General features: G+C 44.7%; 53 protein-coding genes, 1 tRNA gene and 1 pseudogene (1 of these 55 only partly in view). 30 read left to right on the forward strand and 25 right to left on the reverse strand.

Annotated features, from left to right (window positions below):
- Positions 1–521, reverse strand: a pseudogene (locus B2089_RS04740) (pyruvate:ferredoxin (flavodoxin) oxidoreductase); the annotation flags it as partial.
- 228 nt (positions 522–749) lie between these two features.
- On the opposite strand from B2089_RS04740, the gene B2089_RS04745 reads away from it, so the two are divergent.
- The 3 genes from B2089_RS04745 (at position 750) to B2089_RS04755 (ending at position 5,671) form a co-directional block, all read left to right on the forward strand.
- The gene (locus B2089_RS04745) at positions 750–1,574 is read left to right on the forward strand and encodes a hypothetical protein (protein WP_296323510.1); all 825 of its coding nucleotides are present in this window, start codon (positions 750–752) and stop codon (positions 1,572–1,574) included.
- Positions 1,575–1,629: 55 nt separating this feature from the next.
- Positions 1,630–3,288, forward strand: coding sequence for an Hsp70 family protein (locus tag B2089_RS04750; protein ID WP_296323507.1), 1,659 nt, complete (start codon positions 1,630–1,632; stop codon positions 3,286–3,288).
- Between the two features lie 70 nt (positions 3,289–3,358).
- Entirely contained in the window at positions 3,359–5,671 is a 2,313-nt protein-coding gene (locus B2089_RS04755; protein ID WP_296323504.1) for a flagellar assembly lytic transglycosylase, read from the forward strand.
- 103 nt (positions 5,672–5,774) lie between these two features.
- Here the strand turns inward: B2089_RS04755 and B2089_RS04760 are convergent, their stop codons facing one another.
- From B2089_RS04760 to B2089_RS04770, 3 genes are read right to left on the reverse strand one after another with little or no spacing between them, the layout of a single operon-like run.
- The gene (locus B2089_RS04760; RefSeq protein ID WP_296323499.1) at positions 5,775–7,826 is read right to left on the reverse strand and encodes a CHASE2 domain-containing protein; all 2,052 of its coding nucleotides are present in this window, start codon (positions 7,824–7,826) and stop codon (positions 5,775–5,777) included.
- Positions 7,827–7,834: 8 nt separating this feature from the next.
- Positions 7,835–8,830 (reverse strand): M48 family metalloprotease, encoded by a 996-nt coding sequence (locus B2089_RS04765; protein ID WP_296323496.1) that lies wholly within the window; start codon positions 8,828–8,830, stop codon positions 7,835–7,837.
- A 1-nt stretch (position 8,831) separates the two neighbouring features.
- The gene (locus tag B2089_RS04770) at positions 8,832–9,314 is read right to left on the reverse strand and encodes a hypothetical protein (RefSeq protein ID WP_296323491.1); all 483 of its coding nucleotides are present in this window, start codon (positions 9,312–9,314) and stop codon (positions 8,832–8,834) included.
- Between the two features lie 125 nt (positions 9,315–9,439).
- Between B2089_RS04770 and B2089_RS04775 the strand changes: the two genes are divergently transcribed.
- Positions 9,440–11,182: a cation:proton antiporter gene (locus B2089_RS04775; RefSeq protein ID WP_296323488.1), complete on the forward strand. Its 1,743-nt coding sequence runs from the start codon at positions 9,440–9,442 to the stop codon at positions 11,180–11,182.
- A gap of 5 nt (positions 11,183–11,187) precedes the next feature.
- Here the strand turns inward: B2089_RS04775 and B2089_RS04780 are convergent, their stop codons facing one another.
- A complete protein-coding gene (locus tag B2089_RS04780) occupies positions 11,188–11,781 on the reverse strand; it encodes a shikimate kinase (protein WP_296323485.1) in 594 nt (197 codons plus the stop codon).
- Positions 11,782–11,827: 46 nt separating this feature from the next.
- Between B2089_RS04780 and B2089_RS04785 the strand changes: the two genes are divergently transcribed.
- The 3 genes from B2089_RS04785 (at position 11,828) to B2089_RS04795 (ending at position 13,390) form a co-directional block, all read left to right on the forward strand.
- Positions 11,828–12,508, forward strand: coding sequence for a PrsW family glutamic-type intramembrane protease (locus B2089_RS04785; RefSeq protein ID WP_296323481.1), 681 nt, complete (start codon positions 11,828–11,830; stop codon positions 12,506–12,508).
- 18 nt (positions 12,509–12,526) lie between these two features.
- Positions 12,527–12,599: transfer RNA gene (locus tag B2089_RS04790), tRNA-Met, on the forward strand.
- Positions 12,600–13,156: 557 nt separating this feature from the next.
- On the forward strand, positions 13,157–13,390 hold the full coding sequence (locus B2089_RS04795) for a hypothetical protein (RefSeq protein ID WP_296323478.1): 234 nt from the start codon (positions 13,157–13,159) through the stop codon (positions 13,388–13,390).
- A gap of 49 nt (positions 13,391–13,439) precedes the next feature.
- On the opposite strand, the gene B2089_RS04800 is transcribed toward B2089_RS04795, so the two are convergent.
- Positions 13,440–14,744 (reverse strand): NCS2 family permease, encoded by a 1,305-nt coding sequence (locus B2089_RS04800; protein ID WP_296323475.1) that lies wholly within the window; start codon positions 14,742–14,744, stop codon positions 13,440–13,442.
- Between the two features lie 206 nt (positions 14,745–14,950).
- On the opposite strand from B2089_RS04800, the gene B2089_RS04805 reads away from it, so the two are divergent.
- Both B2089_RS04805 and B2089_RS04810 read left to right on the forward strand, forming a co-directional pair.
- Positions 14,951–16,123: a glutamine synthetase family protein gene (locus B2089_RS04805; protein ID WP_296323470.1), complete on the forward strand. Its 1,173-nt coding sequence runs from the start codon at positions 14,951–14,953 to the stop codon at positions 16,121–16,123.
- A 12-nt stretch (positions 16,124–16,135) separates the two neighbouring features.
- Positions 16,136–16,702 carry an ANTAR domain-containing response regulator gene (locus B2089_RS04810; RefSeq protein ID WP_296323467.1) on the forward strand — a complete coding sequence of 189 codons (567 nt, stop codon included), beginning with the start codon at positions 16,136–16,138 and terminating at the stop codon, positions 16,700–16,702.
- On the opposite strand, the gene B2089_RS04815 is transcribed toward B2089_RS04810, so the two are convergent.
- The 5 genes from B2089_RS04815 to B2089_RS04835 all read right to left on the reverse strand — a co-directional run bounded on the left by B2089_RS04815 (position 16,699) and on the right by B2089_RS04835 (position 22,601).
- The gene (locus B2089_RS04815) at positions 16,699–17,508 is read right to left on the reverse strand and encodes a phosphatase PAP2 family protein (protein WP_296686184.1); all 810 of its coding nucleotides are present in this window, start codon (positions 17,506–17,508) and stop codon (positions 16,699–16,701) included. The two genes, B2089_RS04810 and B2089_RS04815, sit on opposite strands and share 4 nt — an antisense overlap.
- An 18-nt stretch (positions 17,509–17,526) precedes the next feature.
- The gene (locus B2089_RS04820; RefSeq protein ID WP_296323461.1) at positions 17,527–19,464 is read right to left on the reverse strand and encodes an SPOR domain-containing protein; all 1,938 of its coding nucleotides are present in this window, start codon (positions 19,462–19,464) and stop codon (positions 17,527–17,529) included.
- 83 nt (positions 19,465–19,547) lie between these two features.
- Positions 19,548–20,903, reverse strand: coding sequence for a glycoside hydrolase family 28 protein (locus B2089_RS04825; protein WP_296323458.1), 1,356 nt, complete (start codon positions 20,901–20,903; stop codon positions 19,548–19,550).
- Between the two features lie 97 nt (positions 20,904–21,000).
- A complete protein-coding gene (locus tag B2089_RS04830) occupies positions 21,001–21,960 on the reverse strand; it encodes a pectinesterase family protein (protein ID WP_296323455.1) in 960 nt (319 codons plus the stop codon).
- A 2-nt stretch (positions 21,961–21,962) separates the two neighbouring features.
- Entirely contained in the window at positions 21,963–22,601 is a 639-nt protein-coding gene (locus B2089_RS04835; RefSeq protein ID WP_296323453.1) for an AAA family ATPase, read from the reverse strand.
- Positions 22,602–22,673: 72 nt separating this feature from the next.
- On the opposite strand from B2089_RS04835, the gene B2089_RS04840 reads away from it, so the two are divergent.
- Both B2089_RS04840 and B2089_RS04845 read left to right on the forward strand, forming a co-directional pair.
- Positions 22,674–23,021, forward strand: a complete 348-nt coding sequence (locus B2089_RS04840; RefSeq protein ID WP_296323449.1) for a hypothetical protein — start codon at positions 22,674–22,676, stop codon at positions 23,019–23,021.
- A gap of 89 nt (positions 23,022–23,110) precedes the next feature.
- On the forward strand, positions 23,111–24,532 hold the full coding sequence (locus B2089_RS04845; protein ID WP_296323446.1) for a HipA domain-containing protein: 1,422 nt from the start codon (positions 23,111–23,113) through the stop codon (positions 24,530–24,532).
- Here B2089_RS04845 and rsmG read toward each other — a convergent pair.
- From rsmG to B2089_RS04860, 3 genes are read right to left on the reverse strand one after another with little or no spacing between them, the layout of a single operon-like run.
- The gene (rsmG, locus tag B2089_RS04850) at positions 24,529–25,245 is read right to left on the reverse strand and encodes a 16S rRNA (guanine(527)-N(7))-methyltransferase RsmG (protein WP_296323443.1); all 717 of its coding nucleotides are present in this window, start codon (positions 25,243–25,245) and stop codon (positions 24,529–24,531) included. The genes B2089_RS04845 and rsmG overlap by 4 nt on opposite strands.
- A gap of 9 nt (positions 25,246–25,254) precedes the next feature.
- Positions 25,255–26,259: a hypothetical protein gene (locus B2089_RS04855; RefSeq protein WP_296323440.1), complete on the reverse strand. Its 1,005-nt coding sequence runs from the start codon at positions 26,257–26,259 to the stop codon at positions 25,255–25,257.
- The gene (locus B2089_RS04860) at positions 26,231–27,034 is read right to left on the reverse strand and encodes a hypothetical protein (protein ID WP_296323436.1); all 804 of its coding nucleotides are present in this window, start codon (positions 27,032–27,034) and stop codon (positions 26,231–26,233) included. Before B2089_RS04860 ends, B2089_RS04855 begins: the two co-directional genes overlap by 29 nt.
- Positions 27,035–27,172: 138 nt before the next feature.
- Here B2089_RS04860 and B2089_RS04865 point away from each other — a divergent pair, with 138 nt between their 5' ends.
- Both B2089_RS04865 and B2089_RS04870 read left to right on the forward strand, forming a co-directional pair.
- The gene (locus tag B2089_RS04865) at positions 27,173–28,951 is read left to right on the forward strand and encodes a Mur ligase family protein (RefSeq protein WP_296323434.1); all 1,779 of its coding nucleotides are present in this window, start codon (positions 27,173–27,175) and stop codon (positions 28,949–28,951) included.
- Entirely contained in the window at positions 28,948–30,078 is a 1,131-nt protein-coding gene (locus tag B2089_RS04870; protein WP_296323431.1) for a D-alanine--D-alanine ligase family protein, read from the forward strand. Before B2089_RS04865 ends, B2089_RS04870 begins: the two co-directional genes overlap by 4 nt.
- 80 nt (positions 30,079–30,158) lie before the next feature.
- Here the strand turns inward: B2089_RS04870 and B2089_RS04875 are convergent, their stop codons facing one another.
- From B2089_RS04875 to B2089_RS04885, 3 genes are read right to left on the reverse strand one after another with little or no spacing between them, the layout of a single operon-like run.
- Positions 30,159–30,848 carry a GNA1162 family protein gene (locus B2089_RS04875; protein WP_296323428.1) on the reverse strand — a complete coding sequence of 230 codons (690 nt, stop codon included), beginning with the start codon at positions 30,846–30,848 and terminating at the stop codon, positions 30,159–30,161.
- Positions 30,845–31,207: a DUF4810 domain-containing protein gene (locus tag B2089_RS04880; protein ID WP_296323425.1), complete on the reverse strand. Its 363-nt coding sequence runs from the start codon at positions 31,205–31,207 to the stop codon at positions 30,845–30,847. The genes B2089_RS04875 and B2089_RS04880 overlap by 4 nt, the downstream gene beginning before the upstream one ends.
- Positions 31,208–31,250: 43 nt before the next feature.
- Positions 31,251–32,201, reverse strand: coding sequence for a CsgG/HfaB family protein (locus tag B2089_RS04885; RefSeq protein WP_296323416.1), 951 nt, complete (start codon positions 32,199–32,201; stop codon positions 31,251–31,253).
- A gap of 174 nt (positions 32,202–32,375) precedes the next feature.
- On the opposite strand from B2089_RS04885, the gene murD reads away from it, so the two are divergent.
- The 3 genes from murD to B2089_RS04900 are packed head-to-tail and all read left to right on the forward strand — an operon-like array spanning position 32,376 to position 35,848.
- On the forward strand, positions 32,376–33,986 hold the full coding sequence (murD, locus tag B2089_RS04890) for a UDP-N-acetylmuramoyl-L-alanine--D-glutamate ligase (RefSeq protein WP_296323413.1): 1,611 nt from the start codon (positions 32,376–32,378) through the stop codon (positions 33,984–33,986).
- A 6-nt stretch (positions 33,987–33,992) separates the two neighbouring features.
- Entirely contained in the window at positions 33,993–34,859 is an 867-nt protein-coding gene (locus B2089_RS04895; protein WP_296323411.1) for a DMT family transporter, read from the forward strand.
- A gap of 26 nt (positions 34,860–34,885) precedes the next feature.
- A complete protein-coding gene (locus B2089_RS04900; RefSeq protein ID WP_296323406.1) occupies positions 34,886–35,848 on the forward strand; it encodes a M15 family metallopeptidase in 963 nt (320 codons plus the stop codon).
- 131 nt (positions 35,849–35,979) lie between these two features.
- Here the strand turns inward: B2089_RS04900 and B2089_RS04905 are convergent, their stop codons facing one another.
- Positions 35,980–36,828, reverse strand: coding sequence for a GTP cyclohydrolase I FolE2 (locus B2089_RS04905; protein WP_296323402.1), 849 nt, complete (start codon positions 36,826–36,828; stop codon positions 35,980–35,982).
- A gap of 27 nt (positions 36,829–36,855) precedes the next feature.
- On the reverse strand, positions 36,856–37,731 hold the full coding sequence (folD, locus tag B2089_RS04910) for a bifunctional methylenetetrahydrofolate dehydrogenase/methenyltetrahydrofolate cyclohydrolase FolD (protein ID WP_296323400.1): 876 nt from the start codon (positions 37,729–37,731) through the stop codon (positions 36,856–36,858).
- A 114-nt stretch (positions 37,732–37,845) separates the two neighbouring features.
- Here folD and B2089_RS04915 point away from each other — a divergent pair, with 114 nt between their 5' ends.
- From B2089_RS04915 to B2089_RS04960, 10 genes are all read left to right on the forward strand, one after another.
- Positions 37,846–38,499: a TP0733 family outer membrane beta-barrel protein gene (locus B2089_RS04915; RefSeq protein WP_296323397.1), complete on the forward strand. Its 654-nt coding sequence runs from the start codon at positions 37,846–37,848 to the stop codon at positions 38,497–38,499.
- 17 nt (positions 38,500–38,516) lie between these two features.
- Positions 38,517–39,650 carry a hypothetical protein gene (locus B2089_RS04920; RefSeq protein WP_296323394.1) on the forward strand — a complete coding sequence of 378 codons (1,134 nt, stop codon included), beginning with the start codon at positions 38,517–38,519 and terminating at the stop codon, positions 39,648–39,650.
- A complete protein-coding gene (locus B2089_RS04925; RefSeq protein WP_296323391.1) occupies positions 39,650–42,271 on the forward strand; it encodes an AAA family ATPase in 2,622 nt (873 codons plus the stop codon). Before B2089_RS04920 ends, B2089_RS04925 begins: the two co-directional genes overlap by 1 nt.
- 99 nt (positions 42,272–42,370) lie before the next feature.
- On the forward strand, positions 42,371–43,003 hold the full coding sequence (locus tag B2089_RS04930; RefSeq protein WP_296323389.1) for an adenylate kinase: 633 nt from the start codon (positions 42,371–42,373) through the stop codon (positions 43,001–43,003).
- A gap of 223 nt (positions 43,004–43,226) precedes the next feature.
- A complete protein-coding gene (locus B2089_RS04935; RefSeq protein WP_296323386.1) occupies positions 43,227–45,332 on the forward strand; it encodes a methyl-accepting chemotaxis protein in 2,106 nt (701 codons plus the stop codon).
- A gap of 24 nt (positions 45,333–45,356) precedes the next feature.
- Positions 45,357–45,764 carry a DUF805 domain-containing protein gene (locus tag B2089_RS04940; RefSeq protein ID WP_296323384.1) on the forward strand — a complete coding sequence of 136 codons (408 nt, stop codon included), beginning with the start codon at positions 45,357–45,359 and terminating at the stop codon, positions 45,762–45,764.
- Positions 45,765–45,915: 151 nt separating this feature from the next.
- Positions 45,916–46,455, forward strand: coding sequence for a glutathione peroxidase (locus B2089_RS04945; protein WP_296323382.1), 540 nt, complete (start codon positions 45,916–45,918; stop codon positions 46,453–46,455).
- Between the two features lie 40 nt (positions 46,456–46,495).
- A complete protein-coding gene (locus tag B2089_RS04950; RefSeq protein WP_296323379.1) occupies positions 46,496–47,419 on the forward strand; it encodes an NAD(P)/FAD-dependent oxidoreductase in 924 nt (307 codons plus the stop codon).
- 8 nt (positions 47,420–47,427) lie between these two features.
- A complete protein-coding gene (locus tag B2089_RS04955; RefSeq protein WP_296323376.1) occupies positions 47,428–48,546 on the forward strand; it encodes a cation diffusion facilitator family transporter in 1,119 nt (372 codons plus the stop codon).
- Between the two features lie 16 nt (positions 48,547–48,562).
- Entirely contained in the window at positions 48,563–48,988 is a 426-nt protein-coding gene (locus B2089_RS04960; protein WP_296323374.1) for a MarR family winged helix-turn-helix transcriptional regulator, read from the forward strand.
- Between the two features lie 2 nt (positions 48,989–48,990).
- On the opposite strand, the gene B2089_RS04965 is transcribed toward B2089_RS04960, so the two are convergent.
- A complete protein-coding gene (locus B2089_RS04965; RefSeq protein ID WP_296323373.1) occupies positions 48,991–49,572 on the reverse strand; it encodes a flavodoxin family protein in 582 nt (193 codons plus the stop codon).
- A gap of 86 nt (positions 49,573–49,658) precedes the next feature.
- On the opposite strand from B2089_RS04965, the gene B2089_RS04970 reads away from it, so the two are divergent.
- Positions 49,659–50,582: a 1-phosphofructokinase family hexose kinase gene (locus B2089_RS04970; protein ID WP_296323368.1), complete on the forward strand. Its 924-nt coding sequence runs from the start codon at positions 49,659–49,661 to the stop codon at positions 50,580–50,582.
- Here the strand turns inward: B2089_RS04970 and B2089_RS04975 are convergent.
- Complete coding sequence (locus tag B2089_RS04975; protein ID WP_296323364.1) at positions 50,579–51,223, reverse strand: hypothetical protein; 645 nt, start codon at positions 51,221–51,223, stop codon at positions 50,579–50,581. The genes B2089_RS04970 and B2089_RS04975 overlap by 4 nt on opposite strands.
- Positions 51,224–51,261: 38 nt before the next feature.
- Here B2089_RS04975 and B2089_RS04980 point away from each other — a divergent pair, with 38 nt between their 5' ends.
- Genes B2089_RS04980 through B2089_RS04990 form a run of 3 tightly spaced genes read left to right on the forward strand, consistent with a single transcriptional unit; the run spans position 51,262 to position 54,896 of the window.
- The gene (locus B2089_RS04980) at positions 51,262–52,794 is read left to right on the forward strand and encodes an NFACT family protein (RefSeq protein WP_296323361.1); all 1,533 of its coding nucleotides are present in this window, start codon (positions 51,262–51,264) and stop codon (positions 52,792–52,794) included.
- Positions 52,795–52,821: 27 nt separating this feature from the next.
- Positions 52,822–53,703, forward strand: coding sequence for a methylenetetrahydrofolate reductase [NAD(P)H] (gene metF / locus B2089_RS04985; protein WP_296323357.1), 882 nt, complete (start codon positions 52,822–52,824; stop codon positions 53,701–53,703).
- 35 nt (positions 53,704–53,738) lie between these two features.
- Entirely contained in the window at positions 53,739–54,896 is a 1,158-nt protein-coding gene (locus B2089_RS04990; RefSeq protein WP_296323353.1) for a sensor domain-containing diguanylate cyclase, read from the forward strand.
- A 134-nt stretch (positions 54,897–55,030) separates the two neighbouring features.
- Here B2089_RS04990 and B2089_RS04995 read toward each other — a convergent pair whose 3' ends face one another.
- The 4 genes in view from B2089_RS04995 to B2089_RS05010 are tightly spaced (at most 11 nt apart) and all read right to left on the reverse strand, a layout consistent with a single transcriptional unit that may run on beyond the window.
- Positions 55,031–55,807, reverse strand: a complete 777-nt coding sequence (locus B2089_RS04995) for a formylglycine-generating enzyme family protein (RefSeq protein WP_296323350.1) — start codon at positions 55,805–55,807, stop codon at positions 55,031–55,033.
- The gene (locus B2089_RS05000; protein WP_296323347.1) at positions 55,804–56,961 is read right to left on the reverse strand and encodes an FRG domain-containing protein; all 1,158 of its coding nucleotides are present in this window, start codon (positions 56,959–56,961) and stop codon (positions 55,804–55,806) included. Before B2089_RS05000 ends, B2089_RS04995 begins: the two co-directional genes overlap by 4 nt.
- The gene (locus B2089_RS05005) at positions 56,954–57,523 is read right to left on the reverse strand and encodes a leucine-rich repeat protein (RefSeq protein ID WP_296323345.1); all 570 of its coding nucleotides are present in this window, start codon (positions 57,521–57,523) and stop codon (positions 56,954–56,956) included. Before B2089_RS05005 ends, B2089_RS05000 begins: the two co-directional genes overlap by 8 nt.
- An 11-nt stretch (positions 57,524–57,534) precedes the next feature.
- On the reverse strand, positions 57,535–57,671 hold the 3' portion of the coding sequence (locus B2089_RS05010) for a leucine-rich repeat domain-containing protein (RefSeq protein ID WP_296323342.1). The gene runs 1,216 nt beyond the window's last position; only the last 137 of its 1,353 coding nucleotides appear in the window; its start codon lies beyond the right edge, outside the window; the stop codon is at positions 57,535–57,537.

The following is a 57,671-nucleotide window of genomic DNA, read 5'->3' on the forward strand; positions in this document are numbered from 1 at the left end:
AAACCGTCGAAGAAGTTGATGAAAGCGACTTTGCCTTCGAGAGCTGCCAGGTGAGCAACCGGAGCCAAGTCCATAACTTCCTGTGGATTTGATTCAGCGAACATTGCGGCACCTGTCTGTCGGCAGGCGTAAACATCCGAATGGTCACCGAAGATGTTCAAAGACTGTGTGGCAACACAACGAGCTGCGACATGGAATACACAAGGAAGCTGTTCAGCAGCAATCTTGTACATGTTTGGAATCATCAAGAGCAAGCCCTGTGAAGCAGTAAAGGTGGTTGTGAGCGCACCTGATGCCAATGAACCGTGAACTGTACCAGCAGCACCAGCTTCTGATTCCATTTCGATAACTTTTACTTTGTTACCAAAAATGTTTTTCTGACCAGCAGCTGACCAGTTATCAACCCAGTCTGCCATTGGAGATGAAGGAGTGATTGGATAGATACCAGCGACTTCTGTGAACGCATAAGCGACATGAGCTGCAGCCTGGTTTCCGTCCATTGACTGTTTTTTTCTGGACATTTTGTCCTCCTATAAAATAGTAAAAAAAGAAGATTCGGAAATGGATTAGAATCTTCTATGAAAAAAAATACATGAAATGATTACCTAATAGAATAAACCTAAATCAAGAATCTTACAAGGGTAATTTTTTCTTCTAAGATGATGAAAAATAAAATATCTTCAGTTATAATGAGAAAAACCGATATTTAAACAAAACAGCAAAAGTGAAATTCATTTTGGGGGAAATATATGAAAAAATTAATGTTTATTATTGCCGTAAGCGCGCTCTCTGCACAGCTTTTCGCATTCGACCCAGAGGTATCTCTCAAACCTGTCGGGACTGTAAGCGAATACACAAAAACAGAGTACCAAATCACAGAAAAATTCGGCGATTATTACCGCTCACCACGCGCAAAATTCGTTCATGTTTTCAACGCTGCTGGCAAAGAAACAGAAGCATCTGAACTCACAAGCAAAGACTCTCTCATCGACCGCATTACATACAAATATGAAGGAAACAATCTCGTTGAAACAGTCTGCACCGATGCTGATGGAAAAGTTTTCTGGAAAATCACAACAACATACGATGCAGAGGGCCGCAAGGCAGACGAATCAGAATTTAACTCAAGCGACAATCTCGTAAACCGCACAATCTGGCGCGTCAACGGAAATCAGGTTGATGAGTCATATTACAATGCAGACGGAACACTTCTTTCAAAAATCATCACAAAATACGATGAGCAGAACAGAATTGAAGAAGTCGCTCAGTACCATGCCGCAGGTTTCCTTGAAGAAAAATCAGTATATTCTTACAACGATGCTGGAAAACTTTCGGAAATTTCTTACTATAATGGCGCAGACCTTCTCACAAAAAAAGTTGTATTCCGCTTCGATGCTTCATATCAGATTACCGAGGAACAGACTTACAATGCGGCAAACAAACTTATCGTTCGCGTAATCTACAAATATGACGGAAGTGGTAATATTATCAAAACTACGACTTACAATGTCGCAGAAAAATTCGGGACAACTGTAAACGAACTTGCAGGAATTTCTGAATATTCTTACAAATAACAGGATTTGACCGTTCGGATTTTTTGAAGATTCGAGAAACTAAGAGGGGAAACAGATGAAAACAATCGGAATCAAACTTGCTGATGGAACATTTTATCCAGTTCTTGAAGAAGGCTCGCCCAAAAAAAGAATGTTGGATTTAACCACAGCGAAAGACAACCAGACAAAAGTTCAGATTGACTTGTATCGTTCAGAAAATGGCACTATGGAAGATGCCGAGTATGTCGATACCCTTGAGGTAACAAAACTCAATCCTCACCCGAACGGAGAGCCGGAACTTCACCTTTCGGTGGGCTTGGATGAAGAAAATCGTCTTACAGCAGAAGTCGTTGACCCGGAGACTGGCAAAAAAAGTGAGACTGAAGTCACATTGGTTTCACGAACCGCTGCCGAGCGCTCAGAACCATCAGATTTTGCAATCGCAGGAGCAGGAACAGGCCTCGTTTCAGAAGAATCAATTGCAGAAAATGACTCTGGCGATGCCACTTTCTCACCAGACGAACTTCCTGACATGGGAACGACGGCTCTCGAAGACATGCCCTTCGCATTTGATCACTCAGAACCTCATGCAACAAGCGATTTGAGTCCTTCAGCAACTTCATCGTCTTCAGATTCTGATGATTTTGAAGGAGCACTTCCAGATTTCTCCGATTTGGACGATGATATTCCTGTCGAAGACACGACTCTTGAATCTATCAAATTTTCAAATAACCCGATTTCTGAAACCGAAAGCAGTGATGTAATCGGAACAGAAAGTCCAGCTTTGGAAACTTCAGATTCAGACGATCAGACTGTCAGCGACAATTTCTCAACTGAAGATTTTTCTCTCCCAGACTTTGATGATGACAGCACTTTGTCAGACAATTCACTCTCTGAAAATACTGATGAAACAGTAAGCGCAGAGCCTGAAAACTTCGATTTACCAGATTTTGACACACCTGCTTCAGACACAACAGATTTTTCTTCAGATACATCTACAACAGGTCTTAATTTCGATGATTTGGACGATCCTTCATTCAATTCAACGGAATTCGATTCTACTTTGGATGACTTAAATTCAGAATCTGAGAACGATTTCACTGACAATACGACGGCCACCGGCTCAGCGATGGATTTCTCTGACCTTTATGACAAAGAAACCCTTGCAGGTGAGCATGCCTCTCTTTATGACGATGAGGAAGAAGAAAAGAAAACCCGCACTCCAGTGATTATCTGCATTATCTGTGCGATTATCTGTATCATCGCTACAGTTCTGCTCCTCTTTATCATTCCGTCAAAATACAATCTCATTGCATCCCGCAATACGAACGGCATTTCACTTCTTGACCGCTTCTTCTCAAAAGAAAAAGAAAGTGCCGTTGAAAAAACAGTTGAAACTCCAGCCCAGCTTGAAGAGCCAAAAGAAGAGACAAAAATCATCGATGTTGTGGTTGAAGAGCCAAAATCTGCCCCGGAAGCAGTCGAAGATAAAATCGTAATTGCTCCAGAGCCGGAAAAAGTCGTTCCAAAGCCAGCTCCTGTGGAAGAAAAAAAGCCGGAAGTCAAAAAATCAGCGGACGCAAAATATCACATCCGTTGGGGCGACACCCTTTGGGATATTTCTGAGTCTTACTACAAAACACCATGGAAATACCCGAAAATCGCCGACTACAACAAAATCAAAAATCCGGATCTGATTATTTCCGGAACAGATATTTTGATTCCTGCGGAGTAATTTGAAACACAGATTATCACAGATTAGATTTAATTTGTGATAGTCTGTTTTTTTTGTTAAAATCTTCTATATGAAAAAAGTCCTTCCTTTTCTTGTTTTCCTTTTGGTTTTTTCCGCCTGTGCGCCCGTGGGAATTTCCATCTCAAAAAACTCTCCCCAAAAGAAATTCGGTGACGACGCGCATTATTTTCTCGCCTTGCAGGCAGCGGACAGGGGGGACGAGGCCGAAGCCCAGCGACTTTTTAAAATCTCCCGCAAAAAATCAAATTCCTTAATCGCAAAACGAAGCGCAGAAGCCCTCACTTTGCTTGGAAGCGTTTCTGATCGCATTGAGGCGGCGCAGTTTCTCGCAGAAAACTACACGGACGAAAATTCCCTTGTAACGGCTTGCCAGGAATTGTTCAATCACGGCGAATATGCAAAAATCATTTCCCTTACGGACGGTATTTCCCTTGCAGATTCAAGAAATGAACTTATAAAATTACGCCTGCTTTCCCTTGCCCAAAAAAGAGACAGTCGCTTTGACTCGGAATTTTTCAAGTGGTATGTGAGCCGCCCCCTTTCAAGCGAACATCTGGAAAGTTACGCGACTTATATAGCGCTCCTCAACGAAAAAAACAAAAATATCGAAGCCGAAAGCGAAAAATTCCAAAAAGATTTGAACAAACGAAGCCTGCTTGAAAGTCAGTTAGCCCCGGATTATAAAGAAAAGCCGTACTCGGAATCAGATTCCGCCCAAAACTCCATTGTTCCAGAGGGCGGATTTGACCCGCTTTTTGAAGCACTGTCCGAGGCAGAAAATCCCGAAAAAACAATCATGGAATTCAGAATCGCCGTTTTCCACCGGAGCTACAAACTTACAATCGACCAAATCGACAAAATCTTCCAGATTTATAAAAATCGCGGCGAAGAAGTAGACTCACAGATTCTTTCTGACATCGGAAAATCCACTTTGTACGGCACGAAAGATTATTTTACTTCCGCACGGAAATTCGACACATTGGCAAAAGAATTGCCCCGCGAAAAGGCCTATTTCGCTCATTTTTACGCTGCCCGCCTCTATGACAAGGCCGGACGCTACCCACGGCAGACAGTCTCCCGCTTCCGAAGCGCCCTTGAATCCACCGATGATGCCCCACAATTCGACAACTGCCTCTGGTATCTTCTCAACTTCCAGCTGCGAACTTCCACCGATGACATAATTTCAACGCTGACAGAATACGGCTCGCGAATCAATGACCCGGAATATTTCGATGATTTTTTTGACTCACTCTCAATTCTCTTGCTTTCAAGTCACCGCTGGCAGGATTTTTACAAAGTCTGGAAAACGACAAATTCAAATTTCTCGGATTACACTCAGGGAAAATATGCCTACATTTCAGGCCGTCTGATTGAGGAAGGCTTGGCTCAGGGCGATGAAGGACTTAAAACCCGCCAGACTGTCGAAGCATACACTCAGGTTCTCAATTCAAATTCTTCTCTCTATTATAAAGTTTGCGCCATGGAAAGGCTCAATGTCACCGACAAGGCTTTGATTGAGTCTTACCTGTTGAAGAAAAATGCTGAAGGAGCAGAAAGTGCCAGCGGGAATGCAGAAAGCCCTGATGCGAGCCAGCTTTTAAAAGGTTACGAAGAATTCGGCTTTCCCCAAAGAGTTTATTCAGAATGGTTCGCCAACCGAAACAATCTTTCGATTCAAGATGCAATAGACGCAAGCTCTTTTTTAAGCCGCTGTGCAGAAGCCAGCAAGGATAATTCTTACAATGTGCAGAGCCTTAGAATTGCCGCCCGCCGTTTTGAAAGCACAGAAGGTAAGATTCCACGGGAACTGCTTGAACGCAATTTTCCCCAATTCTATAAATCAATAATCGATAAAGCCGCAAAAGAATTTGAAGTGCCGGATTATCTCATGTATGCCCTTGTCCGAAGCGAGAGTTTTTTTGACGCAGGCGCCACGAGTAAAGCCGGCGCGAACGGCCTCACCCAGCTTATGGAAGCTACCGCCGATGACGAGGCACGCAAACTTAAGCTTGGCGATAATTACGATATTTTTGCCCCAGAAACGAATGTTCGCATGGGGGCACATTATCTTTCCTCCCTCATTTCACGCACCGACGAGAATAATGAATTGCTCGCCCTTTACGCATACAATGCAGGCCTTACGAATGTACGGAACTGGGTCAAGCGCTTCCGAAGCGATTGGTCAACTACAGGAAAGGCCTCATATCAGCCGGCAGGAATCAGCATGGACTTATTCCTGGAATCCCTTCCTTTTGCTGAAACGCGGGAATACGGCAGAAAAGTGATTGCGGCAGCGGCCATGTACGCATATCTTTATGATGAGAAACTTCCCTGCGAAACCGTACGCGAAATAATGTATTAGAGGAGAGGTCAAGCCCGCATGGAGGCGGGTAAAAGACAGTTGTCCGCGAGAATTTGACGACCATGTAACGGGCGCAAATTCTCGTCACGACATGGATGTCGAATTATTTTTCTGTAGCACGAAGGATTCCATCCCAGTTTTCGGGCGGATTCTGAATCAGCTTTTCACATTTGTCGATGAATTTTACTGACGGAGCGTCATTTTCTGAATTTGAAGAGAATTTCGCCTTAGCTCCGGCAAAATCACCCTTCACAAACAAGGAGTATGCCTCATCGTAGACTTTTCGACTTTCTGTGCTTTCATCGAATTCTTCGTTTGTCATGGGAACGAAAACCTGCACTCCCTCTTTTTTTCCAACGACGGCAATATTTGAAATCGGGCGGAATTTATACTCACAGCCGTGAGAAAGGGCGCTTTCCATCGTGGCTTTGCTACACATAGTGTATGTTCCGAACTGCTTGTTTATTCCCTCCAGACGGCTGGCAAGATTCACCGTGTCCCCCATCATCGTGTAGTCAAAACGACTTCTGCTTCCCATGTTGCCGACAACTGCCGTTCCTGTATTCAAACCGATTCTCTGGACAAAAGACTTTCCAGTGACTTTTGTGAGTTCGTCCTGCATTTCGCGGAGTTTTTTCTGGCAAGCGAGCGCGGCATCAACTGCCCTTTTGGCATGGTCTTCTTGTTTTGTCGGCGCACCCCAAAAAGCAATGATTGCGTCTCCTTCATATTTATCAATTGTTCCACCGTGTGCGAGGATAATATCTGTCATTGCGCTCAAGTAATTGTTTAGCAAATCGGTAAGTTCTTTAGGCGTAAGTTTTTCTGAAATCGAAGTGAATCCCTGGACATCAGAAAAATATGCCGTGATTTCCCGTTCCTCGCCGCCAAGATTCAGTTTTTCAGGATTGGCAATCAGATTTTCGATAACGGCAGGACTCAAATACTGCTTGAACGCGGCTTTGAGATAGCGTTTTTGATGCCCCTCGGTCATATAGCCCTCAAAAATCGCGGTGATGTACGAAAGAAGGAATGCAAGAACAACTGTCACGACAGGAAGAATATAACCTGCGACAAAAACTGCATAGGAAATAACAATATAGGTCACGCAGACGGCAAATGCAAAAATCGTTTTTACCACGAGAGAGACAATCCGCGCCTGAGAAATTGACGAACCGAGCAAAAATCCACCAAAAACACAAAGAAGCACGAGCAAAATCGTCACAAAAATCGGAACATCGCGAAGATAATTCTCTTGCAAAATCGTGTCTAACTGACAAAGATGCACGCCGACTCCGGGATATGTGGCTGAAAGAGGAGTAGCGCAAATATCGAAAAGACCTGGCGCATACAATCCAAAGAAAATGTAGGAATCTTTGAATTGCTCTGGTGGGATAAAATTCTCTCCTTGCTCTGACCTTGCCTCCTGCAAGGCATTAGTTTCAGTCTCTTCTATTAAAATCTCGCTTTGAAGAATCTGCTTTGCCGAATAGGGAACAAACTGGTTCAAATCTTTTGCATAACGAATGTACATTCCGCCCTGCCGTGCGCGGGGAATCGAATCAAAGTCGAGTGTGCCGTTTTTGACGAGGTAGCTGGAAATTGAAAGACCGTATTCACCATTCCTGGATGGCTCAACTGGATTTCGACGAGCAACTCTGTCAGAATCGAGACTTGAACTCACATTTCCGAGCAACGCTGCGCTGTCTCGCAAAGCCAAAATCGGCAAAGTCGGCTCGCTTTCTTTGTTTTCATAAAACACAGTCTGAATCACGCGCCCGAAATTCTTGGAACTTTCGGCGAATTTTTCATCATCTTGCTCACCATAAACCGATGGCTCGGAATAAATCATATCAAACGCAAAAGAAGCAGCCCCCGCGCGATTAAAATAATCAACCATTTTTGCATAAGCCTCACGCGGCCACGGCCAGCCCCAGCCGAATTCGGATTTTGCCCAGTCCAAACTTTCTTGGTCGAGCAGAACGAGCGAAATTTCTTCGGATGGCGAAAAATGCACCGAAGAAAGAGCCATTCGCGTATCGTAGGCTTTGTTTTCCGCCCAGTTGAGCGCGCCCGTGAGAGCAAGGGCTGAAATTACGGCGAAAAGCGCAAAAAGTGAAATGATTTGTTGTCGGATTTTTTTGACTTTTTTCATACTTCTTCCTATTTATTTTTTGCGAAGCGTGCCGTACGATAGGCTCTTGTGTCGGCCGATAAAGTCACTTGTTTTAGGGCAGAGTTTACATTGCTGATACGCTGGTCTGGCGAAGGATGGGTCTTATACATACCACTTGATTTTCCTGTCTGAGAAGCTTTGAGAAGAGAGAGCATGTCTAGCATTGACGAAGGATTGTAGCCCGCGCTTGCCATGAGCGTGAGAGCGAGCGTGTCCGCGTCGAATTCCTGATTTTTGGAATAGCCGTTGTTCACCATGTCCGTGACGACATCGCTGACCATATCGTTCATTGTGCTTGCAAGTTCCGCGTCTTTTTTGGCGACAGAAACGGCTGCGCTTGTGGCAGAAATGCCAGCCGCCGTCCATCGGCTTGTTTTAATCGCCTTGAGACTATGCTGAAGCTGAATGTGAGCGATTTCATGAGCTATTACTCCGGCCAGCGCGTCTTCGCTGTTCGTGCAGGCCAAAAGTCCGCGGGTAATGAAGATATGTCCGCCGCTCGTTGCAAAGGCATTCACTTCGCTTGAATCAAGAATCTTCACATGGTAGCCGTTGTACAACTCAGGTTTTTCAGAATTGATTACGATTACATTGCAGATTTTATTGAGATAGGCTTCCGTTGCTGGCGCAGAATATACCTTGTAATTGCTGAGAATCGTTGCCGCGACTGCCCGGCCAATGTAATATTCGTTTTCGGGTGTGATTTCTTCCATTGCCTTAGAGACCGAAGCACCAGCATTCAAAGCAGCCCCGGCCTCTCCGTAGCCTGCCGCGCTGGCAATCTCACTTGCCGCAGAAAGTGCGCTGGTAAGTCCACTTGAAGACGCGCAAGAAGTCAAAGAAATTAGCAATGAGAAGTTAGCAATTAGCAATGAAGAGAATATTCTTCGCTTGTTTCGACTACGCTCAACAACCGTCGTTCGGAATGACGAGAGAGTCGCACTGAATAACAATTTTCCGTTTTCCGTTTTCATTTTTAACATTTTACTCGCCCTCCTTTAAGTGACCTTCGCTGATAAAGGCGGAAAGTTCTGAATCAGACACAGTGATTTTTTCAACCCGGTCAACTTCTTCATAATTCAGGCTTGCGTTTGAAGATTTGAAGGCATTTTCGGCTTCCTCGGAAAATCCCTTTCCCGCAAGGGCAAGTTCGTTTGAAGAAGCATTCACAGAAGTGCTGCCAGATTTTGCGATTTTTTTGCTGGTGAGGCTTCCATTTGGAATCCAGCCCGTAACCGAAGCATTTGATGAAAGTCTGACCCGTGATTTTTTGGAATTGCTTTCAAGCACGATAAGGGCATCTCCGTAAGTGACCGTGGCGGTTTTTTTGGCGAAAAATCCCGTGCTGCTTTTGAGACTAGTTGATTTTACGGAAACATAGACCGTTGCATTCGTTTTGAATGAAGCGGCAAAAAGAGCGCATGTAAAAAACATTGTGGCGCATAAAAGGCAAATTAATTTTTTCATAGTGCTTTTATTGTACGACAGAAATTTAAAATTAGAAAGAGGAAGTCTAATAACTTTGTCATAGTGACCGCCCCCCCCTTAAAACCCCCATTCTCATTTTTTATGCAAGACGGTATACTTTTTTTATGGAAAACCCTTTGTCTACTCTTTTGCCGTCAGCCTTTCATTTTCTCTCGCTGAACGGCTCCCAGCTTATGCTTTTGGTCGGAATCATGATGTTTTTCGGTTCTTTCGGAGGCCGCATTTTTCAGAAATTAAAGATTCCCCAGGTCGTAGGCTATATCGTAATCGGAATTATCATCGGAGTTTCGGGTTTTGCCGTCCTCGGAAAAAACACCGTGGCAGCCCTCAACCCCATTTCTACGGCCTCGCTCAGTCTCATCGGCTTTTTGGTCGGTGCGGAGCTTAAAATCGATGTGATTAAAAAATACGGAAAACAGTTCGTTGGAATCTTAATCGGCGAGTCAATCACGCCATTTTTCGTCGTGGGAATTTTAACAGGAAGCGTCACCTATCTTTTTACAAAGTCAATTGCACAGTCTCTTTCTTTCGGGCTTTTGCTGGGCGCGATTTGTTCCGCCACCGCTCCTGCCGCCACCACAGATGTCTTAAAAGAATACCGCACGAAAGGCCCTCTTACCACCACGATTTTGGGAATTGTCGCCATGGATGACGCCGTGGCCCTTATTTTGTACGCCATCGCCGCCACGATTTCAGCCCCTCTCTTGGGCGGTCACACGGTTTCCTTTATCAGCCAGCTGGGAGCCATCGCCTACGATATTTTCGGCTCAGTCGCCCTGGGTCTTGCTTTCGGCTTTATCTTGAATCAGATTATCAAAAATATCATGAACAATGACGGCCGCGTTCTGGGATTTTCTTTGGGAACCCTCTTTTTATGTACGGGCTTGTGCGATGCCTTGGGCTTGGACAATATTCTTTCCGCCATGTTCATCGGATTTTTCATGACGAATTTCGCTCACCCCAAAACCAACGCCATGTTCAAGCTGGTGGAAAAATTCACGCCGCCGATTTATGTGCTTTTCTTCGTCACGGTGGGCGCAAAACTCAACATCTGGATTGTAACGCCCTTTATCGCCGTCATCGCCCTTTTGTATGTGGGCGGCCGCACAATCGGAAAGACCATCGGAAGCCGTCTGGGAGCAAGAATCACTGGCGCGCCGGAAAGCGTACGAAAATATCTTCCATACTGTCTTTTGAGTCAGGCTGGTGTTGCCATCGGACTTTCTATCGCCGCCGGAAACGACTTCCCGGACTCAATCGGCCCGCAAATAATGCTCATAATCACGGCGACCACATTCATCGTTCAGATTCTCGGTCCTATCTGCGTAAAATACGGAGTGAGCAAGGCTGGCGAAGTTGGGCTCAATGTCACCGCTGAAGATTTGATGAAAAACGCAAAAGTCAGCGACATCTCAATCAAGGGAAACATAATCTGCCGGCCAGAGTCCTACACAATAGTCAACGACACGGACATGGTTGGAAAAATCATCAGCAATTTCACCCACCACGAAAACATGAACTATGAAGTGCGGGGAAGCGAGGGCGAAAACAAAGGCAAGCTCATCGGGCAGATTTCCATCGACCACCTTAAAGAGACCATGCAAATCGGCGACATGGGCGAATTTTTGCTGGCAATGGACATCATGGAAAAGCCGAAAATCACCTGCACGCCAGAGCTCTCACTCCCCGAAGCCTACCAACTTTTCAGCGACTACGACACAGAGGCAATTTGCGTGGTAAACGATAAAAACGAACCGCTGGGAATGCTGGAAAAATTCGCCGTTGACCACTACATTCACTCACGAATCGTGGAATTGGAACACAAACTGGCAAAAATGGAAGCGTAAATAATTCATAATGCATAATTCATAATGCAGAATTTTACTAGCGCAGTCAGAATTTTTTTCATATTCTCAGATTTTGACGCGCTGTGCTCTAGCTTGACTTCAACATCGCACAAATCTTTGTAGATTTTCTGCCTCTCTTCGTAAAAATCGTGGAATATTGCCCGGACTTCCTGCACATTCTTGGGATTTTTATTGGCGATATAGGCAGGCAGATTTTTCATCGTGCCGTCAGAATCGTATTTGATTTCCCAGACAATGCGATTGGCGGCAGTTTTTTCGTCTGCGTTCAAAAAAACGAACTTTCCGATTTTGTGCAGGGCTTCAAGGGCTGCCGGATTATTGCAAATTCCGCCACCAGTGGCAATTACCGCTTTCTGTTCTGCGCCAAGCTTTTCTGCCAATTTTTCACAGGCTTCTTTTTCGGCTTTTAAAAAGGCTTCTTTCCCTTGTTCGGTGTAAATTTGTCTCGGAGACTTTCCTGTCAAAAGCTCAATTTCATCGTCGGTATCAAAAAATGGGCAATCAGAGTGTTTTGCAAGCATCTTCCCCTGCGTAGATTTTCCGCAATGTTTAATCCCCAAAAGAATAATCGAACTCATGAAATTATTATAGTTTTTCGCAAGAAAAAATGATAGAATCTTTGCCATGAATTTGTACGCACTTTTAGGGATTTGTTTTATTCCAACTGCTCTTTTCTTTGCGCTTGCCCTTATCCTAAATAAAAATCTGAAGATACAATTTTGCGTCTGGGCTTGTCTGCTGGCCCTCGTAACCGTCATCCCCACCTCGATGATTCAGTTTTATGTACTCAGCCTGCCGATTTTTACCGCGACTACTTTTGCAGCCGTTATGATTACGGCGATTTTGCTCAACGGTCTTATCGAAGAGTCCATGAAAATGCTCTTTATGTGCCTGATTCCCCAAAAAAAGCAAATTTTAAGCACATATTTTTGCTGCGTGATTTTGTACGGTCTCACTGTAGGCGGTTTTGAGTCAGTGATTTATGTCATCAAAAAATTTCAGGAAATTCAGGGCCAAGGCGGAAAAGAAATCGTTATCCAACTATTACTGAACCGCGTTTTCTCGGCACAGGCAATCCATACTTTCTGCGCTGGCTTGAGCGGCCTGTACATTTGGAATTTCCGCCACCAAAAAAAGAATATCATGCCCTTCGTGTACGCAGTTTTGCTCCACGGAATCTACAACTTCTTCGCAAGTTTCAGTTCGATTTATCATTGGCTAGCAATCGTGGCAATTCTCTTCGCCGCCGTAGAATGTAGAATTTTTTACCTCTCAGCTATTGACAAAAGCGAAAAACAGTTATAAAATACACGAACATTGCGACGCTGGGTAGAGCAGTTGGCAGCTCGTCGGGCTCATAACCCGGAGGCCGTAGGTTCGAGTCCTACCCCAGCTAAAAAGAAAATCTCCTGTAAGAGCAGGAGATTTTTTGTTTTAAATCAAATCTTCTGAAAAGACGGCAAGGACTCGAACCGAAGTGAGCGCCGACCAAAGGGAGAAAAAGGCTGCATGGATGCAGCCGGAAGCGAACGAAGGCGGCTGGAAGGAACAAACATGAGGTTTGTGACTGGAAGCCGAGTCCTACCCCAGCTAAAACTAAAACTTCTCAATTAGTGAGGAGTTTTTTTATTTTAAACACAGCGGTAATGTCTTGAATCCAATTTTATAATGATTTGCATAAAAATCCGCTATAATTCATAATGTATGGCCGATGAATCCGAATGAACTTTCCGCCGCAACATTTCCAAAAACTAACCTTACAATCCTGCAGGACAAATCATCTTTCTGTTTTGGAATCGATGCGGTTCTGCTCGCTGATTTTACGCGAAGGCAAATTCCGCAAGAAAAAATCAAAATGAAGCAAAAAACATTGCCCGACATGAAATACTATGCAGTCTCGAAGATGTTGTTTCGGCGGCAAGCTATCTTTTAAAATCAAACGGAAGTTTTTTTATGATCCACCGGCCGGACCGTCTTTCTGAAATTTTTAACATGCTTTCAAAATACAGGCTCGAACCCAAAACATTGCGTCTCGTCCAGCCATTTTCGGATTCGGCTCCCACGATGGTGCTGATTGAAAGCAGGAAAAATGCCCGTCAAGAAATAAAAATTCTCCCCACGCTCGTGATTTACAAGGCGCAGGGAGAATATTCCGACTCAGTGAATAAAATTTATATGAACCTATAAAATGTGCCGCCTGAAAGCGGCATAAAGAAAATTGACAGGTCAGGCTATCCTATTTGACTGCCTCAAAAATAATATCGAACAGGAATACGATTGCCAAAATCCATGTGACAAGCGGAATCTGCTTTGTTTTGCGAGCCACAACTTTGCACAAAACATAGCTGATGATTCCAAAAGTGATACCCTTTGAAATTGAGTAAGAGAATGGCATGACCATAATCGTAATGAAAGCCGGAATTCCCTCTGAAATATCAGCGAAATCGATTCCCATTACAGAGCGCATCATCAAGAATCCTACGAAAATCAAGGCTGGAGCGGTTGCGGCGGCAGGAACCAAGGCAAAAAGAGGACTGAGGAAAAGTGCGACCAGGAAGAGCAAAGCCGTTACAACTGAAGCCAAACCTGTGCGCGCGCCAGCGGCGACACCAGAAGAGCTTTCAACAAAACTCGTGACGGTTGAAGTTCCCAAACAAGCGCCTACAACGGTTCCAATTGCGTCAGACATGAGCGCGCCTTTTGCATTCACCACGTTTCCGTCTTTATCCTTAAGATTAGCCTGCTCTGCCACGCCTAGCAATGTACCGATTGTATCGAACAGATCCGTAAAAAGGAATGTGAAGAATACGACAAAGAATTTTACGGTTAAGACACTTCCCCACTCAAACATGAACAAGTGAGGGGCGGCCGGAGTTGAGATTGGAGAAAAATCTTTTGGAACAGCCGTTACACCGAAAGGAAGGCCGATGATTGTAGTAATAATGATACCAATCAATATTGCACCCGGAACCTTGAGCGTGTAAAGAATGATTGTGATTACGAGACCGAGAAGAGCGACAATTGCGGATGCGTGCTTCAAATCAAGGTTGACGAAACCAATCAAAGTTCCAGTGTCATTCGCAACGATTCCCGCATTTGCAAGACCAATCAGCGTAATAAACAAACCGATACCGACAGCGACAGCCTTACGAAGATTGAGAGGGATTGATTTGATGATTGCCTCGCGGATTCCAAAAAGAGAAAGAAGGATGAAAAGCACACCCTCAAGCAATACGGCTGTAAGAGCAAATGCCGGCGTACAGCCCATGCCAAGAACGACCGTATATGTAAAGAAGGCGTTCAAGCCCAAGCCTGGTGCAAGGGCAACAGGAAGATTAGCACAAAATGCCATGACAAGGGTTGCAATCGCAGCAGAGACAGCCGTTGCCGTGAATATAGAACCCCATTCCAAGCCGGCCGCAGAGAGAATTCCCGGATTGACCGCCAAAATGTAAGACATAGCAAGGAATGTGGTGATGCCGCCGATTACCTCCCGGCTGACAGTCGTTCCTCGCTCCTGAAGTTTAAAAAATTTGTCCATAGAAGACCCCTTTAATTTTATTACTATTAAATTACACTCTTTCAACAAGTCTTTCAATAATTCTAAAAGCCCTGCCTCGCTTGTAAAATCTGTTGCAAAATCTATCGAAATCAACTATATTATTTTCAACGGCAAAGAGGTCGTAGGTTTTTCGCTCAAGTTATCTTTCAGCGCAAAGTCTACGGCCTTTTTTAATGGAGAAAAACATGTTGTACACACAAGAAGAAGTTTTGGATTATGTAAAAGAAGAAGATGTTAAATTCGTGCGCCTTGCATACTTCGACCTTTCGGGAAAGCAAAAAAACGCCACGATTATGGCAAGTGAGCTTCCCCGCGCATTTGAAAACGGAGTCGCTTTTGACGCTTCGGCAATCCCTGACTTTGAAGAAGCCAACAAGGCAGATTTGTTTCTCTTTCCCGACGCTTCCACACTCTCCGTATTGCCATGGCGGCCAAGCTCAGGAAAGGTAATCCGCATGTTCTGTGACATCCGCCGCTCAGACGGCTCGCCCTACGAAAAGGACTGCCGCCATCTTCTTACCAGCGCGGCTCAAAAAATCAAAGCGGAATGCGGCGTTGACCTTCAAATCGGCACAGAATTTGAATTCTATCTTTTTAAGCTCGATGAAAACGGCGAGACGACGAAAATTCCTTTTGACAAGGCCGGCTACATGGACATAGCCCCGGAAGACAAGGGGGAAAACATCCGCCGAAACATCTGCTTCACCCTGGAACAAATGGGAATCACGCCGGAATCAAGCCACCACGAAGAAGGCCCCGGCCAGAATGAAGTTGATTTCCGCTATTCAGACCCGCTCACCGCCGCCGACAATGCCTCCACTTTCAAATGGATTGTCCGTACAAAGGCAGCAGAAAGCGGCCTCTTCGCAGATTTTTCTCCAAAACCCCTGCTCGACAAGCCCGGAAGCGGAATGCACATCAACATCTCATGCAGCGATACAAGCAAAAATGAGCAGATTCTTGCCGGAATTCTCAGCCACATTGAGGAAATCACCTATTTTCTGAATCCGACAGAAAATTCTTACAACCGGCTCGGCGAGGCCAAGGCACCCCGATTCATCTGCTGGGGCAAGGAAAACCGCTCTGCCCTTATCCGGGTTCCCGCAAGCAAGGACAAAATGCGCCTGGAAATCCGCTCCCCAGACCCAAGCTGCAATCCCTATGTCGCCTTCACTCTGCTAATTCACGCGGCAATTGACGGAATCAAAAACAACATGAAACCGCCTACACCCGCCAGCGAAAATCTTTTTGATTCAACCGTGGCAAAAAAAGTGGCTTACAAGACGATTCCAGACACAATCGAAGAAGCAAAAGAACTCGCCCAAAAAAGCGAATTTGTCAAAGGAATTTTGGGGTAAGACTGAAATAAAATGACAAGTGACAGCCATTCAGTCCTATTGGTGACAAAAGATACGAAAATTTCCTCACTGGTAAGCGTAATGCTGCTTCCGCCACAATTTGAGCTGACCGTCTGCGCTGACTTCAACGAAGCCCGCCGAAAATGTGACGAAAGAAATTTTAATATCGTGATTGCGGATTTTGCCGAGGGCGAAGGCACGGACTTTGCGATTGATATTTCTGACTCCCTGAGCACGATTCTGCTTCTCGCTCCCGCCGAACATTTTGACCAAATCAGCTTTAAGGTTGAGGGCTACGGAATCCTCACCCTCACTTCCCCCTTCGACCAGTTCTATTTTTACAACATGATTAAAGTGGCAATCGCCGTCCAATACAAAGTGCAGGTTCTTTCAAGCAAGGCAATCCAGCTCAAGCAAAAAATGGAAGAAATCCGACTGGTAAACCGGGCAAAAATGCTTTTGATGCAGAGCAAAAATATGACCGAGCAGGAAGCCCACCGCCACATCGAAAAAGAAGCAATGGACACCGGCTCAAAGAAAACCGCCGTGGCAGAGATTATCATCAAGACTTTAAGCTAAAATTTTACTGCGACAGAAAATCCGTTGGCAAGCAAGCCCACATTAAAATCATCGTGCCTGGCATTGAATGTGTGAAGCCAGGGAACTAAAAATCCTACGCCAGATCCAAGCACCGCGCCAGCCAAAACATCCGTCATAAAGTGATTTCCGCTGGAAAGACGCAAAGCCGCCGTTGTCGCCGCAAGGGCATAACTTCCCGCCACCACAGGAATACGCCACTTGGATTCAGGGAAATATTTACAGAAAGTGTAGCTTGCAAAAGTCGCCCCTGCAAAAGCCATTGTCGTGTGTCCGGAAGGAAATGAATTCGCCCAATCCCCAACATCAACATCTTTTTCAGGAAAAGTTTCGGAATCGTAATACATGTAAGGCCTTGTGCGGTTTACGGCAAGTTTTGTCAGTTCCTTGATTCCGTTTGCAATCAAAAGAGTTTCCGCATACATCACGCCGCAAGTAAGCCATTCGTCTTTTTCATTGGCTAAAAGAACCGCCGGAGTCGCCATAGTCGCCACAAGCAAAATGTCTGCGGCTTTGTCACGGGATTTTGAATAGGAATGCATGAAAATCCTATCAAAAGAATTCACATCATCCTTGCAATAAAATTCGCCCTTATACTTCTGGCGATTCAATTTCATTCCATTGTCCAAAATCAAATCACCGCCAGAAAAAGCAAGGCCCGTTCCCAATAAAATTCCATCGCATAGGGGAGAAAGGGCAAAAGGCTTCCCGCCTTCAGAAAAGGCAGGAAAAATCATTAGAAAAGAAAAGCAGATGTAAAAAATTCGTGAAAGAAAAATGTTTCTCATATTCTAATGATGCCTAGCTTAATTCCAAATCTTAAGATCTGTAGCAATTCCAATCAAATCATCTTTATCAAGTGAAGTTTCAGAATTTGAATCAATTGAAATAACATAAGATTTCGTTGAGAAAGAAATTTCTCTTTGATTTTCATTTACGAGATACCAGCCATCAGCTCCCTGAATTGAAATCGGATGGTTAGATTCGGTAACTTCTGAACCATTTTTTGACTCTGTGAAAGTTTTATGCACGCTTTTCGCATTGAAATCATAATCCAAATCATAGAATCCGACATTCACAAGCGCATTTTTCTCAAGCAAAACTGCGCGAGAAAGATAATGTCCGACAATCGGAACCGCCCAATCTGCATTATTTCGTGATATTGCATAACTATCACCAATCTTTGTGAAATTAAATCCTACAAAGTCACGAGAAACAATCTCATTTGCATCAGGAAGCACGAAGAGAGTTTTCCTCAACTGAGGATAAGCAAGCAATGATTCGCCTTTAAATAAATCATTAAGGAAAACTTCAAATTTTTCCTGAGAGAAATCCTTTGTCTTGATTGTGAGGAAGAGTTTTTCACTGTCATTTACACCGTGAAGGACCAGTTCTCCAGCTTCATCATAAATTGAACATGCAAAAACTCCGTGCTCTGACTTCAAATCAATCTTTTTTATCGGTTCAGAGTTTACAGTTCCGAAAGTATAGTCGTCAGCCGTTGCAAGGAATACGCTTACACCCTGACCCATAAGAACATCATAATAATTAGCAAGAGCCGCAGCATGCATTAAAGATTCATCAGAACCAACATAACCATGAACAGAATCAAAATTATTCGGCTTTTCCAGACATTCCATATATTTGTCATGATCAAGCACAAGGAAACCGTCAATCTGGAAATCTTTGTTCACAGGGAAATTCTTAAGAATCAAATCAACGGCAGGCGAAATATTTTTCGGGTATTCATACAATCCGTCATCAAATGTAATCTTTTCCGTCGCAATAACCGTATCATATTTCTCGATTCGAGTCCAAATTGTATTGTAGTCAGATATTTCAGTGTCAAAAACTCCTTTATCGGCAAGCTGATTTTGAAGAGCTTCGGCTTCCTCACGAGTAGCAAAAGCCCCAGCATGTAAATTAAACGAGAAGAATGTTTTGTTGTCGAATGTGTTAACGAGATATGAGTTAAAGCCGAGTTCTGTCAGACGATTTTTATCATTCTCTGCAAAGTCCTTATACTTGTAGCTTCGAACTGCAACAGAATAAGGTCTCTGCTCAGAAAGGATTTCACTCTCTTTGGTGTTTTTTTCAAGGACATTTTCTTCCCCGACTTTTGGATTTACGACTTCTTCTGTTTTTGGAGGATTTTTTTCCTCTTTCTCCTCTTTTACAATAAGTGGCTCAACTTCAGCCTTTTCGACAGGAGCTTTTGCAGGAATTTCTTCCACGCTTTTTACTTCTGGTTCCTCAGGAATCGGCTCGACTTCCCGCACAGGTGCTTGAGGAGCCGTTTTCGCTTCTGCCTTTTTGACAGGAACTGGCTCTGCTTTCGGCGCTGGAACAGGAACAGGAGCTACCTTAGGTGCCGGCTTTGGAGCAGGCGTAACAGTTTTAACTTTTGGAGCTGCGGCTTGTTTTTCTGCACGGCAAACCCAAAATCCTTTTAATCCCAATTCTTTTACGAACGAATATTTTTGAACTTCATCGCGATATTTTCGGGCATCTTCGATTTTTTTGAATTCTTTTGAAAGAAGAACGCGGTAATAATCTTCACTATTAACCTTGGTTCTATATACAAAAGCTGCGACACTTTGATTCTCAAGTCGCGTTACCATTGTCTCTGCATTCTTCAAATTTTTATACGAAGCAACACAGACATGATATCCATCCGCAAATGCCCCGAAAACGAGAATATTCAAAAGAAGAAAAGAAAGCAAAAACTTGAAAGACTTTTTCATGATTCCCCCTAATAAAAAAGCACCCGCATTACACGAGTGCTTATATTATCGGCAGAATTTCACACGATTTTAAGTTTATTTATTTATTCGTAAATAAATGTTTCTTTTGGTCCGTCGATTCGAACATTCTCGAATTTTGCGCCAGGTGCATTTCGGACTCGGAAAGATTTTACGGTAACTTCCGGCAAGCCGTAGAACATGTCGCTTTCCATTGGCGAACGGTCAGAAGACTCGTCCGTGGTGAAGTGACAGTCACGGATTTCAAGATTGTCGATTGGCATTTCCGGCAAACCGACGATGAAGCCTGCGCTTGCCTTGCAGTTTTTGCCCGTACAGCCGATGATTTTTACATCGTGGATACGGGGCGTTTCACTGGTGACAGGCTGCTTATCCAAAGAGAAAAGCGGTGATTTTGTGTCAGTGATGCCGCACTTGTAATACATGTTCATTGCGATCGGGCAGAGAGTGTCGTCCATGACAAGGTCTTTAAGCTCGATGTCGAACAAATCTCCGCCACGACCGCGACGGCTCTTGATTCGGATTCCCCGGTCAGTGCCGCTCAAGTCACAGTTTTCGGCGTGAACATGCTGGATTCCTGCAGCTGTTTCTGAACCGAGAACGATACCGCCGTGAGCAAAGCGGACAGTGCAGTCTTTGATTGTGACATTTACGGTCGGTTTGTTGACGCGGATTCCGTCGGGGCCAGAGCCAGATTTGAGACAGATTCCGTCATCGCCTACAGCAACATAGCAGTTGAGGATTTTTACATTCGTACATGAATCAACATCGATTCCGTCTGTGTTTGGTGCAGAATAAGGATTTTCGACTTTGAGGTTCTGTAAAGTAAGGTCGTCCACATAAAGGGGATGAATCGTCCAGAAAGGAGAATTCTTGATTGATACGCCTTCAAGAACAACTTTCTGGCAGTTGATGAATTCGATGAGAGAAGGTCTGAGGAACTGAGTTTCTCGGCCGCCGCCGCCACCAGCCTGATTTTCGTAACCAGGATTCATTTTTGCGAGGGCAAGCTCATAAGATTCCATAGGCTTTTTCTGACCAGAAGCTTTTTTTGCCTTTACAAGCTTCCACCAAGAATTTCCGTTTCCGTTGATTGTGCCTTTGCCAGTAAGGGTGACATTTTTGCAGTCTGAGGCTCGGATAAGGGCGTGCATTGCGTAACACTCAACGCCTTCCCAGCGAGTGAAAGCAGGAGGATACGCGGTCGGGTCTGTGATGAAAGAAAGTTCCGCGCCTTCTTTAAGCTCCAATGTTGAATTTTCAACCAAGTCGATGGGACCCGTCAGCCAGGTACCCGCATCCACTACAAGCTTTCCACCGCCGTTTTTCGCAAGCTCTTCAAAAGCCGCTTTAAATGAATTTGTATTGTCAAAAACACCGTCGTTCTTGCCACCAAAGTCAGAAATATTTAATTCAGTCATAGTATATCCTCATATTCACTTTTTTGGATTTTACTATTATATACAGTATTTCTCGCGTGAAAAGGCAAGATTTTGATATGATTTTGCATTTTTGCGATTAAAGGCGCACTATTGAAAGCAGCTTTTGGACTTCTTCCTCCGTCATGGTGTAGCCGTGCTTTTCCTGTAAGGCAGTGTCGTAATCGGAGAGAGTGCCGTCAGCGTGGAGGATTTTCGTTCCGTACTCCCGCCAGCCCCATAGGGCACTTCCTTTTTCGGGATAAACGGCTCGCGTGCCATCTTCGTCAGTCCAAAGGGCAAGGTCGTACAAGTCAGAAATGCGACAGTTGATGAGAGCGATTGAATCCCAGCGGTCAAGGCTGTCTGGCTTTCCAGTTCCTTGTGAGCGACCGATGTAAATTCTGGCCTTTTTGCCCCGGTCATCGGCAGTGAAGTCGCAGTCGATAAAGACGAATCCCGGCTTTGAATTCCATGCCCGGCTCTGGAGAACATAGGCTGGTCGGTCTCTTCCCCGGTTGTCGTCGCGGGTGTGAAGGGTGCACTTTTCAAAGACAGAATAATTGCAGTAGCCCCAGATAAAATCCACATCGCCAGTGACATAGCAATTCTTGAAGTGAGAAATTCCCTTCACATGAATCGTGTCCTGGCGGCTTAAAAAGCGCATTCCCTCGCAAAAAAGCTTTCCCGTCTGACAGTGAAAGCAAATCGCTTCCGCCTGATTACCAAGAGAAGCGTCGTCACAAGTTTTGACATGAGTGTTTTCAATAGTAAAATTTTTAAGCGTTACGGAAGTGCATTTTTCGCCAAAAGTAAGAACGGCCCTGTTTTCAGTATCTTTGTGGAAAGCCTCGCAATTTTCGCCACGGAGAGCGCAGCGGGAAGAATCCCCGGAAGCACTCTCAATCACCAGCGGGTTTGGCAGATTGTAAAAAATCCGCTGGTGCTCCAGCCCCTTATGCTCGCCATCCTCAAGCAAAATATGAACAAGCTCGCTTGAAGGAGAGATTTGAGAAAAAAAATCTGCCAATGAATCTTTAGTTGTAAGCGTAATTTCCATAATTAATTTCTTGCCAGCTCCACAATCCACTTTGCGGTGGCTTCGATTCCGGCGCTGGTGCTGTTAATCATCATGTCGTAGTTTTTTCGGTCGCCCCAGATGTTTTCGGTGAAAGTGTTATAGTGATTTGCACGGCGTTTGTCGATTTGGATAATCGTTTTTTTGGCGCAAGACTCGGTTTCCTTGTAGATTTCCTCGATTCGTTTGACTTTTGCGTCGATGTCAGCGTAGATGAAGACATTGAGCAAGTCATTGTTGTCGATTTGGTCAGAAGTTGAGAGAATATAGTCCGCGCAGCGACCGACAATTACGCAGGGCTTTTCCGTGAGACCCAAGATGATTTTTCGCTCGGCATTGAAAATCTGGTCTGCAAGGGGAAGATTTGCCTGACCAACAGGCTGCCCCACGCCGCCCGCACTGGTTCCGGCATAGCTGGTTCCCAAAAGAAGATTGTAAAGCCAGCCAGAAGAAAGATTCTGCTCGGTTTTTTTGATGAAATCGGCAGAAAGACCGCTTTCCTTTGCCGCCATGTCGATGATTTCTTTGTCGTAGAAGGCATAGCCCAGCTGTTCGGCGACCATTTTGCCAATCAAGCGACCGCCTGACCCATACTCTCGGCTGATTGTAATATATTTTTTCATGATTTGCCTCCATTTATAGATTTTTAACGGAAGTTATTATATCATAGAATTCTGAAAACGGGGGATAAAAAAATGACAGGATACGAAAAAATCGCGATTCTTCTTACGGAACTGGGAAGCGAAACCAGCGAGAAAATTCTTTCGATTCTAAAACTTTCTCCTGCCCAAATGAACAAAATCAGCAAAAACATCATGACGCTGGGAAGCTACAATCCCCGCAACCTGCTCCATGTCCAGCGAGAAACAGCCGTCCTAGAAGAAGTAAAAAAATTCGGCGAGTTGCGTGGCATTTACCGTGAAGTCGCTCCGCAAAACGGCGGATTTATCATGGTTGACGACAATCTTGAAAATCTCAAAAAAGAAATCCCAAAAAGCCCAGAAGATGTGGCCAATCTGCTCCGTGGCTGGCTTGACAGCTAAGGCCAAAATGAGCCGATAAATTTAAAATTTGAGCCGATAATTTACATTTTTCCCTTGACATTCGCAAAAATGAGCCGATAAAATTAGTCATGGCTCTGGAGAACAAACTCTTCATTTTATACAAGAAAAACATTCCCATTCTTCTCTTTGAACAGGACAAGGATGAATACATCGTTGCCATAAAAAAGATTTTCAATCTGCGCCATCTTCCGCCCCATCTTTTTACAAATGGAATCGCATCCGAAGAAAACGAATACGGTCTTTGCCAGAAGCTAGAGGAATTCTTCAACAACCGCATGATTCCTTACACCCGCCGGGATTTCCGCACCATGCTTTCCGAACTTGAGCTCAAATCAAACGAAGAACTTGCAAGAAAAAGCTACTATTTAAGTCTTTCCGACCAGTACTGGATTTGCAATATGAGTGACATGGGCAGAATCTGGTGGGAAGACATCAATTTTTTCACCAACGACTATGACGATGCAATCGGGCTGCGCTTAATGAGCGCATCTAAAGCCCTCAACAAACATTCAAATTCTCTTTCTCCAGACAACACCACTAACGGCGAGCTTCCCAAACGCTGGGTTCGCAAAAACGGAAAGAATTTTCTCGAAAAGGCAGGAACAGGCACCGAACAGCAGGAAGCCCTCAACGAAGTGCTTGCAAGCGAAATCTGCCGCCGTCTCAAAATCAATTATGTCCCCTATGAGCTTGAAATCCGTGACGAGCAGTATTTTTGCATTTGTCCAGACATGGTAGACGAAAATACAGAGCTTGTTCCCATGGAATCAGTCTATCAGGGGCTTCCCCTCAATGACGGAAAATACGATTTTGAAAAGCTTGTCGAACGCTGCGACTTTCTTAAAATTCCCGATGCAGAAATCAACATTCTAAAAATCATTCTTCTGGATTTTATAATCGCAAACGAAGACAGGCACTCAAACAACCTTGGCTTTCTGCGACATGCCGAAACGCTCCAGTGGCTGGGTGTCGCCCCGGTCTACGACTCAGGAAAGTCAATGTTCCTCAATAAGGTTGATTTTGAAATTAACGAAATGGCTTCCCCCTGGATTGATTCAAAGCCCTTTGAGGAAAAGCAGCTTGCGCAATTCAATTCTCTTCCTATGGAAAAACTTTACGGCCTTGTTGACTTTTCGGCTTTGGACGACATTCAAGACTGGTACAAAAAATTTCTCGCCCCGCTCCGCCGCCTTTCAGAAGACAAAAAAATCGCCCTGGTGCGGAAACTGGGCGAAAGAATCGCTGAGGCACAGAATCTTCTGGAAGAAAAATACAAGAGCAGCGCGCTCACCATTCCCAAAAGCGAAGAAAAGCCTGAAATTTTGCTTTTACGCCAGATTAAGGAAAATCCCCGCCGCACAAAAGAAGAATTCGCAAAGATTCTGGATGTCTCCCGTGCCACAATCACCCGCGCCCTTCAAAAACTTGTCGCCGAGGGAAAAATCACGCGGGTTGGCTCCAACAAGACCGGACACTGGGAAGTGATTTAGCGCTCAATCACCACCAGATTCCGCTCCCGCTCTTCTTCCACGCCGGAATTTTCTGTAAGGAAAGGCACGATGAGCGGGAAAATTTCATATTTCGGTTTTTGCGGAATATTTTCCATTTCTTCTATTATATTCACCTTTTTTGCCTTGTAAGCGCAGAGACAACCCTTGTCTTTTAAAATCCGCAGAAGAACTTTGGTCATCTTTTTTTCCAATGGGCGGAAAGCACGGAAAACGCATAAATCGAATCGTTTTTGCTCCAGACGCTCAGCCTGGTCTTCCTCCACGGTGACATTTTTTAGACCCAGAAGTTGGGCGCAGTGATTTAAAAATCCGCAGCGTTTTGTCATGCGCTCAATCAAAGTGAAAGAAAATTGAGGAAGGGCTGCCGCCAGAGGAATTCCCGGTAAGCCCGCCCCGCTACCGATGTCAGCAAGGGAAAGAGATTCCGCCGCCACGCCAGCATTGATTTCAAAACGGCTGGCTAAAATCTCGCAAATCTTTGGCAAGGCCGAAAGACTGTCAAGAATATGACGCACGGCGATTTCGTCATGGTCGTCGGTGTTAATCAAATCGAATTTTGCATTGTATTCCTGAAGAGAGGCGATGTAAGATTCCATTTTTGGCTCCAGCTCCGAAAGAGGCAGGATTGTAATTCCAGAAAATTCGCCCTTATCAAAACCAAGCTCTACAAGTCCTTCGTGAAGAATGTTCATAAAATCCTCTTATTTATCCAAAGAAATCAGTAAATCCATGTTCCAGCCCCCCTCATTTACACGGAGAGTCACGAGATTTCCAGTGCGGTCGGCGATAAGCGAGTTTTTCTGGGTGAGTTGATAAAGATATGAATACTGATTTTCGTAATCCTGACTCACGGCGGGCGTTACGGCGTATTTTGTGATTCCCTTGTCCGTGCCTTGCGCATGGAAGTAAAAATAGAAGGTTTCGTTCCGCGCCTTGTTTTCTGACAAATATTTTCGGTCACCAGTAAGCAAAAAAGTTCCGTCAGTTTCAAGCTCTGAAAAATAGATTTTTTTGCAGGTTGAGAGGATGTCGTAACCGTTTACGATAAAACGCAGGATTTTCGGCTCTTTTTTCGTGATGTTTGAAAATGTATTTTGGCCCGCACTTTTGTCGCTCAGGCTGGCATTCTCCGACTTTTCGCCAGAATTATTCATCTGATTTTTAAGCTCGGTGAGTTCGGAGAGAATTTGCTTGAGAGTCGTAGAATCCACCGTGTTTGCCGTGACGGTTTTCTGTGCCGAAAGCAACTGATTCTGGAGATTTGAATTTCCCCGCCCCAATAAGCCCGAAATCTGAGAGAAAATTCCCAGATTGTTCATTGAAGAAATATCGTCGGCGGTGAGTCCGTTGAGGGCAGATGAAGCGTTTTGTGCGATTGCGCTTGCCTTTTGCGCCTGAGACAAAGCCTTTTCCTGTGAAGAAGAAGCCGTAGACGAAGATTGATTCTGACTATCCGCCCCGGAAGTTTGGCTTTGGCTTTGCGCGCTTTGGGAATTTCTGTTTCGATTCAAATTTGGATTATAGAAATCACTTCGCCCCGGAGTGTAAAATCCGCTTCCCACGCTGGGCATGGAAACAGAAGGCATTTCAGGCATTGAAATCGACGGAGAAGTGTTCCCGGTGCTTTTTTGAGTTGTCTGCGCAGAAAGTGCCGTGCTTGCCAGCAAAAGCAGAATCTTACAGCTGTTCCAAACTTTCTTCGACATATTGCAACCTCTGCTGCAGGGCTTCAATCGTCTTTGTGAGACGATTCTTTTCTTTTTCGAGTTTTTCGCGTGGGTCGCCGCTCTTGGCCTTTTTCATGAGTTCCGTAACCGTGTCCGGGGATTTTCCGCCGAGAATCGACTGAGTAGCCGCCGCCCTGTCTTCGGGCTTTTTGAGCATGGCCACCTTTTTCATGTTGTCGAATCCAAGAGCAGGATTGACTTCCACGGCCCCCAGTTTTGTGATGTCTTTTGCGGTGTTTCGCGGCAGGCAGAGAACGCGGTCAAGATAATCTTCGTAGCGGATGTTGGCTTTTTCGCAGAGTTTGTGAGCCTCGGCCAGCAATTTTCCGAATTCCTGCATGAGTTTGCCGTTTACTTCCATATATTCTTTGCGGATTTTTTCGGTGAGTTCCTTAAGCTCCGGGGAATCTTCGATATCGATTTTGTAGATTCCCAATTCCTCGGCCTTTTGAAGAAGAGCGTGGAAGCGTGCCCAGAATGCCTGATTGTGAACGCGAGTACCTTTCATGGGGAGCTTTCCACCGGTTTCAGCCAAAAATTCCTCGGTCAAAAGATGATGGGTGTACTCGTGAATCGCCGTATAGATAAGCTGCATGTCGCTCTTGAAATTCTTGTTGTGGAGAAGGATTTCGTGAGTCTCCGGCTTGTAAAGACCGTTGACCCTCGTGCTTTCCTTTCCAGTCATTGTGACCGTAAATTCCAAGTCAGTATTTTCGATTTGCAAAAGCTTCTGTTTGATTTCTTCGTTGTCCATTTTTGACCCCAAAATTCCTTTTTCCGTGATTTTTCAAAAGAATTATACAGATTTTCGCTGATTTTGGATATATTTACATCCTTGCAAGCACTGCGACAAAGTAATAAAATAAAAGAATCTTTTCGTTTGGGTGGGAATATGACGAAAAATCTTTTCGACGCACTTTCTTCTATTAAGTACACCATCGTTGCTTCTGACGGCAAAACTCCGCTAAGCCAGAAGGACACTCCGAATCCAGAAATTTCTTCACTGGTTTTTGACAGCCGTGACGTAAAGCCAGGCTCGCTTTTTTTTGCCCTTCCTGGCACCCACACCACGGGCAATGTTTTTATCCCCAAGGCAATCGAAAACGGAGCGGCAGCGATTGTTTTTGAAAGTGAATTATCAGTTAGCAGTGAGCACTTAGCAGTTAGCAATTCGCAGGGGAAAGCGGTTCAGGCACAGCCTTCACCGAGACTCGCTCAAAACTCACCTCGTGAGTTTTGCCCCGCAAGCGGGTCGCTCCCTATTCCCCACGCTCCAGTTTTCATCCGTGTTGAGGACGCCCGCAAGGTTATGGCTCCCGTTGCGTCTTCATTTTATGACAATCCTTCTTCAAAACTGGGAATTATCGGCGTGACCGGCACTGAGGGCAAATCTTCCACAGTCTCTTTTGTCTGGCAGCTTTTGCGCCTTACCGGTCACAAGGCGGGCTTTATTTCCACCGTGCAATATTCTCTGGGTGATGAGGCGATCGCAAATCCCCAGCATCAGACCACGCCAGAGGCAACGATTATCCAGCGGCAGCTTTATGAGATGGTCGAAAACGGCTGTGAATATGCCGTGGTCGAGACTTCAAGCCACGGTCTTTCTCCAAAACTCAACCGCACCGGAAATCTTCTTTTTGACTGCGGCATTTTCATGAATGTCACTCTGGAGCATCTTGAATTCCACGGAACTTTCGAACAGTACCGGGACGATAAGGCTAATCTTTTCCGCAAGCTGGACGAGCACAATCACGAAAAGACAATTCTCGGAAAAAAAGTCACCGTTCCTTCATTCGGAATCGTAAATCTTGAAGATCCAAGCGCAGAATATTTCATCAAGGCCACAAAACAGCCGGTCTTGGGCTTTACCACCGAGGGCAAGGCCGGAAAATCTGCCGCCGAGGGAGCAGAAGCCGCCCCACTGCCCAAAATTCCTGACTCAATCCCGGTTTTGCTGGGCCGCAACATCGCTTCGGCCCGCTTCGGTCTCACCTTCGACATGACCGAGCCTCATGTAATCGGAAAGGACTCAAAACCGCTTCCTCCCAAAGTCTTCCATGTAAAATCAAGTCTTCCGGGAGCCTTCAACACTTACAATCTCATGGCGGCAATTGAAGCCGTAAGCCGACTCACTGGCACCGACATCGAAAAAGTCGCCTCCATGGTGGAGCAGCTTGTCCCGGTCAAAGGCCGCATGACCGTAATCGACAAGGGACAGCCTTTCGAGCTTATCGTAGACTACGCCCACACGCCATCAAGTTTTGAGACAATCTTCCCGCCGCTGCGCCGTCGTTGCTCAGGCAAGATGATTTCCCTCTTCGGAAGCGGAGGCGAGCGGGACACAAAAAAACGCCCCTTGCAGGGAGAAATTGCCGCCCGCTTCTGTGACATCGTGATTTTGACCGACGAAGACCCCCGCGGCGAAGACAGCGTTGAGCTTCTCAAAGACATTGCCGTAGGCGCGGAAAAAGCCGGAAAAGTCATGGGAAAAGACCTTTTCATCACGCCGGACAGACCTACCGCAATCCGACAGGCCTTCAAAATGGCTGGAAAGGACGACATCGTTCTTCTTTTGGGAAAAGCCCACGAAAACAGCATTATTTACAAAGATAGAGTAATGCCTTACGACGAAATCGCTGAGGCAGAAAAAGCATTGGGAGAAATATTATGACAGTTACAGTAATCTACGGCGGAAAATCAGGCGAGCACGAAATTTCTTTGGTTTCGGCAGCCGCTGTCGCACGAAATATCGACTCAAAGAATAAGGTTCAGCTCATAGCAATCACAAAAAATGGCCGCTGGTTCTTGCAGCCAGAAAGCGAATTTGAGCGAATCAAGGCCGATTCAAAGGCATCTTTTAAAATCATTGAAGATGAAACGCAAGAAGTGAGCGTGATTCCCGGTGGCGGAAGCAAAAAAACTTTCCGCATTGGCGAAAAAATCCTTGCAACAGATGTAGTTTTCCCTGTATTACACGGACCTTTTGGCGAAGATGGCACAATTCAAGGTCTTTTTGAACTTGTGGATATTCCTTATGTTGGCTGCACAACTCTCGGAAGCGCAGAAACAATGGACAAAGAAAAGACAAAAGTCGTTCTGGAACACGCTGGAATTCCCGTAGTCCCAGGCCTTTGCGTGCGCCGAAGCGACCTTGCCGACTGGAAGCGATACGACCAGCTTTTGGAGCAGGCTCAGAATGAACTTGGCTTCCCTCTTTTCGTAAAGCCCTGCGCCGCCGGAAGCTCAGACGGAGCATCTTTGGCAAGAGACTTGCAGCACTTGAACGGCGCGATTATGGAAGCCTTCAACTGGGACGATAAAATCTTGATCGAAAAAGCCGTGAATGCAAGGGAAATCGAGTGTTCCGTTACAGGGAACCCCACGATTGACGATGATTCCTGCCCGGCAGAAAAACTCACGGCTTACGGCCCCGGCGAAATCGCTCCAAAGCATGATTTTTACGACTACGACGCAAAATACAACGACCCGGACGGAGCGGATTTACTGATTCCGGCAAATTTACCGAAAGAAAGATTGGAAGAAGTGCGAGTTCTGGCAAAAAAAGCCTTTGCCGCCCTGGATTTGGCCGGTCTTAGCCGCGTTGACTTTTTCATCGACAAGGACACGGACAAGCTCTACCTCAACGAAATCAACACCATGCCGGGCTTCACCCAAATCAGCATGTTCCCCAAAATGTGCGCCGCTTTCGGGCTTGATTTTACCAGCCTCACAAATCTTTTGATTGACGAGGCGATTGCACGATTCAAGAAAACCCGAAACTTGCAGACATCAAGATAAACGAAAAAAGCCGGCTGAATGATGAAGTGCACTTCACACTTCAAAACTCAACCGGCTTTTTTTTATTATATTCCTAGCACTTATTTAGCGGCAGAAATATTAACTTTTACGCCCATTGCGCCTTCTGCACCATCGGCACCATGCTTTGGATGATATTTTCCGTATGGAACATCAGAAAGAGCTCTGTTGTTACACATTACCGCAACAGATACATAGTCTGTTGTCGCAGTTTTAATGGCATCAGCAGTAAGATTTACGAGAGCTCCAACCAATCCAAATCCACTAACTCGTGCATTTGAAGATGTGTCGCATTTGATTTTTGCATCGCGCTGGAACAAAATCTCGTTTGTTTTTGTTGACTTGAAAATATACTCGATTTCAATCGTTACAGACGAACCAACGAGAGATTTATCCCATGATTTGATAATCGTAAAGATTGCCACATCCGCACCGAAAAGCTGACCGAATTTCTTCAAGTCGCCGTCTATGAAGAGCTCTGAATCATAGGCACTTTCGCGCTGCAAAGTTGCCATTGTAGCGGCAGGCGGAAGGACATAATATCCAGATTCGCAAATCGGCACACTCATTGTCGTATAGAAATAATCCTTTGCGTCAGCAGCCGAGCTGTTATTAATCGGCGGCATAACCAGCATAACGACAGGATCTTCCTCATACATCTTAGGGAAAGCAACATTTTTCGCTGTGCCACAAGAAGCAAGCAAGAAGGCAGAAAGAGCGACTGCCAAAGTTATAATCATTGACTTTTTCATTTTCCAAACCTCTTCAAGATACTGCCGACAAATACTTCTGATTCAGGATAAAGCTCAACCTCTTTAGCAAGCATTGCCTTACCTTCATCGGTTTTTCCAGACTGCAAAAGCAACCAGCCATAATCAGCATAGATTCCAGGCGGAACTACTCCGCGAGACTCCTTTTGCTTTTCGACGATTTTCTGATAAGTCTTCGTGAGATCTTCCAAAGACTCGTTATCAGCGTTTTTCAGGTAATGATAGTAATCTTCCTGATAATCATACCAACTGTACAGTTTTGTGGATCCGCAAGACAAAGCAAGAAATGCAAATGCCGCAATACCTGTCAGTTTAATTGCGTTTACCAATGATTTTTTCATCAGTAACACCTCCTTTTATTTTAAGGCTAAAGCCTCAAATCACTTATTTATCCTGAATGACATAGTTTGAAAGTTTTGCCGAATCAACAGAGCCTTCCGTTAAATCGACGATGGCATATTCATCCGTAACGGTTGAACCACCCACCATCAGAACTGTAAGTTTTGCAACCTGCTTTCCTGGAAGCTCAATCATCATGCCTGTCTGGGGATTTTTAACCTGCTTTCCCCGCTCATAAACAGGAAGCACTGAACCGACTTTAACGCCCTGTTTTGCTCCACCAGCGATAATGATTCCGTCTTTGTCGTAAGAAAGGAAGTAAGATTTCCAAGGACGATCCATACAAGTCTGCTCGATGTTATCAACAAGTTTTTCGATAGCGGCCGAAATTGCCTTGTCGCTCAAAGTAGCGTCATATCCCTGAACACCACCCATGCCAAATGTGGTAGAAGAGTTCGTTTCAGCTTCGCCATGACCTTCTTCTGAATAAATAACCTGACCCGTGCGCACATCCACCAAGCGAAGGCTTACGCCAGCTTCAACAGTCTGGGTTTTGCTTCGGGAAACAAATCCGACTTCACCCGTTGTTTTTCGTCCGAATTCAGTAATTGAGCCAATGATAAGATAATCAGCCGGAACTTTCTGGGTGCTTCCGCCGTTCTTTTCGACTTCCGCCTGAATTTTGTCAGCGTCAGCTCGCTCAAGAAGAATGAACTTACCACGAGCGGCAAGTTTTGCCGAAAGAATATCAACAGCCTGTTTACCGACAGGATCGTTTTCTTTGTCGTAGAATGCACCCTTCGCATATTCTGTTTCATTTGAGAAACGAGCGATTGCAACAGTGCGTTTAAGCCCCTGATAGTCCTGAGCATTTGCTTCCTGATTCAATGAACCGTCAACCTTGTTAACCGTTGTTTTTGCAGTTGAGCCACAGCTGATGAACGATGCCGCAAAAACTGAGAGAATTGCAATTGCTAAAAATTTTGTCAATTTCATAGTTCCTCCTGAAAGTAATTTGAAACTATGTACAATATTATAACACAAAAATAGGGGGGGGTACTATACAAATGTATTTTTATTATTTTAGCTTAAATTTTTTTTGTTTTTCTCTAAAATTTATTTAAAATATCCAAAAAAAGTGTACAATTCTTTTATATAGAGGAGAATCCTATGTCAGACGCACACGAACCGCTTCCGCCAGTTCCACATTTTTATCCGGAAGGCTGTTACTTTAAATCCCTCAGCGACATCAAAGACAAAAAAATCGTCGTCATGGGCTTGGGGCTTAACGGCGGCGGTGAGGCTTCCGTACGCTTTTTCCTGAATCACGGCGCATTCGTTCTTGCCACCGACATGAAAAGCGAGGCTGACTTAAAGACCACGGTGGATTCCCTCAACAAGGACAAATCTCTGGACACCAGCCGACTCACTTACCGTCTGGGCGAGCACCGCATCGAAGATTTTGAGAATGCCGACTGCGTAATCAAAAATCCAGGTGTCAAATACGACGGAAACAAATATCTCGCAGCCGCAAAGGCAATCGAAACAGATATTTCGCTCTTTTTGGCATTCAGCAAGGCTCCGATTATTGCCGTCACTGGCTCAAAAGGCAAGTCCTCAACCGTAAGCGCGATTTATTACGGTCTTAAGCAATCGGGATTCAGCGCTTTTTTGGGCGGAAACATCACGGTCTCGCCGCTCACTTTTTTGGAGCAAACGGACGAAACCACACCTGTGGTTCTGGAGCTTTCAAGCTGGCAATTGGCTGACCTTCGCGGACGCAAGCTTTTAAAGCCAAAAGTCTCAATAATCACGAAAATCATCCCTGACCACCAGAATTTCTATCACTCGATGCTGGCCTATGTAAACGATAAAAAACTGATTTACGCAGACCAGAGCAAAAAAGATTTCGCAATTTTTGACTTCGACTCAGACCCGGCGGCAGACGGCGGAACTTTAATCGACAACTGGGGCGACATTTTCGCAAAAGAATGTAAGGCCACAATCCTCCGCTACAGCAAAAAAAGTCTTCCCGAAGGCACTTTAGGGGTCTGGCAGGACAAAAAAGGCACGGGATTTGCCCGCCTTTCCACAAAAATCCTTGATACCCTGCCCCAAGATTACGAAAAAACGACCGAAACTATCCTCAAAGACCTCATCGTTCCCGGAAAGCACATGAGAGCCAATGTTTTGAACGCGGCCTTGGTCTTGCGGATTATGGGAGTTTCACCTGAACGGATTATCGAAGTTCTCGGCCGCTGGAACGGAATCGAGCACCGCCTAGAATTCTTCCACGAGTGCAAAATCGGAAAGACGACTTACAGATTTTACAACGACTCAGCCGCCACAGTTCCCGAAGCCGCCGCCGAAGCCACGCAAGCTTTCGGAAAGCCAGTCTATTTTCTTACTGGCGGCACGGACAAAGGCTTGGATTTAAGCCCAATCGCTGAAGGAATTTGCGACAACGGCAGAAATATCGTTCCGAAATCAGTGTATCTGCTGGCGGGAAGCGCCACCAACAAAATGATTGGCGACTTCAAAGAAGAGGGCATCGCTTACAAAGGTCCATTCAATTCAATAGAAGAAATGCTTTCAGCCCTCAAAAGCGACTTGGAAAGCTCCGAAAGCAGCGAAAAAGAGTCTCAGAAACAAACTCAGAATGACGCTCGTAAGCCACAAATCGTTGTCTTTTCGCCGGGAGCCACCAGCTTCGGCATGTTCAAGAACGAATTCGACCGTGGAAATCAGTTCAAGGCAAAAGTGAAGAAGGTGTTCGGTTAATCCATCATGAATACCTCTCACCGTTATGAAATCCTGCTGGCATCGGTGATTGCTGCCAGGGCGACTTCCTTTATTTTCAGCAAAATACTCCTTGAAAGCATGGACGCTTTCGCGCTTCTGGGGATTCGCTTTTTGCTGGCCTTTTTGATTCTCGCACTACTGTTCGCCCGTCATCTCATTCACATTGACCGTCAGGTGCTTTTTTCGGGCTTTGTCATAGGCTCGCTTTATTTTCTCCTTATGATCTGCGAATTGACCGCCCTCAGGAACACTTATTCTTCAATGGTTTCCCTGCTTGAGAACTGCGCCATAATCCTCGTTCCGCTTTTAAACGCCTTCATAACATGGAAAATACCCTCCGCAAAGTCAATTCTCTGCGCGCTGGTTGCCATGTTTGGCGTCGTTTTGCTCACTTCAAAAGTCGGAAAGGTGTCTGCCAGTATTCTCCTTGCCCTGTGCGCCGCCCTTCTGTATGCCATTGCCATCATCGTCACCGGAAAATTCACCCAGAAATCAAAATCAGCTGAAAGCGCCCTTTGCATCGGAATCATTCAGCTCGGCTTCATCGGGATTTTTGCCCTGACCATCTCTTTCATCCGGGGAACTTTTACCTTTCCGCAAAACGGCTCCCACTGGGCCATGCTTTTGATGCTGGTGATTGTCTGCACAGGATTCGGCTACACCTTACAGCCAGTGGCCCAGTCAAAGGTCTCAATTGAGCGCTCAGGTCTTTTCTGCTCCATAAATCCAGCCATTGCAACGATTCTGGGAGTCATCGTCCTTCACGAGCAGTTCGGAATCTTGAGCGTTCTCGGAATCCTGCTCATCATTTTCAGTATCATGCTTCCCTATCTAAATTTTTCAAAAAAATAAGAATTTTGTGCTATACTTTTTAGCGCATGAAAACAAGACGATTTTTTCTAACAATTCTAACTCTTCTCATTCTTCTCCCGCTGATTCTTCCGGCGCAGGAAAAAACAAAGACATCGCTGAGCATAGAATCCATGCAGAAACAATTTTCTTCCCGCGCTTTTTGTCCGCCCGAAATTAAAGAATTCATGCATTTCTACCCCGACATCGAATATTCCTCATTCTACGACATGGAAGTCGGCGACTGGAAAATCGAAATGACGGCAGACTTGTACTTCGAACGCACGTCAAAACCAAAAGAAAAAAAATCAGCAGTCTTTTATTGGGCTGACGGTCGGCTCCTTCCCAAGGAAGAACTGCCAAACAAAGAAAAATACTGGGTTCTCCGCTACCAGTACGAAAACAAGCTCCGAGACCCAAGCACTTACACAAAAGAGGAAATTGAGAGAATTACCCATTTCGGCTCTTCTGAAAACCGACAGAATGCAAGCGGAACCCCCATGTTCTTCTTCGACTGGCTTTATTCGGCTAAGCCGCGCGTAATTATCGAAGACCATATCATAAAAACGACCTTTTTAGGAAAAAGCACAAAAATCCATGAGCGAATTTACGACCATCTCAAAAATGTAGAGAAAAAAATCCTCGACCAAAAAACAAATCCAAAAGTAAAAGAATTTATCGACACTCTGAAAAGCGCGGATGCCTACTATTGGCGGGAAATTTCCGGCACAACCCGGAAATCTTTTCACTCTTACGGAATCGCCATTGACCTGCTCCCAAAACGCCTGAACGGCAAGGCAATCTACTGGGGCTGGGAAAAAGACCGCCTCGGTGACAAATGGATGCTGATTCCGCTAGAAAAACGCTGGACTCCCGGCGATGAAGTTATCCGCATTTTTGAAGAAGAAGGCTTTATCTGGGGCGGCTACTGGATTATCTTCGACAACATGCACTTTGAGTATCACCCGGAGTTAGTAAAAATTAGCAATTAGAAGTTAGGAGTTAGAAATTGGGCGCATCGGCTTCGCCGCCGGGCTTTTCGTGGCTCCGCTATCGCTCCGTTACTTCGTAATGCGCTCCGCGCACCACTACAATCCCTTGCGCTTCGCAATTCTCGCGGAATTTACTCCCCATATTCAGCACATGCATACGCATTATGAAAATGTATGCTCTCTTCCGTTTCGGCTTCGACCGTGAACCATTTGAAATCCATTTTCTTTAAGCCAAGGTAGACTTCCCGCACCACGTCTTCCACGAAGCGGGGATTATCGTAGGCGTGCTCCGTGACGAATTTTTCGTCCTTTCGTTTGAGAACTGAATAAAGGGGTGTTGAGGCGCAATTTTCAATCATTTCGATTACATCCTCAATCCAGAAAAACTTGCTGTAAAGCACCTTGACCTTAACAAAACCCCGCTGATTGTGCGCGCCATACTCAGAAATAGCCTTAGAACAAGGACAAAGAGTGGCAACCGGCACTTTGATTGAGATGAAAAAGCGGGCGTTGCGGGCGGCGTTTGAGCCCGCAGATGGGGGTGTGGGTGAAAGCGAAGCTTGAAGCCCAGGGGGAAGGCTTTCCCCCTCATTATGAATTGATACTTCGCCTTCATAAGAGCAGGTGTATTCCATAAGGCCGGCGGATTTTGTGACCGGGGCGGATTTTTCGATGAAATATGGGAAAGTGATTCGCCCGAAAGCCCGCTCAGCGTCCAGTTTTGAGCGGATTTCTTCCAGCATCTCAAGGAAATTGTTCATGGAAATGTCGTTGTGGTGCTTGTGAAAAACTTCGATGAAGCGGCTCATGTGGGTGCCCTTGAAATTGTGGGGCAGATTAACGAAAAGATTGACCGTGCCCGTTGTTGACTGAACCTTATGATTCTTGTCCAAAACCTGAATCGGATAGCGCACATTTTTAACACCGACTTTTTGCAGAGGAACTTCGCGTGTATCTTGTGTATTTTGAATATCAATCATCAGTTTTCAACTTTCCGTTTTCAACTTTCATTTTGCCCTGTTTTCCGCAGCTTCAAGCGTGTTGTACATGAGCATTGCGATTGTCATGGGGCCGACTCCGCCTGGAACTGGGGTGATGTAGCTGGCTTTCTCTTTCAGGTCTTCAAAGTCGCAGTCACCGATTAGGCGGAAGCCGCTCTTTTTTGTGCTGTCTGGGATTCGGTTTACGCCCACATCGATGATGACAGCTCCGTCTTTAACCATGTCGGCTGTGACTGTATGGGGATGGCCTGAGGCTGCAATCAAGATGTCTGCCTGGCGGGTGATTTCTGCCATGTTTTTGGTTCCTGTGTGGCAGATTGTTACGGTGCAGTTTGTTTCTTTTCGGGCGAGAAGGAGTGAGACCGGCTTTCCTACGATGTTGCTTCGGCCGATGACCACGGCGTGCTTCCCGCTCGTTTCGATTCCCATGCGCTCAAGAAGAACGATGATTCCGTGGGGAGTGCATGGAAGGAAGGCTTTTTTGCCGATTACGAGATTTCCCACATTGACCGGGTGGAAGCCGTCAACATCCTTTTCGGGAGAGATTGCCATAATCACTTTGTCTTCGTTTATGTGTTTTGGAAGAGGAAGCTGAACCAAGATTCCGTGAACAGAATCGTCTTTGTTGAGTTTGTCGATTAAAGCGAGCAAATCTTCTTCGCTGGTGTTTTCGGGAAGCTCAACGCTTTTGTCAGCCATTCCTGCCTCGGCAAGAGCCTTTCTCTTTCCCGTGACATAGCTTACGCTGGCCGGATTTTCGCCCACGAGAACAACCGCCAGGCAGGGCGTGATTCCCTTTGCTTTGAGGGCCGCGACCTTTTCTGCGACTCCTGCCCTAACATCCAATGCAATCTGCTTTCCGTCGATAATCTGTGCACTCATTTTGTAACCTCTTCTTGATTGTTTTCTTTTATATGTATCTTAGAATTGAAAATATACTCTATTTTCAGTAAAATTACTATCTATTATTTAAATATTTAAACATAACGAGGATTTATGAAACGCTTTCTCGCGCTTTTTTGTGCGCTTTTTATGATTTCATCTTTTGCTTTTGCAGACGATGATGCTGAAATCAACACAAACGATGACATTGACCAAGAACAGCCAGAAGAAGAAAGTCCAGAAACCATTGAAAGCAAAACAAGCATTCAAATGAACGAAGCTGGCGATCAATATATTAAAGTCGGTCTTATGGTGACTTGTCCGCTTAACTTTGGCGGTTCATTTCCTTTTTACCGCGACGCAAAACTTCAAATCGGTGGTGCTGGTATGCTCGGCTACCATCGTTTTATTACAAGTTGGTGGGCTCTTGGTGTCGATATCTACTTCGGATATCACCCGACAATCGGCGAAAATATTTTCACATACATTCCATTCGTAATCAATACTACAATTCAGCCGACTTTTTGGCGGCTTGAATTCCCAATCACAGTTGGAGTTGGAGCCGCTATGGAAAACTATTTGAGTCGCACTTATTTTCCTGGTCTTGTACTTAAAGCACAGGGTGGCGTATTCTTCCGAGCAACGCCAAGCTGGTCATTCGGAATCGAGGGCGATTACATGTACTTGCCACAGTGGTACGATGATTCAAAATATAATGACTATGGATTATTCGGCTCTCTTGCCCTTTCAGCACGATATCATTTCTAATTTTTATAGGAACACCAATGAAAAAACATAACAAAAAGACTTCTATACTGTTTGTCACAATCTCTATTTTAATCACTGGATTTCTCTTTTCTGCATGTGATGGAGTTATTTTTGATGAAATCCGCAAAGAAGTAAAACTTGCTGATGCGAAAATAGCCGGTGATATCCAGAACATTATCCGATTTAACTATGGAGGTGAAGAGTGCGTTTTTGTCACAAACGGCAAGATCCGCTACCGCAGTGTTGAACCTGATGTAGTTGACAACAAAGGAGTCGGATTTTCAGATTTTTCAAGCCCAAGTGGTTATGTATATTCCATTGCAGCAGACACCGATAATCTTTATGCCATGTCCGCTACAATCGAAGAAGATGATGATGGCTACAACGCCGTTACAAAAAGAACGCTTTATTGCTATGATTCAGGCTCATGGACGCAAATCTGGTCGGAGGCTTATTCCACAAAACGGGCATTCATTATCTGTACGAATGGTCAAACAAAACGAGAAGCCTATTTTGTATATGGCTTATCTGTTTATAAATTGTCAGGTTCTTCTACGACTATCGATACAAGTAGCACAAGCTATGTCTATGCAGATGGAAATTTTCCAATTGGAAAAGGCCCAGTAACTACCGCAGATCCCTCAAAAACACCGCTAGCTGTAAATTCCTGCACAAGTTTAGGCGTAGGTGGAACTGTTTATTTCAGTTCGGCCTATGCAATGACATCTGCAAAAACTTCAACTTCAGGCGAAACAGCCTACTATTCAGACGGCGCTTATGTTTATTATTCAACTGATGGTAGTAGTTGGGTGCCTGTTAACCTAGGTTGCGATACTATTCTTTCACTCACCATCACTAACAATTACCTTCTCGCGGGCACATCAGACGGTATCGTTCATACTCCCATTAATGTAGATACAAATACTTTAGCGGCAGTTCCTTCAAGCGGAACGGCAGATTTCTCAACAAATGCCGACTCAGCTCTTTCTTCTTACTATGAAATTCCGGCTCTCCTTGCCATCGACCCCAAAAAAAATGAAACTGCTGGAACTATCTATGCATCAAGCATTACCTCAAGTTCTTCTGCATCCCTTAACAATGTAGGCTTGTGGTCATATTACGCTTCAACCGGAGAGTGGAACAGGGAGTAATGGCAGACCTTTTTGACAATTCAAAAAATGAAAAACAGCCTCTCGCAGCCAGAATGAGGCCGCGAAATTTGGATGAGTACATCGGGCAGGATCATATCGTGGGAAAGGGACGGCTTTTGCGCCGTGCCATTGCGGCTGACCAGCTCACTTCCGTTATTTTTTACGGCCCGCCGGGAACCGGAAAGACGACCCTGGCCCGCGTAATCGCAAATCACACGAAATCAAATTTCATCACGCTCAATGCAGTTCTCACGGGTGTCGCCGACATCCGAAACGCAATCAAAAACGCAGACGATTTTTTCAAGCTATATAATAGAAGAACTATTCTTTTTGTGGATGAAGTTCACCGCTGGAACAAGGCTCAGCAGGACGCGCTTTTGCCCTGGGTGGAAAACGGCACGATTATTCTGATTGGAGCCACCACCGAAAATCCTTTTTTTGAAGTGAACAAGGCTTTGGTCAGCCGAAGCCGTGTCTTTCAGCTCAAAGCCCTCACAAAGGAAGATTTGACCAAGGCCGCAAAAATGGCACTCAGCGATGTTGAGCGGGGCTACGGCCACTGGAAGGTGGAATTTGAAAAGGGAGCCTTGGAACATCTGGTTGACACCGCAAACGGAGATGCCCGCTCTCTTTTAAATGCCCTGGAGCTTGCTGTTGAGACCACGCCTGAAAAATGGAATCCTGACGGACGAATCCCGGAACCGGCCTACGGAAGCACGATTTACATTTCCAAGGAAACGGCGGAAGAGTCGATTCAGAAAAAGGTCGTTCTTTATGACCGTGACGGCGACTATCACTACGACATAATATCAGCATTCATAAAATCCTTGCGGGGGCGAGACCCTGACGCCGCCATGTACTGGCTTGCCCGCATGATTCGGGCCGGTGAAGACCCTCATTTTATTTTCCGAAGAATGCTCATTTCCGCCTGCGAGGACACTGGCTTGGCAGACCCTTATGCTCTGGGAGTTGTGACAGCCTGTGCTGACGCTTTTGACCGAGTGGGTCTTCCCGAAGGCCGCTATCATCTGGCTCACGCCGCCCTTTACCTTGCGACGGCTCCAAAATCCAATTCCAGCATGGCATTTTTTGACGCCCTTGCTTCCGTGGAAAAGGAGGATGCCGAAGTTCCAAATCATTTGCGGGATTCTAGCCGGGATGCAGAAGGATTCGGCCACGGAGACGGCTATCTTTATCCTCACGCTTACAGGGATCACTGGGTCGCCCAGCAATATCTTCCCACGGAACTGGTTGGCCGGGTCTTTTACACGCCCACAACTCAGGGCTACGAGGCAAAAATCCGAGACGAAGTTTTAAGCCGCCGTGAAATGCAGATTTCTTCGATTCTGGAAAACATTGAGCCAGAAAAGCCTGAAACGGAAGCCTCTTGCGGAATGCACCCCCTGCCCCACTTTGCCAGCGATTTTTCAAATCCAATCGGGGAATGGTGGATAAACAAGAATTTCAATCAGAACAACACGGTCAAATCCGAAAACCTCACCTTTACACCCAAAGACGAGCGCAAGGAAAACGCCTTAGACAAAGCCGATAAATCCTGGAGAAGCCGCCTGGACTCAAACCGGGCGGAAGTCCTTCTTTCAATCCGGGATGCGATGACAAACCTTGCCCAGCTTACCCGCCATACACGAAGCCTTGTCTGGAACGCCGACGACGGACTTTTGCTCTGGGATGTGAGCCGGAAAACGCCCGAAGGAATCACATGCGGGATCTGCCGAAGCCAGAAAGGCAAGGAAATCATGGAGCAGTACGGCCGCACTTTGGACGACCTTGACCGCCCCCTTCTTACAGTGCGCCCTGAGACACGAGAAAACTATCTTTCGGCTAAAGATTTCAAGGCTATTCTTGAGGATTTTTCAAGGAAAGACATTATCTTCGACAGGATTTTCTTCCGCGACCCTTTCACCAGTCAGGATTCTGCTGATGTTCTGGCCTACGCGCTGAAGGAGATTGTTGAAAGGGATGTCCGGGTCAAGCCCGAACATGACGCTTCTGTCGTTTCCGAACATGACACTCCTGCCAGCCCTGAACATGGCACTTCTGTCGTTTCCGAACCTGGCACTCTTGTCATTCCCGAACATGACGCTTCTGTCGTCCCCGGACATGACACTTCTGTCATTCCCGTGCTTGACACGGGAATCTCTCCCGACTTTTCCGTCATCATCTCACAAAGAATTCCCTGCCACGGTCAGAGAATCAGCGAGCTTGTGCGAAATCAAGTTCTTTCGGGCAATACCGAAGGGCTTCCCCAGAAATTCGAATATATATTGAAGAAAATGGAGCTTGCCGAAAACGAATTCTTCGGCGACAAGGAAAATCCTCTCTTTAACTGGAATGCCGACACAATCGCCGAGAGCTTCAGAAAATACGGTTTCGAGGTAAAATCCGCCTCAAAAGTCGTCACGGAAAAACGCCGCATCTCCGAGGCCGAAATCAGCAAGTGGTTCGATTCTGAAAATTCCTCTTACGGAAAAGTTCTTTCTGCCGCCGTTGGCAACGAAGACTTGGAGCGAATCAAAAATCTTCTTGTCACCGCCGCACAAAAAACTCTCTTCAACTGGAATACGGAGATTGAGTTTTTGAAAATTGGGAACGCAAAATAAAAGATTTCGCTGTTTTCTAATTATTTGTTCTGTGCTAAAATGTGTTATCGTTTTTACGGATGCTGAGCCAAAATCAGCATGAAAACACAGGAGCAAAAAATGAACTTTATTTTCTTAGGACCACCGGGAGCCGGAAAAGGCACTCTCGCAAAAGAAGTCGCTGCGGCTTATGGAATTCCACACATCTCAACCGGAGACATTTTCCGCGAGAACATCAAGAACGGCACGGAGCTGGGCAAAAAAGCCAAGGCTATCATCGATGCAGGCGGCTTGGTCAGCGATGAAATAACAATCGGCCTGGTAAAAGACCGACTTTCAAAAGACGACACAAAGAAAGGTTACATTCTCGACGGCTTCCCGCGCACAATTCCACAGGCAGAGGCTCTCGAAGGCTTCGCAAAAATCGACGCTGCCGTTAATTTCGACATCGAAGACAACGCTGTCGTTGAGCGATTGGGCGGACGCGTTTGCTGCAAAGAGTGCGGTCAGATGTTCCACAAAAAGTTCAATCCGCCGAAAGTTGCAGGAAAATGTGACAAATGTGGCGGCGAGCTTTACACCCGCGATGATGACAAAACTGAATCAATCAAACATCGTCTTGAAGTTTACCGAGAGTCAACAGCTCCGCTCATCGACTTCTACAAAAACAAGGGCAATCTCGTTGATGTAGACGCAAAACCGGCGCCAGAAAAGGTGCTCGCTGAGTTCAAGGCAAAATTCCCAAAGAACTAAGCAGGAGTTACGGGCGGCGTTTGAGCCCGTAGAGAGGGTAGCGTAAATACCCGAACGGAGCGGAGAAGGCGGAGCTTGCTCAGACTTCTCCTGCGAAGTGAGAGGTATTGAAGCGAGGGGGAGTCTTCCCCCTTTTTTTATTTCTTTTTCTTCTTTACAAAAGAATTGTTTTCACCGATAATTAAGAATAAATTAAAATTGTATTTACAACTGAGGTGATTTAATGGCTAGCAAAATTGAAAATAACAAACCTGTTGATCCCAAAGCACGAGACATTCAAATCCAAACAAAATTAATCGCATTGATTGGTGCAGTAATTGTCGCAAGTAGTGTGCTTGTTGCAACAGTCAGTCTTACTGTTTTCGACAAAAACCAAGTTGAGGCTACAGAAACTCAGCTTGAGCACTCTGCGGAAGGTGCAATGCGTGTCATGCTTGACTGGCTTCTAACCCTTAAGGGCTATGCGGCCACTACGGCAGACCGTGAAGATGTTATTAATGCAGTTGCAGACAATGATATTTCCACACTCAAAGAAATTATCTCCTATTACGGTGGAGAATTAGATTATGCTTATATGGCTTTCACCGACCCAAGCGGAACAATTTTAGCAAGCGGTGGAGATAACGCACCGTCTTCAGGACAAAATGTTTCTTCATGCCATGCAGTAAGTCAAGCCATGAAAGGAATATCTGGCTATGGCTACGAATCATATAATTCAAATTACTGTCAGGTTTATGCCTACCCACTTAAAAAAGACGGACGAACTGTCGGAACTACACTCTTTGCTTACGATTTTACAGATGGCGATTTTGTCAGCCTCATGAAAACCGCTTATGATACAGAATGTACAATCTTTCAGGATATCACGCGAATTGACTCATCATTGCCTGGAGTCGTAGGAACAACACTTGCAAATCAAACTATTGTCGATTTGGTTTTAAGAAAAGGTGAAAAATACACAGGCGAGAATAAAATTCAAGGAAAAGACTATTACTCAGTTTATGCGCCACTCTCAAACGATGATGGAACAGTTACGGGTATGCTTTTCATTGCAAAATCCCTCGACCAAATCGAAGCAATTAAATATACCACGCTCAAATTTGTCGTACCAGTTGCGATTGTTCTTGCCATAATCCTCATGCTCGTAAGTTTCCGCTTCATTCACTGGCTCATGTGGCGAATCGAAAATGTCACCAAGCAGCTCCGTGAAATGGCAACAGGCGAGGCTGATTTGACTAAACGCGTCACATTGCGAGTCCTCGATGAAATCGGTGATTTGGTCATCAACTTCAACGCTTTCTGCGACAAATTGCAGCAGATTATCGGTGAGACAAAAAAATCTAAGGATGAACTGGCAATTTCTGGCGAGAGCATGAGCGCAAGCACTCAGGACACGGCAAGCGCAATCACACAGATTATCGCAAACATCGACAGCATTTCTCACCAAATTAACACCCAAAACCAGAGCGTCCAGCAGACGGCGGGCGCAGTTGACGAGATTTCCGCAAATATCGATTCTCTTAACCAGATGATTGAGCACCAGTCTTCCGGCGTAACACAGGCAAGTGCGGCAGTTGAAGAGATGATTGGAAATATCACTTCGGTAAATCACTCAGTCGAAAAAATGGCATCTTCATTTGAAGAACTTGAATCAAACGCAAACATGGGCTTCAAAATGCAGAATGATGTCAACGAGCGAATTCAGCAGATTGAAACTCAGAGCGAAATGCTTCAGGACGCTAACACGGCCATTTCAAGCATCGCTGAACAGACAAACTTGCTGGCTATGAACGCGGCAATTGAGGCGGCTCACGCTGGCGAAGCAGGAAAGGGCTTCGCAGTCGTTGCAGATGAAATCCGTAAACTTTCAGAGACCTCATCGGCTCAGTCAAAGACAATCGGCGAGCAGCTTACAAAAATCAAAGAGCAGATTGGAGAAGTCGTTTCGGCTTCAAATGAATCAAGCCGATCATTCGGCGTTGTTTCTCAGAAAATTCAAGAAACCGACCAGCTTGTCATGCAGATTAAGGCCGCAATGGAAGAGCAGAATCAGGGTTCACAGCAGATTACCAGTGCCCTCAAAACAATGAATGACAGCACTCAAGAAGTCCGGGCGGCATCAGTTGAAATGTCAAACGGAAACAAAATGATTCTTGAAGAGGTTCAGAATTTACAGTCAGCTACTCTCGAAATGAAGGGCAGTATGGATGAAATGTCAAATGGAGCGCGTAAAATCAACGAAACAGGCTCGGCTCTTGCTGATATTTCTGGTCAGGTTCAGAACGCAATCTCCAAAATAGGCGGTCAAATAGACTTGTTCAAAGTCTAAAAATATTAAAGGAGGGATTCATATATGAGTCCAAAGTATGTTGGTTTCGGCGAAGCAGTAAAACTCTTCTTCACGAACTATGTTAATTTCGGAGGTCGCTCAACACGAAGCGAGTATTGGTGGGTTTTCCTTTTCAACATCTTGGTTTCTCTCGCACTCTATCCAATTACTGTAGCTACAGGCTTGAGTTTTCTATCGGTTTTGTGGAGTCTCGGCACTTTGCTGCCAGGTATTGGTCTTTCAATCCGCCGCTTGCACGATGCAGGTCACTCTGGCTGGTGGATTCTGATTAATCTTGTTCCGATTGTTGGACTTATCATTACTCTTGTATTCACTCTGACAGCTTCAGTTCCCGCAAATGAATGGGGTGAGCCAGCCAGCTCAAACGCTGACACTCCTGCTCCTGCTAACGAAGAATCAAGCGCTAACTAATAACTTTCCCTCGCAAAATGCGAGGGATTTTTTATTTTAAATTGAATTTCCCCTTGACAAATTAAGTTGCATACAATATATTTTATACAGTTAAGTTGTATACAATTTAATATTACTGGATTCAATAGCGGTTAGCCGCAAGGAGAAAATTATGGCAATTTACGATTACAAGGTTTTGGACAGAAAGGGAAACGAAGTTTCAATGGAATCATTCAAGGGCAAAGTCCTGCTCATCGTCAACACGGCGACTGGCTGCGGATTCACCCCACAGTACAAAGGACTTGAAGAGCTTTATCAGAAATACCACGACAAGGGCTTGGAAATCCTCGACTTTCCCTGCGACCAGTTCGGTCATCAGGCACCGGGCGATGATGAAGAAATCCACGAGTTCTGCCAGATGAAGTACAAGACCAGCTTTGACAATTTCAAGAAAATCGAGGTCAACGGCGAGAACGAAATTCCTCTCTACACATTCTTGAAGAGCCAGAAGGGATTTGCAGGCTTTACCGGAGTCAAAGGCGCGCTCATGAACGCAGTCGTAGGTAAAATCGACCCGGACTTCAAGAACAACGCCAACATCAAGTGGAATTTCACGAAATTCCTCGTTGACCGCGAAGGAAATGTGATTGAGCGATTTGAATCAACAGTTGAGCCAAAGAAAATCGACGACAAAATCGCATCATTGCTGTAGGATATATCCACAGATTTATGACAGAAAAGAGGTGTAAACCATGAACTATGACATCATCATAATCGGAGCGGGACCGGCCGGAATCTCGGCGAGCCTTTATGCAAAAAGGGCGAATTTGAATGTGGCTGTCATTTATTCTGGTGAAAGCCAGCTGGAAAAAGCCCACAAAATCGACAATTACTACGGTTTCCCCGAAGGAATCACGGGGCCAGATTTGTACGCCAACGGAATTCAACAGGCTAAAAACCTGGGCATTGAGGTAATCGAAGCCGAAGTCACTCACATAGAGCTTCTCGCGCCCCCGCCCCAGACCCAGTATTCGGTCAAAGCTGGCGAAAAGGAATTGAGCGCACCTGCAATCATTCTCGCCACAGGAAACAAAAAACTCCGCCCCACTATCGAAGGCATCATTGATTTTGAAGGGAAGGGCGTTTCTTACTGTGCGGTTTGCGACGGATTCTTCTACCGCAAAAAAAATGTAGCCGTCATCGGAAACGGAAAATTTGCAGTCGAAGAAGCCACGCATCTTGCACACATCGCAGAAAGCGTAACGATTCTCACCGACGGAAAAGATGAAAGCGAAGTCAAGGCGGCAGTCGCGGCTGATTCATCAATCGCCGGAAAAATCAAAATCGGCACGAGAAAAGTCACGAAAATCATTCCAAACGGAGAAGGCACAAAAGTCGGCGGCGTAACATTCGCTGACGGAGAAAGCCTGGCATTAGACGGCGTATTTGTCGCCCTGGGAAGCGCAGGAGCCGCTGATTTTGCGAAAAAGCTCGGTCTCATGCTCAACGGAGACTCAATCGCCGCAAACGAAAAAATGGCAACGAACGCGCCGGGAATCTTCTCATGCGGAAACGCAAACGGCGGACTCCTACAGGTATGCAAGGCAGTCTATGAGGGCGGTCTTGCAGGCTTAAGCGCAGTTGACTATATCCGAAATTTGAAGAAAACAGTATAGTAGATTATATGCTTACTGAAAATCGTGAAAAAATCATCGTCCGCACCAGTATTCTTGGAATCGTGGCCAATATTGCCCTGGCTTCATTCAAGGCGCTGGTCGGCTTGCTCTCAAACTCCATCGCCATCGTTTTGGATGCGGTGAACAACCTTACCGACGCGCTTTCTTCCGTCGTCACGATTATCGGAACTAAACTGGCAGGAAAGCCCGCCGACAAACAGCACCCCTTCGGTCACGGCCGGGCAGAATACCTTTCGGCACTGGTGATTGCCCTCATCATTTTGTATGCAGGTATTACTTCTCTCATTGAGTCGGTCAAAAAAATCATTAATCCCAGCACGCCTGACTACACCAGCGCGGCTCTGATTATCGTAAGTTCAGCCGTTATCGTAAAGATTTTACTGGGTCTTTTCGTTAAGCGCACCGGCAAAAAAGTAAATTCCGATTCCCTCGTGGCCAGCGGTCAGGATGCCCTTATGGATTCAATAATTTCGGCATCAACCTTGGTGGCAGCGGCAATTTTCCTGATTTTCGGACTTTCCCTTGAAGCATATCTTGGCGTAATCATCTCTTTTGCAATTATCAAATCGGGCATTGAAACCATGAGGGAAACATTAAGCAAAATCTTGGGAGAGCGAATCGACGCTCAAATTGCCCATGCCATCAAAAAAACAGTCGCCTCCGTTGACCCGGAAATCCGCGGCTCCTTTGACCTCGTTCTAAACAATTACGGTCCTGACAAGCACATTGGCTCAATCCACATCGAAGTGCCCGACACATGGACGGCAGACAAAATTGACACCGTAACGCGAAAAATCAGTGCGGCAGTCTACCAAAAGCATAATGTTGCAATGGCAGCCGTTGGAATTTACAGCGTGAACACAAAACAGAACTCGGCAGCGGAAATTCGCTCACAAGTGTCAAAAATCGTGCATGAGCACAAGGACATTCTTCAGATGCACGGATTTTTCGTGGATGAAGAGGCAAAAGTCATGCGATTTGACATCGTAGTTTCCTTCGATTCGCCAAATATGCAGGTAATGTACGATCATGTCGTCTCTGATGTGCGCGAAGCCTTCCCAGACTACGATGTTCAAGTTCAGTTTGATTTTGATATAAGCGACTAAATACAGGATTTTAATTATGGAAAAAAATTACGATTCACTTAAACTGAAAAACCAGCTCTGCTTCCCGCTTTATGCGGCATCACGGGAAATCATGCGTAAATACACGCCGATTCTCAAAAATCTGAATCTTACCTACACCCAGTACATCGTAATGATGGTAATGTGGGAGCATAAATCCCTCAAAGTCGGTGAAATCAGCAATTATCTCTATTTGGACACTGGAACTCTCTCGCCCCTTCTCAAATCAATGGAAGAAAAAGGGCTGGTAAAACGAGTGCGTGACAAAAATGACGAGCGGGTAGTAACGATTACAATCACGGCGGAAGGAGAAGCCCTCAAAGAAAAAGCACTTTCCGTACCCGAAGAGATGGGAAAGTGCATGAATATTTCACCCGAAGACGCTCAGGTACTTTACAAAATTTTATACAAGATTATCGGCTAAAACTAGCGGATAAAATTCGTAAAGATTTTCTTTTCGGCTTCAGGCTGGGCTACTCCGGCCTGCTTTCCAGCCTCAATGCTCTTTAAAATCCAAGCCATGTTGCGGCCCATCGTGCGCATGATTTGAATTCCTTCTTCGTCCTGAAGCACATCGGCGCCGTTTGAGCCGTGAACCATGTTCCAGTAGCGGGAAGTAATCACGGGCTGCTGGGCATAAGTGATGTATTTGTTGATGACATCAAGACAAGCCGTTGTTCCGGCACGACGGGCAACAGTAAGTGCGGCTGCAGGCTTAAAGCGCAGGAATTTCTCGCCCTTCCAGTAAAGTCTGTCTAAAAATGCGATAAGCTCACCGCTGGGAGAAGCGTAATAAACCGGCGAGCCGAAAACAAGACCGTCTGCATTCTGGATTTTTTCGATTGCTTCATCCACAAGTGCGTCAATTTCGCCTGTTAGTGCCCGGCCTCCAACCCAGAAAATTTCGGTCTCTACGCCGTTTTTGCCAAGTGCCTCAGCTACGAGATTCAATGCCGTGTATGTGCTGCCTTTTTCGTTTCGGCTTCCGTTAAAAAGAATTACTTTCATCTTAGCTCCTTAAAATAAGATATTTTATTATATCATACATTTTTGCTCGCTTGTCAAAATGAAATAAATCATTCATACTATTTAATATGAAAATTCTTTGTGTTTGTTTGAGCTCAACTATTCAGCGTACAATTAAATTTGACTCGTTTACAACAGGACAAATAAATCGTTCACAAATTTGGCGCGAAGATGCCAGCGGAAAAGCTTTAAATGCGGCTCGTGTCCTTAATCAGCTTGAAGAAGGCAGTTCAGTAGCACTTTGCCCGGTAGGAAACTCAAACGCAGAGCATTTTATGGTTCTTGCTTCACGCGACAATGATTTATATGTCCATCCTATCTATGTTGAAGGAAACACACGCGAATGTTGGACACTTCTCGATGCTAAAACGGGCTCGACAACTGAAGTCATCAGTGATGCGGCAGAAGATTTGCATCATTTGGCAGGCGCAGAAGCTGAACTCGATCTTATCGAGTCTATCCGTGAATATATGGCTGTTTGTGATGCACTTTTAATTGCAGGAAGCCGCCCCGTAACATGGTCAAAAAATATTTGTGCGAGAATTTGTGAAGTCGCACATAAAGCAGGCAAGCCGATTCTTGCTGATTTCCGTGGTGAGGATTTGCTTGATACGCTTAAAGTTTGCACTCCACAGATTATCAAAATCAATGAGGATGAATTTTATCAAACTTTCGGTAACTCATCTTTAAGCGAAAATGAACTTGAACAGGCAATCAGCAAAAAAAGCGAAGAATTGCATAATATTATTGTTGTCACTCGCGGAGCAAAAGATACTCTTGCGGCAGAAAACGGAAAAAGCTATCGTTGCCCAACCGAAAAAGTCACCCCACTTAACACAACAGCTTGCGGAGATTCTTTTGATGCAGGATTTATTCGCGAATATCTTCTCTCAAAGAATATTGAGGCGGCTCTTTCTTTGGGAAACCACTGTGGCGCACTTAATTCTCAAACAATAGTACCAGGCTCAATAAAGAAAGCCGGTGAAAACTAAAGGTGCCACAAAAGTCCGAGGGCGGGAATAATTGTAAATCCCTTACAACTTCCGTCCTGAATGACTGAACTCCAAGATTTTGAATTCATTTTATAATAAAAATCATAGCCAATTTTTGAACCTGCATAAATTCCCATATTTCGCGAAAAATTCACTTCAATATTGAACCACGCCCCCACACCAACCGTATAAACAGATTCTTTTATAATTTCGTCGTTGTTTTTTTGCTTACTTATAAATCCATCAAGATGAAATCCGGCTCCAACAGGAATGTTAAAAGTTTCATCACGATACAAGACTGTATAAATTCCTGCGAGAATATCCGTTCCGAAAAAATATTTGTAGTCAGAATAATTTGTTGTTGTTTGGTGTTTTTCGTCCAAGACAATTACTTTTGAATAAGGCATATATATATCTGTGTTAAGGAAAATACCAATTTTCATGTAATCGTTCATATTGCGATAATTAAGATTCAAGCCAACGGCATTTAGGCGCATTGAGTCGTAAGAATCAAATTTGTAATCATTTTTTACTGTGGGAAAGGAAATACCAAAACAAAAATTCTTGTTAGAAAAATCACTCATAGCACTTGCAGAGAAGATGCTGGCAAAAATCAAAAAAGCGAAAAATATTTTCTTCATGCCAAAAATGTAGTATTATTATTGAAGAAAGTAAAGATATGAGCCTTAACTGCAACGAAATTGATTTAATTCTCTCAGAACTGGATTTAAACGGAGCCTTTGTTCAGGAAGTCGTACAGCCAAATTTTAATTCTCTGGCAATCTACACTTACAAGCCCGGCCAGCCAAAAACGATTTTTATTTCTTTGGAAGCGGGAGCCTGCCGAATCTGTGAGACAAGGCGCAAAATCACCAAGAACGAAAAGCCCCTCAGATTCAACGAAATGCTCAAGTCAAAAATCAAAGGCGCGCGTATTTTGAATTGCCAGCAGCTGGGCAAAGAACGAATCATCAAAATCGATTTGGAAAAAGCCGGTGCCATTTATGTAATGCCCCAGGCTCAGGAACACGCCGCAAAAAAAGCAAAATCCCTGCAAAACGATGACGAAGACGAATTTTTCTCCCTTTACATCCGCTTGTGGTCAAACGCGGGAAACATTTTCCTCTGCGACAAAGAAGGCCTCATCCTCGATTCATTTTACCGCCGCCCGGCCAAAGGTGAAAAAACCGGAGAAATTCTTGCCCTGCCGGAAGAAAAAGCACTGAGCGAAGGTGAACTTTCCGCCCTGAACGAAAAATTTCCCCTGAGGGATTTTGAGGAACTTGCCGCCGATTACGCAGAAAAGCATCCTGATTATCCAAATCTCACTTTCAACCAAAAAGTCGATTTATTTTATTCAGAGAACGCGGCCCAGACTTCCCTTGAAAGCCTTTTGGAGCAGGCAGAAAAATGGTATCAGTCCCACAAAAGCCGCCAGATTGCAGCCCTTGACCGTCTCAAAGAAAAGCGGGAAAGCTTTAAAAATGCAGCTCAGTACAAGCATCAGGGTGATTTGATTCTTGCCTACGGTTATGCCCTGGACGGAAACTCAAATTTCCTCGAATGTGAAGATTTTGAAAGCGGCAGAAAGGTGAGCATCAAGATTGATCCGAAAAAATCCGCCCAGGAAAATGCCGCCGCTTACTACGAGACTTACAAAAAACAGACCAGCGGTCTTGAAAATCTGGACTACGACATTGAGGCTGCGGAAAAGGCAGTGGCCGAACTCGAAGCCCAGTACGCAAAAATCACCGCCGAAAAAAATCCAATCAAGCTTGAGCAAATCTTGCGAAAAACCCAAAAGCCCAAGCAGCAGGAAAAGAAAGCCCACCCAGGTCTGGACTTTTTGATTGACGGCTGGCAGATTATCGTAGGCCGGGATGCAAGCGAAAACGATGACTTGCTCCGCCACACGGTAAAAGGCTCGGACATGTGGCTCCATGTGCGGGATTATCACGGCGGCTATGTTTTCATCAAAAATCGCCCCGGAAAGACCGTTCCTCTGGAAATTTTACTGGCGGCAGGAAATCTCGCCGTATATTTTTCAAAAGCCCGCAAAAACGGCAAGGCAGATTTGTATTACACTCAGGTCAAGCATCTCCGCCGGGCGAAAAATGCTCCCAAAGGAACGGTTTTGCCAACCAACGAGAAGAATCTTTTTATCAAGCTGGATGAGGCAAAAATAAGGGAAATTTTAGCGCGGATAGAATAAAATATTGCAATCCGCTATAATCAACCTATGAAAATCGTAGATATTTTGAATTCTAAGAAAGTGACGCTCTCTTTTGAGGTTTTTCCGCCTAAAAAGCAGGACGCACTTGAATCTATAAAAAATACGGCTGTGGAACTTACCCAGCTCAAACCAGACTTTATCAGCGTGACTTTTGGCGCAGGCGGCTCGACTCAGGGCTACACGGCAGACATTGCTCAGGCCATTGAGTCTCAGGGAACGACGGCACTCGCTCATCTTACCTGCGTGCGCTCGACTACAGATGCACTCAATCATATAATCAATAATCTTAAAGCCAAGGGAATTTCAAATGTGCTTGCCTTGCGAGGGGATTTTCCAAAAGATTCAGTTGAAGGCGAAAATATTTTCCCGTCGGGATTTTCTCATGCAAGCGACTTGGTTCCCCTGCTCAAAAAAGAAGGATTTTGCGTGGGCGGAGCCTGCTACCCGGAAGGCCACCCCGAAAGCGCAAACCGCGACGCTGACATCGAAAACTTAAAGCACAAAGTCGAAGCGGGAGTTGATTTTTTGACTACCCAGCTATTCTTTGACAACGACATGCTCTACTCTTTCCTCTACCGCTTGCAATCGGCGGGAATCCATGTTCCGGTCTTGGCGGGAATCATGCCAATCACCAACGCCGCACAGGTCAGCCGTATGGTGGACTTATCAAATGCCTACATTCCACGAAAACTCATGGCAATCTGCGACCGCTTCCGAAACAGCCCGGAGGCAATGAAACAAGCCGGAATCGCCTACGCCACCGACCAAATCATCGATTTAATCTCCAACGGCGTGCGTGGAATCCACATCTACACCATGAACAAGCCCGAAATCGCGCGGGCAATCATCAGCAATGTGAATGAGATTATCAGTGCAACGAATTTGTAAAGCACTATAAATAGTTCCCTTAGGATTCGGCAGCTATGGAAATGACAGTAGACTTATTTGACAGCATCATAAATACTTCACAAGACTGTGTTTTCTGGAAGGACAAAAACAGGAGATTTCTTGGCGTAAACCAGGCTTTTTTGGATTTTTACGGATTCGAATCAGAAGATGTGCTCTTAGGCAAAAATGATGAGGAAATGGGCTGGCATTCTGATCCAGAGCCTTTTAAGCAAGACGAACTGCGGGTTTTAGCCGGTAAAAGCACTTACAAAGTACAGGGGAAATGCATCATCCGTGGCGAAGAGCGGGACATTATCGCTTCAAAGCGGCCTCTTTATAACGGAGACGAAATCGTCGGACTCGTGGGCAGCTTCGTTGACATTACCGATGTAATCCGCCGCAAAGAGAAAAACGACGGCTCGCAAGTCCTTTACACCATAGACAAGCTCAGGAAATACAGCTTTTTCGACAAGATAATCGACGAGATTAGCCTTGAGGAAATCCTTGACCCGCTCACAGGAATTTTGTCGCGCGCATATTCCATGAAGTTTGTCCACTCCCTTATCGCAGAAAAAATTCCCTTCACATTCACAATCATCGATTTGGATAATTTCAAATTCATTAACGACACTTATGGACATACGGCCGGAGACAAGGTGCTTGCGTCCATTTCCAAAAGCCTTGCTGAATTTACAGACGGCTTTGCCCTTGCGGGAAGATTCGGCGGAGACGAGCTTCTCCTGATAGATTTAAAAAATATCACCACAAACGAGAAAAGCGCTTTTTTTGAAAATCTTTATGGCAAATCAAACACATTGAGAAAAGAAATTTTCTTTGAAAACGGAGCGGCATTCGTTACGGGAACATCCGGCTGCGCGTCATTTCCAAAAGATTCCGATAATTTCTCTGATTTATTCGGCCTGATTGATAAAATGCTCTATCTTGGGAAAAATCTTGGCCGCAACTGCTATAAAGTCTATGAAGAAGAAAAACACAAATATGTGGAAATCCGTAAGATAGCCAAAAACGGCATATTCAAGAATATGTACAAATTGAGGACTGACATCGAATCAGAAACAGGTTTTGAAAACAAATTGTCAAAAGTCATGCCGCAGATTAGCGAAATTCTGAAAGTTCCTGATTTTTACTATGTCACTTCTGACGGAAAAATGCGCGGTAAACCGCAGCCTTAGAATCTGGCAGGAAAACGAATGCGCGATTCTTTATTATCTTGCCGAGCTTTTGTCCGATGATTTATAGGCTCGCATTTATTTCTCGAAAGGATTAGAAAAAAAACGGTCAGCAGGGAAGTCTTAGCGCGTTGGTGTTATTTCGACTTTCTGACAACACGAAAGCCTATGCAGCCAAAATCTACCATTCTTTCCTGCGGCTCAAGGCCTTCACGATTTGCAATACGACAGTAATAGTCATAAATATAGGGTGAGCCACTTCGTAAAACTTTTCTATCGCCAAGAGTTGGACCGCAAGGATTTGTCTCAGCCCTATTTGAATAGTCGTCTTTCCAATCCCAACACCATTCTCCAGCATTTCCACTCATATCGTAAAGACCTAAATCATTAGGTTCTTTTGTAGCGACTTTATGTGGCTGCCCATCACTGTTTTCATTATACCAAGCAACTTTGTTTATGTTGTCGCTTCCACTATACTCATAATTTTTTTTGTGAATTCCACCACGAGCCGCATATTCCCATTCAGCCTCTGTCGGTAAACGATAACCGTTTGCATCCTTATTCCAAGTAACACCATTTTCAGTAACCTTGTAACACGGCATAAGTCCTTCTGATGTACTCCATTTATTGCAGAAAGTAATTGCATCAAACCAGCTTACATGAGTTACTGGATATTTATTTCCGATAATTTTAGATGGATTATCACCCATTACCTTTTCATACAGTTCCTGAGTAACCTCTGTTTTCATCATATAAAAACTGCTCACGGTTACAGAATGAATAGGAAGTTCATCCTCATCGCCATTTTTACTACCCATTAGGAAAGTACCGCCTTCAATAGCAATAAATTCCACAGAACCAGAATTACACGATACAAAAAAAATCATCAATAACAAATAAAATAATTTTCTCATATATTTATCCTCTCATTAATTTCATTCGCAACACAATCCATATCAGGATAGATAAAATCCTCGGTAATATTGAATCTAGAAAGCTCCCTCACAATTTCGTCTTTTCGTTCGGGAGGAATCAGCACAACTTGTTGGACACCATCTTTTTTGTAAAATATTCTTCGTAAATTAAATGGGTCAATATCAAAAATTTTGCAGGTGTTTTTACCAGAATATGGCTTTATTTTTCCGAACTTTAACTCCCACGAGTTATTAACAAAAAGATTTCCCCATTTCGGATTATCCAATACATCATGAAAATTAATATACTCATTTTCAAGGAGATACTTCGTCAAATTATTTGCATTCTTTTCTTGTCCGTTGATTTCCAGAACCTCATTCGCATTTACAATGATGAATGCCCCCTGCTGATTTTTTATGCGTGGATTATTTTGCGGGACACGAACAATTACAGAGCGACGAATAATATCACGCAACTGAATAAATTTTTCATCGTGCATATAATTTCTGTCTTTTTTCCATTCCATGCCAAGTTCCCATAGGTTGAATTCTTTTTTCATAAAAGCTGTACTTGAAATAATACTTACAGTTGAACTATGGATTTGTTTTAGATCATAGGGCTTTTTCTCGTTTTCTTCGTCAGGGTCTTTAAAAATGGTTATTTCTCCCCATTCAGATTTTTCTGATTCGCGGTTCGTATTGAATTTTTTCATTGGTGAGCAGGCAAAATACAAGGCTGCCAGCGGGTTTTCGGAAATATCGAGTGCACGAGTTCCTAATCCGTAATGCTGCATCAAAACGAGACGAGCCATGTCATTCTCACAAGAATTGAGTTCATTTGAAAAGCGGCGTTCAAAAGACTCTATCATTCGCCGTTCATTTGCGGGATTCTTTCTAAGCGAACTGGGATTAATCAAATAATTAGCATTGCCCTGCCCACGATAAAAAACTGGATTTTCATAACTTGATTCAAGCGTACTGATAAAATCTATATAATCCCGCAAGCAAGTAATAACCTTTGGCTTTACGCTCAAATCATTATCGACTTTCACTACTTTTTCAAGATTTTTATAATCATTCTGCGAAACTTTATTTTCATAGGAGCCGTAGCCTTTGAGTCGCAATGCTTTATCAAAATCTGATACTTTAGTCATCGATAAACCTATACCCATATTCACGAGCAAATCGCTCAAGTCCTGAATTCTTTTTTCCTACAAAAGTAAGTGACTCAGGGCAATCCTCAAATGGATTCTCAGTAAAATCAATTTCTTCAGCAAAAGAAACAAAACTGCGCAGGACAGAGCATCCCGAAAATGCACCTTTTTCAATAATGAGTTTTTTACACTCTGGCAAAACAATAGTGCTAATGTTTTTACATTCTGAAAATGCAAATGCTTCTATTGCAAATTTGTCTGTTTTTGAAATAGAAATATTTTTAACAATCGACTTTTCTTCTTCCCTAGATTTCTTATTGCTTAAATTACAGCAGCAAAAAAGATTCAAATCTTCACAGTTTGCAAAGGCTTCTCTTTTGACAATTTTTAGTTCGTTATCAAAAAATATTTTTTCAAGCCCTGTCACATTTTTAAATGCACTTGCTGAAATAGTGTTTATTTTCTCAAATTTTAATTCCCAAGTTTCTTTGTCTTGAGAGTCATAAAAATTAAAGATAAAATGCTTCAAATCACCATCTTTTTCTACATACACAGGTTTCATGATGTTGCCCCCTATTTATTCCAAGCATAGATTTTTCCGCCGTGATTGATAGTTTTAAGATTTGGACATTTTTTAAATATATATTTCAAATCTTCATATGGAATATCCTTAGGAACTGTCGCACTTTTCAAATTAGTACATTCACTAA

The sequence above is a fragment of the Treponema sp. UBA3813 genome (assembly GCA_002368605.1).
Lineage (GTDB): Bacteria > Spirochaetota > Spirochaetia > Treponematales > Treponemataceae > Treponema_D.

Excerpts from the sequence above, each read along its gene's own strand:
- B2089_RS04950 (WP_296323379.1), top strand. The coding sequence starts at position 46,496 with ATGAACTATGACATCATCATAATCGGAGCGGGACCGGCCGGAATCTCG.
- B2089_RS04805 (WP_296323470.1), top strand. The coding sequence starts at position 14,951 with ATGTTGTACACACAAGAAGAAGTTTTGGATTATGTAAAAGAAGAAGAT.
- B2089_RS04945 (WP_296323382.1), top strand. The coding sequence starts at position 45,916 with ATGGCAATTTACGATTACAAGGTTTTGGACAGAAAGGGAAACGAAGTT.
- B2089_RS04855 (WP_296323440.1), bottom strand. The coding sequence starts at position 26,259 with ATGTCGAAGAAAGTTTGGAACAGCTGTAAGATTCTGCTTTTGCTGGCA.
- B2089_RS04930 (WP_296323389.1), top strand. The coding sequence starts at position 42,371 with ATGAACTTTATTTTCTTAGGACCACCGGGAGCCGGAAAAGGCACTCTC.
- B2089_RS04840 (WP_296323449.1), top strand. The coding sequence starts at position 22,674 with ATGACAGGATACGAAAAAATCGCGATTCTTCTTACGGAACTGGGAAGC.
- B2089_RS04745 (WP_296323510.1), top strand. The coding sequence starts at position 750 with ATGAAAAAATTAATGTTTATTATTGCCGTAAGCGCGCTCTCTGCACAG.
- B2089_RS04800 (WP_296323475.1), bottom strand. The coding sequence starts at position 14,744 with ATGGACAAATTTTTTAAACTTCAGGAGCGAGGAACGACTGTCAGCCGG.
- B2089_RS04760 (WP_296323499.1), bottom strand. The coding sequence starts at position 7,826 with ATGAAAAAAGTCAAAAAAATCCGACAACAAATCATTTCACTTTTTGCG.
- B2089_RS04980 (WP_296323361.1), top strand. The coding sequence starts at position 51,262 with ATGAGCCTTAACTGCAACGAAATTGATTTAATTCTCTCAGAACTGGAT.
- B2089_RS04755 (WP_296323504.1), top strand. The coding sequence starts at position 3,359 with ATGAAAAAAGTCCTTCCTTTTCTTGTTTTCCTTTTGGTTTTTTCCGCC.
- B2089_RS04875 (WP_296323428.1), bottom strand. The coding sequence starts at position 30,848 with ATGAAAAAGTCAATGATTATAACTTTGGCAGTCGCTCTTTCTGCCTTC.
- B2089_RS04825 (WP_296323458.1), bottom strand. The coding sequence starts at position 20,903 with ATGACTGAATTAAATATTTCTGACTTTGGTGGCAAGAACGACGGTGTT.
- metF (WP_296323357.1), top strand. The coding sequence starts at position 52,822 with ATGAAAATCGTAGATATTTTGAATTCTAAGAAAGTGACGCTCTCTTTT.
- B2089_RS04975 (WP_296323364.1), bottom strand. The coding sequence starts at position 51,223 with ATGAAGAAAATATTTTTCGCTTTTTTGATTTTTGCCAGCATCTTCTCT.
- B2089_RS04810 (WP_296323467.1), top strand. The coding sequence starts at position 16,136 with ATGACAAGTGACAGCCATTCAGTCCTATTGGTGACAAAAGATACGAAA.
- B2089_RS04940 (WP_296323384.1), top strand. The coding sequence starts at position 45,357 with ATGAGTCCAAAGTATGTTGGTTTCGGCGAAGCAGTAAAACTCTTCTTC.
- B2089_RS04835 (WP_296323453.1), bottom strand. The coding sequence starts at position 22,601 with ATGAAAAAATATATTACAATCAGCCGAGAGTATGGGTCAGGCGGTCGC.
- B2089_RS04970 (WP_296323368.1), top strand. The coding sequence starts at position 49,659 with ATGAAAATTCTTTGTGTTTGTTTGAGCTCAACTATTCAGCGTACAATT.
- B2089_RS04815 (WP_296686184.1), bottom strand. The coding sequence starts at position 17,508 with ATGAGAAACATTTTTCTTTCACGAATTTTTTACATCTGCTTTTCTTTT.
- folD (WP_296323400.1), bottom strand. The coding sequence starts at position 37,731 with ATGAGTGCACAGATTATCGACGGAAAGCAGATTGCATTGGATGTTAGG.
- B2089_RS04995 (WP_296323350.1), bottom strand. The coding sequence starts at position 55,807 with ATGAGAAAATTATTTTATTTGTTATTGATGATTTTTTTTGTATCGTGT.
- B2089_RS04770 (WP_296323491.1), bottom strand. The coding sequence starts at position 9,314 with ATGAAAAAATTAATTTGCCTTTTATGCGCCACAATGTTTTTTACATGC.
- B2089_RS04990 (WP_296323353.1), top strand. The coding sequence starts at position 53,739 with ATGGAAATGACAGTAGACTTATTTGACAGCATCATAAATACTTCACAA.
- B2089_RS04965 (WP_296323373.1), bottom strand. The coding sequence starts at position 49,572 with ATGAAAGTAATTCTTTTTAACGGAAGCCGAAACGAAAAAGGCAGCACA.
- murD (WP_296323413.1), top strand. The coding sequence starts at position 32,376 with ATGTCAGACGCACACGAACCGCTTCCGCCAGTTCCACATTTTTATCCG.
- B2089_RS04960 (WP_296323374.1), top strand. The coding sequence starts at position 48,563 with ATGGAAAAAAATTACGATTCACTTAAACTGAAAAACCAGCTCTGCTTC.
- B2089_RS04915 (WP_296323397.1), top strand. The coding sequence starts at position 37,846 with ATGAAACGCTTTCTCGCGCTTTTTTGTGCGCTTTTTATGATTTCATCT.
- B2089_RS05005 (WP_296323345.1), bottom strand. The coding sequence starts at position 57,523 with ATGAAACCTGTGTATGTAGAAAAAGATGGTGATTTGAAGCATTTTATC.
- B2089_RS04775 (WP_296323488.1), top strand. The coding sequence starts at position 9,440 with ATGGAAAACCCTTTGTCTACTCTTTTGCCGTCAGCCTTTCATTTTCTC.
- B2089_RS04785 (WP_296323481.1), top strand. The coding sequence starts at position 11,828 with ATGAATTTGTACGCACTTTTAGGGATTTGTTTTATTCCAACTGCTCTT.
- B2089_RS04750 (WP_296323507.1), top strand. The coding sequence starts at position 1,630 with ATGAAAACAATCGGAATCAAACTTGCTGATGGAACATTTTATCCAGTT.
- B2089_RS04845 (WP_296323446.1), top strand. The coding sequence starts at position 23,111 with ATGGCTCTGGAGAACAAACTCTTCATTTTATACAAGAAAAACATTCCC.
- B2089_RS04795 (WP_296323478.1), top strand. The coding sequence starts at position 13,157 with ATGATCCACCGGCCGGACCGTCTTTCTGAAATTTTTAACATGCTTTCA.
- B2089_RS04920 (WP_296323394.1), top strand. The coding sequence starts at position 38,517 with ATGAAAAAACATAACAAAAAGACTTCTATACTGTTTGTCACAATCTCT.
- B2089_RS04870 (WP_296323431.1), top strand. The coding sequence starts at position 28,948 with ATGACAGTTACAGTAATCTACGGCGGAAAATCAGGCGAGCACGAAATT.
- B2089_RS04955 (WP_296323376.1), top strand. The coding sequence starts at position 47,428 with ATGCTTACTGAAAATCGTGAAAAAATCATCGTCCGCACCAGTATTCTT.
- B2089_RS04820 (WP_296323461.1), bottom strand. The coding sequence starts at position 19,464 with ATGAAAAAGTCTTTCAAGTTTTTGCTTTCTTTTCTTCTTTTGAATATT.
- B2089_RS04925 (WP_296323391.1), top strand. The coding sequence starts at position 39,650 with ATGGCAGACCTTTTTGACAATTCAAAAAATGAAAAACAGCCTCTCGCA.
- B2089_RS04880 (WP_296323425.1), bottom strand. The coding sequence starts at position 31,207 with ATGAAAAAATCATTGGTAAACGCAATTAAACTGACAGGTATTGCGGCA.
- B2089_RS04885 (WP_296323416.1), bottom strand. The coding sequence starts at position 32,201 with ATGAAATTGACAAAATTTTTAGCAATTGCAATTCTCTCAGTTTTTGCG.
- B2089_RS04905 (WP_296323402.1), bottom strand. The coding sequence starts at position 36,828 with ATGATTGATATTCAAAATACACAAGATACACGCGAAGTTCCTCTGCAA.
- rsmG (WP_296323443.1), bottom strand. The coding sequence starts at position 25,245 with ATGAACATTCTTCACGAAGGACTTGTAGAGCTTGGTTTTGATAAGGGC.
- B2089_RS04935 (WP_296323386.1), top strand. The coding sequence starts at position 43,227 with ATGGCTAGCAAAATTGAAAATAACAAACCTGTTGATCCCAAAGCACGA.
- B2089_RS04765 (WP_296323496.1), bottom strand. The coding sequence starts at position 8,830 with ATGTTAAAAATGAAAACGGAAAACGGAAAATTGTTATTCAGTGCGACT.
- B2089_RS04780 (WP_296323485.1), bottom strand. The coding sequence starts at position 11,781 with ATGAGTTCGATTATTCTTTTGGGGATTAAACATTGCGGAAAATCTACG.
- B2089_RS04830 (WP_296323455.1), bottom strand. The coding sequence starts at position 21,960 with ATGGAAATTACGCTTACAACTAAAGATTCATTGGCAGATTTTTTTTCT.
- B2089_RS04860 (WP_296323436.1), bottom strand. The coding sequence starts at position 27,034 with ATGGACAACGAAGAAATCAAACAGAAGCTTTTGCAAATCGAAAATACT.
- B2089_RS05000 (WP_296323347.1), bottom strand. The coding sequence starts at position 56,961 with ATGACTAAAGTATCAGATTTTGATAAAGCATTGCGACTCAAAGGCTAC.
- B2089_RS04895 (WP_296323411.1), top strand. The coding sequence starts at position 33,993 with ATGAATACCTCTCACCGTTATGAAATCCTGCTGGCATCGGTGATTGCT.
- B2089_RS04900 (WP_296323406.1), top strand. The coding sequence starts at position 34,886 with ATGAAAACAAGACGATTTTTTCTAACAATTCTAACTCTTCTCATTCTT.
- B2089_RS04865 (WP_296323434.1), top strand. The coding sequence starts at position 27,173 with ATGACGAAAAATCTTTTCGACGCACTTTCTTCTATTAAGTACACCATC.